This is a genomic window from Microcoleus sp. B3-D2 (assembly GCF_036705345.1).
GTDB lineage: Bacteria > Cyanobacteriota > Cyanobacteriia > Cyanobacteriales > Microcoleaceae > Microcoleus.
Genome location: NZ_JAUBUG010000011.1, coordinates 70,441 through 114,521, shown reverse-complemented (window position 1 = coordinate 114,521; position 44,081 = coordinate 70,441). Strand labels below are relative to the sequence as shown.

Annotated in this window: 39 protein-coding genes and 2 pseudogenes; 17 read left to right on the top strand and 24 right to left on the bottom strand. The window is 46.2% G+C overall.

What is annotated here, in order from left to right:
* Positions 1-267: 267 nt before the first annotated feature.
* The gene (locus tag QUB14_RS06785) at positions 268-2,823 is read right to left on the bottom strand and encodes a zinc metalloprotease HtpX (RefSeq protein WP_333220435.1); all 2,556 of its coding nucleotides are present in this window, start codon (positions 2,821-2,823) and stop codon (positions 268-270) included.
* Positions 2,824-3,120: 297 nt separating this feature from the next.
* Between QUB14_RS06785 and QUB14_RS06780 the strand changes: the two genes are divergently transcribed.
* From QUB14_RS06780 to QUB14_RS06770, 3 genes are all read left to right on the top strand, one after another.
* Positions 3,121-6,057 carry a hypothetical protein gene (locus QUB14_RS06780; protein ID WP_333220437.1) on the top strand — a complete coding sequence of 979 codons (2,937 nt, stop codon included), beginning with the start codon at positions 3,121-3,123 and terminating at the stop codon, positions 6,055-6,057.
* A gap of 220 nt (positions 6,058-6,277) precedes the next feature.
* Positions 6,278-6,628 carry a hypothetical protein gene (locus QUB14_RS06775; protein ID WP_333220439.1) on the top strand — a complete coding sequence of 117 codons (351 nt, stop codon included), beginning with the start codon at positions 6,278-6,280 and terminating at the stop codon, positions 6,626-6,628.
* Entirely contained in the window at positions 6,625-7,038 is a 414-nt protein-coding gene (locus tag QUB14_RS06770; RefSeq protein WP_333220441.1) for a PIN domain-containing protein, read from the top strand. The genes QUB14_RS06775 and QUB14_RS06770 overlap by 4 nt, the downstream gene beginning before the upstream one ends.
* Before the next feature lie 134 nt (positions 7,039-7,172).
* Here QUB14_RS06770 and QUB14_RS06765 read toward each other — a convergent pair whose 3' ends face one another.
* Complete coding sequence (locus QUB14_RS06765; protein WP_333220443.1) at positions 7,173-7,442, bottom strand: hypothetical protein; 270 nt, start codon at positions 7,440-7,442, stop codon at positions 7,173-7,175.
* Positions 7,443-7,994: 552 nt separating this feature from the next.
* Positions 7,995-9,623 (bottom strand): peptide chain release factor 3, encoded by a 1,629-nt coding sequence (gene prfC / locus QUB14_RS06760; protein WP_333220445.1) that lies wholly within the window; start codon positions 9,621-9,623, stop codon positions 7,995-7,997.
* Between the two features lie 102 nt (positions 9,624-9,725).
* On the opposite strand from prfC, the gene QUB14_RS06755 reads away from it, so the two are divergent.
* Positions 9,726-10,070 (top strand): DUF4870 domain-containing protein, encoded by a 345-nt coding sequence (locus QUB14_RS06755; RefSeq protein ID WP_333220448.1) that lies wholly within the window; start codon positions 9,726-9,728, stop codon positions 10,068-10,070.
* 456 nt (positions 10,071-10,526) lie between these two features.
* Here the strand turns inward: QUB14_RS06755 and QUB14_RS06750 are convergent, their stop codons facing one another.
* The 5 genes and pseudogenes from QUB14_RS06750 to QUB14_RS06730 all read right to left on the bottom strand — a co-directional run bounded on the left by QUB14_RS06750 (position 10,527) and on the right by QUB14_RS06730 (position 15,173).
* Positions 10,527-10,775, bottom strand: coding sequence for a hypothetical protein (locus QUB14_RS06750; RefSeq protein ID WP_333220449.1), 249 nt, complete (start codon positions 10,773-10,775; stop codon positions 10,527-10,529).
* A 295-nt stretch (positions 10,776-11,070) separates the two neighbouring features.
* A pseudogene (locus QUB14_RS28710) lies at positions 11,071-11,220 on the bottom strand (transposase); the annotation flags it as partial.
* Between the two features lie 398 nt (positions 11,221-11,618).
* Positions 11,619-11,900: a DUF2127 domain-containing protein gene (locus QUB14_RS06740; RefSeq protein ID WP_333220467.1), complete on the bottom strand. Its 282-nt coding sequence runs from the start codon at positions 11,898-11,900 to the stop codon at positions 11,619-11,621.
* Between the two features lie 3 nt (positions 11,901-11,903).
* Positions 11,904-12,074, bottom strand: coding sequence for a hypothetical protein (locus tag QUB14_RS06735; protein WP_333297126.1), 171 nt, complete (start codon positions 12,072-12,074; stop codon positions 11,904-11,906).
* Positions 12,075-12,209: 135 nt separating this feature from the next.
* Entirely contained in the window at positions 12,210-15,173 is a 2,964-nt protein-coding gene (locus QUB14_RS06730) for a CBS domain-containing protein (RefSeq protein WP_333220453.1), read from the bottom strand.
* A 316-nt stretch (positions 15,174-15,489) separates the two neighbouring features.
* Here QUB14_RS06730 and psbZ point away from each other — a divergent pair, with 316 nt between their 5' ends.
* The 6 genes from psbZ (at position 15,490) to QUB14_RS06700 (ending at position 21,662) form a co-directional block, all read left to right on the top strand.
* Positions 15,490-15,681, top strand: coding sequence for a photosystem II reaction center protein PsbZ (gene psbZ / locus QUB14_RS06725; RefSeq protein ID WP_006633598.1), 192 nt, complete (start codon positions 15,490-15,492; stop codon positions 15,679-15,681).
* Between the two features lie 220 nt (positions 15,682-15,901).
* Positions 15,902-16,495, top strand: a complete 594-nt coding sequence (ribH, locus tag QUB14_RS06720) for a 6,7-dimethyl-8-ribityllumazine synthase (RefSeq protein WP_333220455.1) — start codon at positions 15,902-15,904, stop codon at positions 16,493-16,495.
* A gap of 213 nt (positions 16,496-16,708) precedes the next feature.
* A complete protein-coding gene (gene rimO, locus QUB14_RS06715; RefSeq protein WP_333220457.1) occupies positions 16,709-18,019 on the top strand; it encodes a 30S ribosomal protein S12 methylthiotransferase RimO in 1,311 nt (436 codons plus the stop codon).
* Positions 18,020-18,793: 774 nt separating this feature from the next.
* Positions 18,794-20,281 (top strand): DEAD/DEAH box helicase, encoded by a 1,488-nt coding sequence (locus tag QUB14_RS06710; protein ID WP_333220459.1) that lies wholly within the window; start codon positions 18,794-18,796, stop codon positions 20,279-20,281.
* Between the two features lie 542 nt (positions 20,282-20,823).
* Entirely contained in the window at positions 20,824-21,105 is a 282-nt protein-coding gene (locus QUB14_RS06705; protein WP_333220461.1) for a hypothetical protein, read from the top strand.
* 236 nt (positions 21,106-21,341) lie between these two features.
* Entirely contained in the window at positions 21,342-21,662 is a 321-nt protein-coding gene (locus QUB14_RS06700; RefSeq protein WP_333220463.1) for a hypothetical protein, read from the top strand.
* Between the two features lie 135 nt (positions 21,663-21,797).
* Here QUB14_RS06700 and QUB14_RS06695 read toward each other — a convergent pair whose 3' ends face one another.
* The 3 genes from QUB14_RS06695 to QUB14_RS06685 form a co-directional block, all read right to left on the bottom strand.
* Positions 21,798-22,349, bottom strand: a complete 552-nt coding sequence (locus QUB14_RS06695) for a hypothetical protein (protein ID WP_333220465.1) — start codon at positions 22,347-22,349, stop codon at positions 21,798-21,800.
* 421 nt (positions 22,350-22,770) lie between these two features.
* The gene (locus tag QUB14_RS06690) at positions 22,771-23,016 is read right to left on the bottom strand and encodes an IS1 family transposase (RefSeq protein ID WP_333297125.1); all 246 of its coding nucleotides are present in this window, start codon (positions 23,014-23,016) and stop codon (positions 22,771-22,773) included.
* Positions 22,898-23,314 (bottom strand): IS1 family transposase, encoded by a 417-nt coding sequence (locus QUB14_RS06685; protein ID WP_333297123.1) that lies wholly within the window; start codon positions 23,312-23,314, stop codon positions 22,898-22,900. The genes QUB14_RS06690 and QUB14_RS06685 overlap by 119 nt, the downstream gene beginning before the upstream one ends.
* 215 nt (positions 23,315-23,529) lie before the next feature.
* On the opposite strand from QUB14_RS06685, the gene QUB14_RS06680 reads away from it, so the two are divergent.
* The 4 genes from QUB14_RS06680 to QUB14_RS06665 all read left to right on the top strand — a co-directional run bounded on the left by QUB14_RS06680 (position 23,530) and on the right by QUB14_RS06665 (position 28,228).
* Complete coding sequence (locus tag QUB14_RS06680) at positions 23,530-24,732, top strand: Coenzyme F420 hydrogenase/dehydrogenase, beta subunit C-terminal domain (protein WP_333216468.1); 1,203 nt, start codon at positions 23,530-23,532, stop codon at positions 24,730-24,732.
* A 98-nt stretch (positions 24,733-24,830) separates the two neighbouring features.
* On the top strand, positions 24,831-25,865 hold the full coding sequence (locus QUB14_RS06675; protein ID WP_333216470.1) for a M28 family peptidase: 1,035 nt from the start codon (positions 24,831-24,833) through the stop codon (positions 25,863-25,865).
* 188 nt (positions 25,866-26,053) lie between these two features.
* The gene (locus QUB14_RS06670) at positions 26,054-27,232 is read left to right on the top strand and encodes a leucine-rich repeat domain-containing protein (RefSeq protein ID WP_333216472.1); all 1,179 of its coding nucleotides are present in this window, start codon (positions 26,054-26,056) and stop codon (positions 27,230-27,232) included.
* A gap of 48 nt (positions 27,233-27,280) precedes the next feature.
* A complete protein-coding gene (locus tag QUB14_RS06665; protein ID WP_333216474.1) occupies positions 27,281-28,228 on the top strand; it encodes a leucine-rich repeat domain-containing protein in 948 nt (315 codons plus the stop codon).
* Between the two features lie 119 nt (positions 28,229-28,347).
* Here the strand turns inward: QUB14_RS06665 and QUB14_RS06660 are convergent, their stop codons facing one another.
* The gene (locus tag QUB14_RS06660; RefSeq protein ID WP_333169875.1) at positions 28,348-28,719 is read right to left on the bottom strand and encodes a DUF2237 domain-containing protein; all 372 of its coding nucleotides are present in this window, start codon (positions 28,717-28,719) and stop codon (positions 28,348-28,350) included.
* Positions 28,720-28,768: 49 nt separating this feature from the next.
* Positions 28,769-29,230 carry a GNAT family N-acetyltransferase gene (locus QUB14_RS06655; RefSeq protein ID WP_333216477.1) on the bottom strand — a complete coding sequence of 154 codons (462 nt, stop codon included), beginning with the start codon at positions 29,228-29,230 and terminating at the stop codon, positions 28,769-28,771.
* A 236-nt stretch (positions 29,231-29,466) separates the two neighbouring features.
* Here QUB14_RS06655 and QUB14_RS06650 point away from each other — a divergent pair, with 236 nt between their 5' ends.
* A complete protein-coding gene (locus QUB14_RS06650) occupies positions 29,467-30,099 on the top strand; it encodes a Vat family streptogramin A O-acetyltransferase (protein WP_333216479.1) in 633 nt (210 codons plus the stop codon).
* A 209-nt stretch (positions 30,100-30,308) separates the two neighbouring features.
* Here the strand turns inward: QUB14_RS06650 and QUB14_RS06645 are convergent, their stop codons facing one another.
* On the bottom strand, positions 30,309-31,541 hold the full coding sequence (locus QUB14_RS06645) for a methionine gamma-lyase family protein (RefSeq protein ID WP_333216481.1): 1,233 nt from the start codon (positions 31,539-31,541) through the stop codon (positions 30,309-30,311).
* Between the two features lie 80 nt (positions 31,542-31,621).
* Here QUB14_RS06645 and QUB14_RS06640 point away from each other — a divergent pair, with 80 nt between their 5' ends.
* Both QUB14_RS06640 and QUB14_RS06635 read left to right on the top strand, forming a co-directional pair.
* Positions 31,622-32,434 (top strand): acyl-CoA desaturase, encoded by an 813-nt coding sequence (locus tag QUB14_RS06640; RefSeq protein ID WP_333071693.1) that lies wholly within the window; start codon positions 31,622-31,624, stop codon positions 32,432-32,434.
* 358 nt (positions 32,435-32,792) lie between these two features.
* Positions 32,793-33,611, top strand: a complete 819-nt coding sequence (locus QUB14_RS06635; protein WP_190663097.1) for a fatty acid desaturase — start codon at positions 32,793-32,795, stop codon at positions 33,609-33,611.
* Positions 33,612-33,739: 128 nt separating this feature from the next.
* On the opposite strand, the gene QUB14_RS06630 is transcribed toward QUB14_RS06635, so the two are convergent.
* The 10 genes and pseudogenes from QUB14_RS06630 to QUB14_RS06585 all read right to left on the bottom strand — a co-directional run.
* Positions 33,740-34,585 carry an ABC transporter permease gene (locus QUB14_RS06630; RefSeq protein WP_333216484.1) on the bottom strand — a complete coding sequence of 282 codons (846 nt, stop codon included), beginning with the start codon at positions 34,583-34,585 and terminating at the stop codon, positions 33,740-33,742.
* Between the two features lie 97 nt (positions 34,586-34,682).
* Positions 34,683-35,594 carry an ABC transporter permease gene (locus tag QUB14_RS06625; protein WP_333137887.1) on the bottom strand — a complete coding sequence of 304 codons (912 nt, stop codon included), beginning with the start codon at positions 35,592-35,594 and terminating at the stop codon, positions 34,683-34,685.
* A 154-nt stretch (positions 35,595-35,748) separates the two neighbouring features.
* Positions 35,749-36,879 carry a spermidine/putrescine ABC transporter substrate-binding protein gene (locus tag QUB14_RS06620; protein WP_333216486.1) on the bottom strand — a complete coding sequence of 377 codons (1,131 nt, stop codon included), beginning with the start codon at positions 36,877-36,879 and terminating at the stop codon, positions 35,749-35,751.
* Between the two features lie 107 nt (positions 36,880-36,986).
* Positions 36,987-37,181, bottom strand: a complete 195-nt coding sequence (locus tag QUB14_RS06615) for a hypothetical protein (RefSeq protein ID WP_190663101.1) — start codon at positions 37,179-37,181, stop codon at positions 36,987-36,989.
* Entirely contained in the window at positions 37,154-38,284 is a 1,131-nt protein-coding gene (locus tag QUB14_RS06610; protein WP_190663102.1) for an ABC transporter ATP-binding protein, read from the bottom strand. The genes QUB14_RS06615 and QUB14_RS06610 overlap by 28 nt, the downstream gene beginning before the upstream one ends.
* A 255-nt stretch (positions 38,285-38,539) precedes the next feature.
* Positions 38,540-39,205: a DUF4340 domain-containing protein gene (locus QUB14_RS06605; RefSeq protein WP_333216489.1), complete on the bottom strand. Its 666-nt coding sequence runs from the start codon at positions 39,203-39,205 to the stop codon at positions 38,540-38,542.
* 191 nt (positions 39,206-39,396) lie between these two features.
* On the bottom strand, positions 39,397-41,607 hold the full coding sequence (locus tag QUB14_RS06600) for a Gldg family protein (protein ID WP_333216491.1): 2,211 nt from the start codon (positions 41,605-41,607) through the stop codon (positions 39,397-39,399).
* Positions 41,608-41,651: 44 nt separating this feature from the next.
* A complete protein-coding gene (locus tag QUB14_RS06595) occupies positions 41,652-42,554 on the bottom strand; it encodes an Rpn family recombination-promoting nuclease/putative transposase (RefSeq protein WP_333216493.1) in 903 nt (300 codons plus the stop codon).
* A 179-nt stretch (positions 42,555-42,733) separates the two neighbouring features.
* Complete coding sequence (locus QUB14_RS06590) at positions 42,734-43,525, bottom strand: ABC transporter permease (protein WP_190663106.1); 792 nt, start codon at positions 43,523-43,525, stop codon at positions 42,734-42,736.
* 49 nt (positions 43,526-43,574) lie between these two features.
* Positions 43,575-44,081 (bottom strand): annotated as a pseudogene (locus QUB14_RS06585) (ATP-binding cassette domain-containing protein); the annotation flags it as partial.

Here is a 44,081-nt window from a genome sequence, read left to right as displayed (position 1 = left end):
AGATGTCAAGCCTGATTTTGTTAAGAAAGATGTGAGTAAGGCATAGCTTCTTAAGGGGGATGCGAGGGGGATCGAGACTCGGCTACAACCCTGATTTTGACAGGGCTTCAGGCTTAAGTTGACACTAATGGAGTGTAGGGTGCGCCACTAGCACCAAGAACATCGTTAGCGAAGGCCTCGTAGAGTATCGCCCCTCCGCTGTTTAACTCAAAACTAATCCTGGCTTCGCCCTGAGAGCGATTCACACCACAATCGGACAACTATTGCTCACCTTGGGCCTTGGATAATGATGTATGCGCCCCAAAAAGCAGCAGCAAAAGCCAAAATCGCAGACCAAATCGGATGTCCGCTGTCACTAACCCTCCCTCCTTGACTGCGGAGACTTTCAAGGTCGATCGCCACAGTAGCACCCCGGCGCAGCCAACCAGTCGCCACAACAGATGTTCCGATCAAATCGCTAGGGCGAGTAGTCTCTTTGAACAAAAATGGCCACAAAGAGCCAATGTAGCCAAACCTCGAAACATAGTGCAACCTCACCAACCCTGTCGCCGTTTGCAAAATCAAATCTTGTCCCAGCCAATTACTCATACCCGATCGACCCAAAAGTTGCCCTTCCAGCCGCACCGGTTCAGCATCCAGCGGCAAACTCTCGGGATTTGACAAAATTTCCGGCAAACTCGGCGAAGCGGTTTCTCGGGGTATAATATCCGGGAAGAAATAATTGATCCGCATCAAAGTACCGATGCTAAATCCGATCGGCAAACAGCCCCAAAGAATAGATCGATCGCCCCAAAGCCAATCCAACTGCCAAAAACTCGTCCTTGAAAAAATCCCGCCAATCAGCCAAAGCACCCCGACTATCGCCAAACTCATCGGAATCCCAAAAAACGGCGCACCCTGTAAAAATAGTTTTGAATCTTTAAATTCGAGTATTGACTTAAACAGAGATAATTTTCCTTTCCTGGGTTGTTCTGGCACTCCCGCGTCTACCAAATCTAACTCTGTCTCTAGCTTCCAGAATTGAGCATAAAGAGTCAACAGCTTCAAACGCTCTCCCAGCAAAGGATGCGCGCGGTTAACCGTCAACCAATTGCGCTCGCGATTGCTGACATCCCACAGCAAAATCTGTTCCAGCGGCGCGTGTAATGCAGCAGAACCAAGGCTTACAGCTTGTCCAACACCTACGGGTAACAATAGATCGAAACTTTCTAGGAAAAAGCTAGTTTGTTTTTGCTGTTCGATATTATCAGCAATGCCGATCGCAATTTTAGACAATGCCCGCGTCAAACCGTTAGGATTACCCGTAATTTCCGCAGCAGTGCGATCGCTAAAATACACTCTGCTGCGCGACAGCCACAACATCGGCCAGCGCAACAACTTATAAATCCCATAACTGGTAGCAGAAATTGCAGCGGCCACAAATTTGACAGCCGAACGCAAAAACTCGATCGTCATTAAATCACACAACCGCTCTTGCCAGTGCGCCACCTGCCAATAAATCAGGTAAGGAATCTGAATCACCAGCAGCGCCAGCGACATCGGCGCAAAATCCCAGTGAGAAATATGGCCCAACTCCCGCGCAAAAATAGTAGCAATTTCATCATCCGTCAATTGTTCCAACAGCCCCCGACTCACAACAATCCGAGCAAAACGGGGCAAACAGCCGTAACTGAAAGCTACAGGAACATTCAGCGGCAAGAGTTTCAACACCGGCACCGGCATATTTTGCTTCGTACAATAAGTTCGCAGTACCCGACTAGCTTCCTTGCTGTGCTTGGATAAAACCGACCCGCGCAGAGTTTCGATGCCGCCAAAAAGTTTCAGCAGCGCGTCTATCAGCCACGGAGACGAGGCCAAAAGCAATCCAAACACCATCTGAACAAACGGAGTTGGATCGCGGTAAAAAAGCTGAATCGGCGCGAAAATAGGCAGTCTAGTGAATATGTAAAGCTGAACCAACAGAGAATTAGTGTTTGTCAGCAGGAATTGCAGGATAAACCGGGCTAGGAAAAATAGGGCGATCGCACTTGCAACGACTTGCACCCGAAAATCCAGCAACTTCAGCGGTTTGAGCGGGCGCGGGCTTTTCGCGGCGCGCCCTGCTTGCCGCCAAGTGAGTTGGTAAGTATCTGGGCTGGCGACTCCGGGGATATCTGTTGGGGAACCGGAACTATTTTCGCCGCTAATTTCTGCGGTATCCGGTGCTGTTTCTGTCGTGTTTTCTGGTTCAGAAGTCTGGCCTGTGGGGGGTGGAGGTGGTGGGGAAATCGGTTGCGCTTTGGCGTTTCCAGGCTCTACAGCAGGCTCTAAAGGTAAAAATCCTGTTTTTTTATCTGCAGTCGGTCGATCGCCCCCAATCGATTTTTTCGGCGATTTAGTGCCTGCATCAAAGGCGACAAAGCCTGTTTCGGGGGGAGTTTCTGCGGATTTTGGTTTATTTTCCGGTGGTTTTGGGGGGCGAGGGGGGGTTAATTCTGTTAAAGCGCGATCGGCCCAAGTTTTGACTTGAGAGTTGGGACTTTTGGCGAGGGAAGAGCACAGGGCGATCGCCTTTTTCAGATTACCGGTTGCTTTGTACGCAGCCACCAACCCCATCTGCGCGCGGATTCCCGACGGCCCATTGGCGGCGGTTTGGGTAACGGATTCTAAAAGGGCGATCGCGGTGGGGTAATCCTGCTGTTTCAAAGCTGCTAGCCCAGCCTCTAGAGACTGTTTTGCAGATGAATCCGCCGGATTTGGATTAGTGGGAGGTGCCATGACTGTGCTTTCGCTAGCGTCCTTTCTAAGATAGCTTGGGTGGTCGATCGATAGCTGTTCTAACACAGCTCTATTTCTCTGTCACCATTTGTTGCAGTTTCTTCGGCGGTTGAAACCGCTTAATAGTCAAACTTTCGGCCACTCCCAGCGGACGATCGTTGCGATCGGGCACAAGTTTAAACCCCTGCCTCAAAGCTAAAGTCTTCGCTATGAAGACTGAAGATTTATGCTAAATCCGGGTTAAATACTTCCTCGATCTCTTAGTCTCTTAGAGAGAAACTAAAGTTTGTGGAGACGAGATTTCAATCACCGAGCCCATCTAATTTTTGCTTATAATTAAATTAACACCTCACCCCTACATTTATGCCAATTGACGACGAAGATTTTGAAAGCGAATCAATCGGGGACGATCGCAAACTGCAACTTTTCACCGACAGATACGAATTTACCCGCCGATTTGCCTTTTATTTAAACGAAGACCCCGCGCGCCAACAAATTTTGTATTTTTACGGAGATGGAGGCAACGGCAAGTCTTTGCTGCTACAACACTTGCAGTTTCACTGCTGCAAAAGATTTTCGCCGCCGGTGTGGAAACAATTGCACCACATCCCAGAATCACAAGCCGCCCAAGTTGCTGATTTTGTCCGCTATGCTGAACCTAAAACCTACACTCCCATACCTGCAGTCAGACACGATTTCGGATTGATACCGATTAAAGAAGATAAACCGCAAGATAGATTTTACGGCTTGCTGATGCTGCGTCGAAATTTGGCAGCAGAAACTAAGAAATATAAATTTAAATTTCCCAATTATGACTTTGCTTGCTTTTGGTATTTGCTGAACAAAGGCGAATCACAGGCAACTCTCAACCAACTTTTCCCCGATGATGTGGCGGAATTGGTGGTACCTATAGTTGAAACTTTTGCAGATTTCCCGGTGGTGGCGCAAGCTGTAGCGGTACTCAAAGGGATAGATAAATTCGGCGGAATTAAGCGGGCGATGAAATTAATTCAAAATCGCCTCGGTGTCAGCGATCAAAAGGCGGAGGAAATTCGCCGTCTAGATATTGATACTGAGTTAACCGACTGTTTGCCGAAATTGTTTGCTGGGGATTTGAATGCGGCAATGGCTGGCAAAAATAAACCCGATCGCCTGGTGATGCTGTTCGATACTCACGAGAAAATGTGGGATGAAAAACGCAATTCTCAAGGCGCAACTTTTTGGTATCAAGATGAGTGGTTTCGGCGGTTGTTGAGGGCCTTGGATTACAAATTGGGGATTGTAGTTGTTGTGGCGGGGCGAGAGTGTCCGGTGACGCAATTGCGGTGGCCGAATGCGTCAAGGTTTCCGATTCCCGCAGATTATATAGATGCACAATTGGTGTGGCATTTATCGCCGGATGATGCGAGGGATTACTTGCACAAAGTGAAGATTGACAAGGCAGATTTGGCAGATGCTGTAATTAAATATGCCAGCCTCAATCCCGACGATCCTTGGGATAATTTGCAGGTACATCCGTTTTATTTGGGTTTGTGCGCGGATGCGGTGCTGGCAGAAAGAAGGCGGGGAATTGAGTTGATGTCGTCGGATTTTGCGCGGATTCCGAAGTTGGAAAACAAGACTGCGGAATTAACAGATCGGTTGCTGAGTTATGTCGATCGCGAAGTGCGATCGGCCGTGCATTCGCTGAGTGCTGGTCGCGCTTTTGATGAGGATTTGTACGTAAAATTGGGGTCTGGTTGCCACTTCCTTGCAAGCAGTGCAAATTTTGAGATGTTGACGGGTTTTTCCTTTGTGTGGAAATCGCAGAAGCGGGGGGATAACTGGTATCGGATTCACGATTTATTGCGGCGTTTGGATGCCGAGCGGGACGATCCGAAAACTCGCAAAGCTCATGAAATTTTAGAGCGGCATTACCGAGAAGTGGGGAATGTGGCGGAGGCAATTTTTCATGCTAATCGCTTGGATTGGCAGCGGGGTGTAGAAGAATGGAAAGAGGTGTTTGATGAAGCTTTGAGAAAGAGTCGTTATAAGGAGTGCGAGGCCCTGCTGGAAGTTAGAGATGAGTTGTGGATTAAAAGTGATTATTGGCTTGGTAGAGTTTCGCGATCGGAGGGAAATTACTATGCTTGGTTGGCTCGATATGTAGAAGCAAGACAGGAATATTTAGAGGCAGTTGCAGCCTTGAATTCTGCTTTACTTATTGCACCGGATGATATCAATGCTCTCAACAACAAAGGGAATGCGCTGCAAAGTCTGGGTGATTTGCAAGCAAAACTAAGTGAATTTGAGGCTGCAAAACAGTCTTACTTTGATGCGATCGCTGCCTTGAATTCTGCTTTACTCATTGTACCAGATGATATCGACGTTTTCAAGAACAAAGGGATTGCGCTGAAATGTTTGGGTAATTTACAGGCAAAGCTAAGTGAATTTGAGGCTGCAAAACAGTCTTACTCAGAGGCAATCGCAGCCTATAATTCTGCTTTACTTATTGCACCAGATTATATCAATGCTCTCAACAACAAAGGGAATGCGCTGCGAGGTCTGGGTGATTTGCAAGCACGGCTAAGTGAATTTGAGGCTGCAAAACAGTCTTACTTTGATGCGATCGCTGCCTTGAATTATGCTTTAATTATTGCACCGGATGCTATCTGTGTTCTCAACAACAAAGGGAATGCGCTGCGAGGTCTCGGTGAATTACAATCACAGCTAAGTGAATTTGAGGCGGCAAAACAGTCTTACTTTGAGGCGATCGCTGCCTGTAATTCTTCTTCACTTATTGCACCGGATGATATCTGTGCTCTCAACAACAAAGGGAAGGCGCTGTTAAGTCTGGGTGAATTGCAAGCACAGCTAAGTGAATTTGAGGCCGCAAAACAGTCTTACTTTGAGGCGAGGGCTGCCTTGAATTCTGTTTTTCTTATTGCACCGGATGATATCGGTGTTCTCAACAACAAAGGGAATGCGCTGCGAGGTCTGGGTGAATTGCAAGCACAGCTAAGTGAATTTGAGGCGGCAAAACAGTCTTACTTTGAGGCGAGGGCTGCCTATAATTCTGTGTTACTTATTGCACCGGATGATATCGCTGCTCTCACCAACAAAGGGAATGCGCTGCGATGTCTGGGTGATTTGCAAGAAAAATTATCTGAGCAGCAGGAAGCACTCAAGAATGGGCAAGAGGCTCTGGAAATGTTTAATCGATCTTTAGCCATTGCTCCTAACAACGATCGGGTTCGCAGTAGCCGCGACGCGCTGCAACAACTTCTCGATAATTTGGGTGAGGATAGTCTCAGCATTTAGCTCGATCGAAATGAGTAAAGACGCGACATTAAGGAGGAGGATGTGTGGAGTTAACTTACACCGAAAGTTCACAGGATTTACGCACTCCGACAAAGAAACCGGGTTTTTAGCCGAATCTGCGAATCACAACCAAGAATTATCGAAAAAACTCGGTTTCTGGCCACCCGCGCGTAAACCCTAAGTTTGCTAAAATAGACCCAGAAAATATCAAAATATAAATATGAACGAATCCCAAATACCCCAAATTCCTTGGCTGCCATTAAGCCGAGAAGCGCACAAACTATCAGTTACCGACAGATTAGCTTTAGTCAACGCGATTGTTGAGTCCATCAGACAAGAACTCAGATCCCGCCAACCTCTGCTGGATGATTTTGTGGAACCCGTGACTGGGCTAGCAAAAACTGATACACTACCCGCAACAGATGACGAAGTTGAAATTAGATTGCGGTCCGATCGCAAAGGTGCGGCAAAGCGACTCAGAGGGCTAGCAAAAACCGATACGCCACCTCCAACAGATGCCGAAGTTGCACTCATGTTAGAAGAGCGTTTGGTGGAGAAATACCTAAAATGAAGGTATTAATAGACACCAACATTATCCTCGATACTTTGCTAGAACGAGAACCGTTTGTAGAAGATGCTGATGCTTTATTTGAGGCGATCGAAAATGAGCAAATTGAGGGATATGTAACGGCAACAACTTTAACAAATATTTTCTACATTGTCAGAAGGCAAACTCGCAGCCTCGATCGCGCTAGGCAAGCTATTGCTGAAACACTAGCCTTAATGAAAGTATCTGCCGTCGATCGCCACGTTTTGGAAATAGCATTTGCATCTAATTTAACCGATTTTGAAGATGCCGTGCAGTTAGCTTGTGCGCTGTCAGATAACTTGGAGGCGATCGTCACCCGCGATGCAGGAGATTTCGCTGGTGCCACCTTACCAATTCTATCACCTAAAGAGTTATTAAAACGTTTGGAATAAGATTAATAGGACTTACGCACTCCGACAAAGAAACCGGGTTTTTTACCGAATGTGTGGATCACAACCAAGTATTCTTGTAAAAACCCGGTTTCTGGGCCCCATGCGTAAGCCCTAAAAAAACTTAACCTTGCAGCTTACCGCCCAGATTTTCTCGGCGATGTACCATCAGCTCGCTTCCGACGGATCAGCACGCTCATCACCTGCTTCGGATTTGCCGCACGCTGTACGGGACTCCAATCGCCCACTTCTGCAAATCCCAGCCGGTACAAAGTGAGTATGGTTTCCCGGACACCTTTGGGCGAACCGACAACCGTTAACAGCACCACTTCCTGTTCGCATACTGCTGCTGAGTCGTCATTTGGGCGATCAGAAAAGTTGTCGTCAGGCACGAATTCCTGTGACATAATATGTTCTCCTGGTTTTGGGTTTTCTAGAAAAACCCAAAAACCCAGCCGCCCCGCATTTCAAGACATAGCAGGGCGGCTACAGAGGATGTTAAAATGCTCCGTTAGCCTCCAGACTGCTGATACCAGTTTGGCGGTTATGCTGTCCATTGCTGTTACCAGCAGCTTTGGGCAGTGCAACTAGATTTTTGGGCGACGCGGGCTGCCTCCTCTACAAGCAAGCAACCTCTCACTTCAAAGCGTAGCCGCAGAGGGGGGCCGCCGTCAATCGATTTTGGATTTTAGATTTTGGATTTTGGATTGAAGATGGGGATTGGGAGGTTTTGGGCGATCTGGCTGAAGATTTATATTTGACGAACCTTACTCGATTAAGCACGCGGGATTCAGCACGCGGCAGTGTCGTTTCTCTACAAATCCTACAATAAATATCATTTGTAGGGACACAACACTGTTGTGTCCTTTGGCTGTGGTAATCCGGGTTTTTTGTTAATAAAAATCCCGCTTTTTGGGAGGAAACGACAATGCCGTTTCCCTACAAACCAATTATCCCCCTCACTCCTCGCTAACAGCCAAACCAGAAACCACAGGGGCGATCGCATTTAACTTCAACACAGGATGCTCCCCTTCCACCTGTCGGCAATTCCACTCATTTCTAAACAGCAAAACCGGCCTTCCCCAAGTATCTTTCACCGTCACCGTATTAAACAGCCGCCCAACTTTTTCCAGCGCATCCCAACCGCCGTCAACCCAACGAGCTACACTGTAAGGCAACATATCGATCGTCGTTTCCACATTATATTCCGACTGCATTCTGAACTGCACAACTTCAAATTGCAACTGTCCGACAGCCGCCAAAATTGGCTCGCGTTTCGACTCATCAACCGAGTACATAATTTGCACTGCGCCTTCTTCCTGCAACTCCGAAACGCCTTTCCGGAACTGCTTAAACTTAGAAGGATTGGGATTTCTCAAAAAAGCAAAAAGTTCGGGAGAAAAACAGGGAATCCCTTCATATTCAAGTTTTTGGCCGGTGTAAATAGTATCGCCGATCGCAAATACCCCCGGATTGTTCAAACCGATCACATCTCCCGGATACGCAACCTCGATCGACTCGCGATCCTGAGCAAATAACTTTTGAGGTCTTGACAAACGCACCGTTTTACCACTGCGAGCGTGAGTCACGTTCATGTCCTTTTCAAACTTGCCCGTACAAACCCGAATAAAGGCAACGCGATCGCGGTGTCTTGGGTCCATATTGGCTTGCAATTTAAACACAAAGCCGGTAAATTCTTCATAAGTTGGCGGCAAGTCTCCGGCGCTGCTCTTGCGGGCGATCGGTTTCATAGCGTAATCTAAAAACGCATCTAAAAACAGTTCTACCCCAAAATTGCTCATGGCACTGCCAAAGAAAACAGGCGTCATTTTTCCAGCCCGAACGGAGTCTAAATCGAGTTCAGTTCCTAACTCATCCAGCAGTTCTAACTCTTCTTTGAGCTGATAGTAAAGGTCTTGTTCCAACAAATCTTCAATGCGCGGATCGCCCAATTCGATGACGGTATCAACAGCAGCGCGAGAACCGTGTTTAGTCCGCTCGAATAAGTGAATTTTGCGCCCTCTGCGATCGAAAACACCTTTAAAGCGATCGCCCGTACCTATCGGCCAATTTACCGGATAAGTCTGCAACCCCAGTTCTTTCTCAATTTCGTCCAACAAATCCAAAGGTTCTCTGCTAGGGCGATCGAGCTTATTAAAGAAAGTAAAAATAGGCAAACTTCGCAGCTTACAAACTTCAAATAACTTCCGAGTTTGCGGTTCCAAACCCTTAGCAGCATCCTCAAGCATCACTGCATTGTCAGCCGCCGCCAGAGTGCGATAAGTATCTTCGCTAAAATCTTGGTGTCCCGGAGTATCGAGCAGATTAATGTGATAATTTTGATACTCAAACTGCAAAACAGTAGAAGTAATAGAAATTCCCCGCTGCTGTTCCATCGCCATCCAGTCAGAGGTAGCGTGTCGCTGAGCCCGCCGCGCTTTCACAGAACCTGCTTCGTGAATTGCACCTCCGTACAGCAGCAGCTTTTCTGTCAAAGTAGTTTTACCCGCGTCGGGGTGCGAGATAATAGCAAAGTTGCGCCGGCGCTCAACAGCAGTTAGCAGTTCAGTTTCGAGTTCAGTGGTCATCACAAATTAGGTAGGGGAATCATCACCCGATCGCCATTATAGCCTGTGCTACAGTTGCTATTAAAGGTAAAATTATCACTAAAGTCAAGGAACAAAAATAATATGTACGACTCGGACAAGCGAAAGCTGCTATCACTGGTGTGCCACGGGGCGATTTTTTTCAGCACGTTACTGTTCTCGATCGGAGCGCCGATCGCTGTATTGTTAGTATCAGATGACCCCGTTGTCAAAGAAAATGCCACAGAAGCGATCAATTTTCACCTTAATGTATGGTTTTACAGCCTCGTGATTGGGGTGTTAACAGTCATTACTCTCGGTCTTGCTGGCTTTATTTTAGTGCCAATAGGGTATCTGGTGCATTGGGGACTGACAATAATGGCTATTCTCCACATTTTGCAAAATCCCAACCAACCTTACCGCTACCCTTTTATTTTCCGAATAGTTTAGACAGCAAATCGCGCTTCACCATTGATTTCAACAACCCGATTTCTTTAAGAAGAAATCGGGTTTTTAATTGTTTTATAACTCACATTCGTTACCCCCTACTGGCAAATACACTGCTTAAGTGACAAAGAGGGTAATGATCGCAGGGCAATAGTTAGGGTGGGCACTGATGGGCGAGCGTCAGCAGGCTGATTCGGTTCGTTCTTGTAGCGATATAGTGACCCACGGCTTCAAGTATGGAATACAGTAACTCCACCTCAATTAATAGCACCTGTGAGGCGATTCAACAAGTTCGTCGTTGGTGACTTTTAGCACCCGCCTCTGTTTAACCTGTCTACAAAAAAAAACCCGATCAGTCCTTAACTGATAGAGTCTGTATCATCAAGTTTTAGGTGTTTGCTATCGGTAAAATTTCCTCTAGCTCAAAAATAATAAATAAGTGTAAGTACCTAACCTAGGTTAGTGCGAACCAATATCAATAACCCAAATAGTCGTCCCCTCCATTTTCCAAAAAACTCGTTCTCTCATACTGGTATACGAACCTTTAACACCTTTACCTCTTTCCTCATAAGCATGAGTGCAGAGACTGCGATGTGCAGGATTTTCCAATAAACCTAAAGTTTTCCTGTACTTTTTCCGTTCCACCTCGGAAAGGCGTTTGAATTTTTTGTCAAACTTAGCGGTTCTTCGGACTTTAAATTTCTGCATAATATTTCCTTTAAGTAGAGTTAAAAACTCTGAACTAGAGGAAATATCCCGATGCAAAACACCAACCGTTCTACTAAGTTGTGCACATCAGCGGAGGACTGCGTTCTCTTAAATCACCCAAAATCATAAAAGGTAGAATTTCTGTGAGCCTTTGATGAGTTACTACATTTTGTAGTATAAAAAATTTTTGAATAAGTGACCTCATCCTAAAGGCATAGGCTCTATCCTACTCTCGGCAGTTCCCACCCTCACAACCGCTGGCAGCCAGCCAGACCGCCTAGGGCGTGTTTTCAAACTATAACCACAACAGAATGCAGGCGATCGTAATCATGGCTGTATAATTCGTAGCCAGCTTCTCATCTCGGGTAGCGATCCGACGAAATTGCTTGAGTCGGTTGATAGCACGTTCAACAATGTTACGTTGACGGTAGATTTCACGACTAAAAGAACTAGGAGCAAATATTGGCTTGTTTATTCTGCCTCGCTTCACGAAAGCGCTGCCTTCGCCATTAGTGGCAATTGTAGTGATGACCGTGGCTGCGATCGTTTTATTGAAATTGTCCACCAATTCTATCTCCACCAGGAGTCTTAAAACTTAATACAATATTTTTCCAATAAAAATCCCGCTCTTGTGGAACGGGAAAGCCATCAGGGTGCATCTATATATATGTCAGTATAACTCATAGGGGGTATAACCCCTCGTAGCTTTATCGAATCTTTACAATCACAAAATTTTTGTAAAGATTGAGGTTTTTATTTGACTGATCAGCCGTTTTATGAAATTAAAATGGAAAATGCTGACATTTATAAAATCAAGTGAGTTTCCTGTGAATAATCAAAACTTTAAGCTCCTTTACCATGCTTCGGCCAGTGGTGGAGCAAATACCATAAGATGGCTACATTTGTGATAAATACCGCTACTTTAAGTACCGTGACCCCCTGAACTAATTCATATATTTCAGGGGGTATACTGATGCTTACCAGCACTAAAACTAAGATTGTTGCCCAGTCTTTTTCGGACCACAAACCAACGGCTTCAACAGCCGTTAAAGTTGCATAAAGTGCTGCGGTAAGTCCGCCAAAAAATAATTTGTGAGGGTTTAGAATTAGAAGTTTTTCTAAGATAAATTAAATAATTTTTAGTTTAGTTTCTAACAAATAAAATTGCGATTTTTTTTCTAAGACTTGATGATTTTTTAATGCAAAAAGCAAAGCAATCGAAGTTACTGCCAAGAGGGAAGCCACAAATGTTTTGTAAAGGACAATTGCGATTAAAGCAGGAGCGTGATGTTTCTTCACCTTAATTCTCGAAATATCAATAATGTGCGATCGCCTGGTTAGGCTGTTTAGGATTGAAAACTTAAATTTTAGTAGAGTACGTCAGCAATTAGCTAATCTATTATATCAACAATAACCCGCTGCTGACGCACTTTACTAAGTTTGAGGATAACGTTGTGCTAAGAAAGAGATAGCAGCAGCCCGATCGCCCAAATCGCCATCCAACTTCGCCGCCAACAAATCATCCAACATTCGTTTAAACCCAGGCCCCGGCTTATAACCCAAAGCCTTCAAATCGTTGCCATTTAAAGGCGGCTCAACATTCGCCCACCTGGTGAGATATTCCCAGATTTGGCGGCGTGCACTTCGCGGACTTTGTAGGGCGATCGCAATTAACACCGGCAACTCATAATTTCTCAACAGCAGCACCAATTGACTCGGCAACTCGCACTTAGGCAAATTCTCTGCTAACTCGTTCTTTCCTGCTTCCAAAACTTCCAACCGCTTAATGCTGTCAGCAGGTAACTGAAGATTTGCAGCCACCTTGCCGCGATATTCCGGTGCTAAATAAGCTATCAAAACTTCCAGCCGCATCTGCCAATCGGGAATATTGATAATGGGGAATGGGGAATTGGGCATCGGGAATTGGGCATCGGGAATTGGGAATTGGGAATTGGGGATAGTTTGTTCCTTCTTCCCTCTTCCTTCTTCCTTTTCCCCTCTTCCCTTCTCCTTCTTCCTTCTATCCTTTACATCCGTTAAATCCGTTACAGAATCCGTTGCCGAACTTCCTTCTTCCTTCTTCCTTCTTCCTTCTTCCTTCTTCCTTCTTCTTCCATTCAAACACCGATCGAGCAAACGCAGTTGCCGCCACAACTCCCGATCCAACTCCAAAGTAGGATGAATGCAGCGCAAAGCCTCCAAATCTCCCAGCATTTGCAAAGCAACTTTCCAGTAAGGAGCTTGCAAAATGTATTTCAATTCGCTTTTCAGCCGAGTTTCCAAAGCCGGGGCTCGACCGTTTTCCCCCTGAATTCGGTAATAAATCCCGCTAGCCAAAGCGTTGCGGATGTATCCTTCCGTCTGGGGCTCAATTTCAAACCCTAACCGCACCGCAAACCGCACAGCGCGATAAATTCGCGTGGGATCTTCGATAAAACTGTTGGCGTGCAAAACTCGAATTTGCTTCGATTCCAAGTCCAGCAAACCGCAAAAAAAGTCTAACAATTCGCCGCTGCGAGGAGCACCCAACCGCACAGCCAGCGCATTAATTGTAAAATCCCTGCGGTACAAATCTTGGCGAATTGAACTCGCTTCAACTTCAGGATTTGCAGCCGGATAAGGGTAAAATTCAGTGCGAGCCGTAGCGATATCCACCCACAGCGAGCCGAAAGCAGAGTCTTTGGGCCACAAAAGCGCGGCGGTTTGAAATTGACCGTGAACGTCCAAACGCGAGTCTGGGTAAAGTTTTTGCAGTGATGCAGCTAACTCGACACCAGCACCGGAATCGTCGGAACCGCACTTTCCATCCACAACCAAATCAATATCTGTGAGCGCCAGTGTATCATCCGTGGCTAAGAGTAAATCCCGGACTGCTCCACCCACAATATAAAGTTGCCAGCCGCGATTTTGGGCAATATTGGCGGCGATCGACAATAATTGCCATAATTCGGGACTGATGCGCGTTCGCAACAACTGCTCAACCGATTCGGGCACGGCACAATAAGAGAATTCTGCATTACTTCCCCTGTCTCGCGCTTTTTGCTGGTGCAATTCCCGCAACACATCAGTGCGAGTCACAATTCCTACAAGTTGACCGTTTTCCAATACTGGCAAGCGCCCGATATCGTATGTCACCATTAAAGATTCAATTTCCGGCAGCAAGGTATCTGGGGCGATCGTTTTTAACTGCGGACTCATGTAACCCTTGACGGGAGCGTGACTGAAACCGTGGTGCAGCGCAATGTCAATGTCGCGGCGCGAGATAATGCCGGCGAGTCGATCGCCCGCATCGACCACAGAAAGCCCCGAATGTCCGTAACGTAGGAGGATACGGTGAGCTTCTCCTACCGATGTTTCCGGGCGAATACTCCGCACCGGAGACGACATTAACTCGCGCGCTGTCGGAGGGTGGGGAATTTGAGTTTTGAGTTCGTCAGCTAACTGATTTAAAGTCAGCAGGGGGTCAACATCGCGGGTGGCGAGGGAAGCGGCGCGGGCGTGGCCTCCGCCGCCGAAGGGTTTGAACAATTCGCTGAGGTTTGTTCCTTCGATGCGCGATCGACCGATAATAGTTAATCGATTGGAAACTGGCGATTCGGGAGCTATGTTGCGGTTGTTTTCGTTTTCGCCAAAGTTATAAACATTGCCTAACAGCAGAGCATCAGTTTCAGTTAAATCGAGCAAGCGAGAAGCCAGGGAAGAAAGCCCCGGAACATAAGCTTCAGTAGATAGCAGCACCCAGGCTATGCTGTAACCGTGCAAAGTTTCCGATCGCAAATTATTCAGCGCTTCTCTCAGCAAATCTTGCAATTGAGGAGACAAACCGGGTTCTACATATTCAGCTATTACCCCCAAACTCGCTCCCTGTTCCATCAACCACGCCAAAGCTATTGCATCTCGCGCAGTTGCGCCCTCGAAGGTGAGGGAACCTGTATCGACGTGGATGCCGAGGGCCATTACTGTTGCTTCCGAAGGCAGAAGGCGGAATGGTGTGTCGCTCTTTTCTGCTTGATTTTTGAGCTTTTCGACAATTAATGTCGTGCTGGCTCCGACTGCTTCGATCTGCGTAACAGTAGCGGGGATGTCTAAATCGGCCTGTAGGTGATGGTCAAAAACCGCTATTTCGTTGAGGTGTGGCAAATCCAGCCATTCGGCGGCTTTTCCCAAACGATCGCGCCCGGAGGCATCAACTATACTAATCGATCGAATTTGTTGCGGATTGACCGATCGGCGTTCAATCAGTGGGTACTCGTCGCGGTGTAGCGCCAAAAAATCCCGCACTGTCGGATGACACCCGCCCGTCAATACGATCCTGCTACCGGGGCGCAGCACGCAAAGTCCCACCGCCGCCCCCAAGGCGTCAAAATCTGCTGTTGTGTGGCACAAAACTAAGTCCATAGCCGAAAATCCCGCATCTCTAACTCAAACAGTAGCAATTTCTCGCCCTCTGAAACCGGATGTGTCGATCGGGCTTTAACTTAACCTTTCCAGTTTTCTGTCGTGTAGCGAACAATGATAAAATTGATCGAAATCTCAAGAGCCGCTGACGCCTGTTCGCGCAACGCCCGAATTTGCACGGGTTCTTTCGTATCAATCAACCGACAATCTCTCGATCGACTATCGGGAAACTGTCAAAAACTAGAATTTGGAAGATTTTTTTCGGTTCTGGGAAACTATTTCGGATCAACGCACGGTTATATCGAAAGGAGAAAAGATGTTATCAATTCTGTTTCAAGTGGTTTTACTGGGTCTGGTACTGCTGTCTTTTGTGATGGTCGTTGGCGTGCCAGTTGCTTATGCCTCTCCCCAAAACTGGAATCAGTCTAAATCCCTGATTTATGTCGGATCGGCTCTCTGGTTTTTGCTGGTTATTGCAGTGGGTGTATTGAACTTTTTAGTCGTTTAATTTCACCCAAGTTTATCGAATAAAGAAGGTAAAAGATAGAAGGATGAAGGCATTCACCAGCGATTGAAAGGCATTCGGCAGAAGCTAGGAATTTTTCAGACCGCGCGATCCTGTATGTTTTTGCACTTGAGATTCAGATGAGATGCTACTGCTTTCTGACTTTTGCCTTCTCACAAACAAAAATCTAAAATCTAAAACCTAAAATCTAAACTAGAACACTATGACTGTTTTCGAGGGAACTTTTACTCACACCGAATCTTTGCGGTTTGCTATTGTCATCGGTCGTTTTAACGATTTGGTGGTTAACAAACTTTTGGAGGGATGTCAAGATTGTTTGAAACGCCACGGAGTTGATGTTAATCCTCATGGCTCTCAGGTGGACTTTTTTTGGGTTCCGGGAAGTTTTGAGATTCCTTTGGTGGCGCGCCAAGCTGCTCTTTCTCACCGCTACGATGCGGTAATTTGTCTGGGTGCGGTAATTCGGGGCCAAACTCCTCATTTCGATTTTGTGGCTGGTGAGGTTGCTAAGGGAATTGCTGCTGCTGCTTTTCAGACAGGGGTCCCGGTGATTTTTGGGGTGGTGACGACTGACACGATGCAGCAAGCTTTGGAAAGGGCTGGAATTAAAAGCAATTTGGGCTGGAATTATGCGATGAGTGCTTTGGAAATGGGCACTTTGATGCGCCAAGTTAAGGGTTTGGGAACACAGTCTTACGATCGTCGATTAACTACTGGGTCTGCTGCTCAAGTGCTTTCGGGTGAAGCAAATCTGGCGATCGCCCCGGATGTATCGTCGGATCAAATCCCCTCGTAAGTTGGGCGAGCAGTATTTTTTAGCTAAAAAACATCAAGATTTGCATCGGGAAAAATCTTAAAACTCTTGTGGGGTGGTGATTATGCCCGCCCCCAAGGTAAAAGTTCCACTGGTCGCAGCCGATCGACAAATTAGACCAATATCTTGCCAATTGGCAATGAGTGTGATATCATAAAATGTTCTTAGAAATAGCGCAACACTAACTATTACTGCATGGCAACGAAGCCAACGATCGCATTTACTCACCTCGGCTGCGAAAAAAATCGCATCGATACCGAACACATGATTGGCTTGCTGGCTCAAGCGGGCTATCAAGTCGATTCTAATGAAGAATTAGCCGATTATGTTGTAGTCAATACTTGTAGTTTTATCCAAGCTGCGCGAGAAGAGTCGGTCCGCACCTTGGTAGAATTGGCAGAAGCTAATAAAAAAGTAGTCATCACCGGCTGCATGGCACAGCATTTTCAGCAGGAATTGCTGGAGGAATTGCCCGAAGCAGTTGCAATTGTCGGCACTGGCGACTATCACAAAATAGTCAATGTCATGCAGCAGGTGGAAAAGGGTGATCGAGTTTCCCTCGTCTCCTCAGAACCTACTTACATCGCTGACGAAACTACTCCCCGCTACCGCACAACATCGGAAGGTGTCGCGTATCTGCGAATAGCAGAAGGCTGCGACTACCGCTGTGCATTTTGCATTATCCCGCACTTGCGCGGAAATCAACGATCGCGGACGATCGAATCTATCGTCGCTGAAGCTAAGCAATTGGCATCGGAAGGGGTAAAGGAAATTATCTTAATTTCTCAAATTACCACCAACTACGGCAAAGATATTTATGGCGAACCGAAACTAGCCGAACTGCTTCGGGCTTTGGGTGAAGTAGATGTACCTTGGATTCGGATGCACTACGCCTATCCTACAGGCTTGACTCCGCAAGTTGTCGCAGCCATCCGCGAAACGCCCAACGTTTTGCCGTATTTGGATTTACCCCTGCAACACTCGCACCCGGAAATTCTGCGGGCGATGAATCGACCTTTTCAAGCCGGGATCAATGATGCTATAGTCGATCGGCTCAAAGCAGCACTTCCCGGCGCTGTGATGCGAACAACTTTTATTGTCGGCTTCCCCGGCGAAACCGACGAACACGCAGCACACTTGCTGGAATTTGTCAAGCGCCATGAATTCGATCACGTAGGAGTTTTTGTATTTTCGCCAGAAGAAGGAACCCCAGCCTTCAGCTTGCCCCAGCAAATACCTGCAGAAATAATGGAAATGCGGCGCAATTCGGTAATGGCGGCACAACAACCTATATCATTGAAGAAGAATCAAGAGTCTGTCGGTCAGGTAGTTGATGTCCTGATAGAACAAGAACAACCAGAGACAGGCGAGTTGATTGGTAGATCCGCTCGGTTTTCCCCAGAAGTAGATGGACTCGTCTATGTCACAGGAGAAGCGCGGCTGGGTTCAATCGTATCTGTGAAAATTACTGGTGCAGATGTCTACGACCTCTACGGTCAAGTGTAAGTATTGCTGGAACTGTTGTCTGAGACGGTGCGGCGAACAAAAACCGGACACGAGCCAAAAATGATTAGCGGATTGTGGAACAAAAGTAACGGTTAGTACACAATTGTGCAAAGATATGTAGCAAAGGGGTTCTAAACTTTTTTAGCCCCTATCTGGCAATCGACCCTCCCCGTCGGGGTGCGGTAATCTCTACAGAACATCGGAAAATTTTAACGAATTTAATGTTTTGTTTCTGAATGTAAAGAGTTATGATGATAACAAGCCAGAAATAAGCGGGGATAATTTGAGATTGCTTCGCCGTCCGCCCTACACCACAACGGTATCCCGAAAGAGTGTTGAGATGGATAGGCGGTAACGGTCGCCCCATCCCCTGCTCAATCCCGCAGGCGACGGATTGCGGGATAGCGCCTGAACCAAACAACCTGTTACTACTATGTAGTGAAGTGGGGCTGGTCATGATCCTCACTATAAAATGCCTGAGAGGGAAAGCTTGCAAGTACCTCAAAGGAAGTCCAATGTCCTGTTTTAAGAATGTTGGAAGCCTATAACCCGACCCCTGGCGGTTGGAATCGGCGATGTCACAAAATCAAAGACGGCTGTCGAATTGGTAAATTTAGTCACCATCGACGGAGCTGCCCTATACTCGATTGCTATTTAAGAAGGTGCGCGCAGGCGCAGCACCATAAAGAACTCTTATGAGTTCCTGCCCTAGAGCAGAAATCCGCATCCGAGTTGGGCAACTTAGAAGGCTAAGACTCGTTATTAGGAGCATTAATGAATTTATTGTTTGAAGGCTTAGGTCTTTCGGAAGAACTCGTTCTCCATCTGGAAACACTAGGCTTTACAGAACCTACTCCCATCCAAGTACAAGCAATTCCGCACTTGCTAGCAGGTCGCGACGTTGTGGGCCAAGCCCAAACAGGGACAGGCAAAACGGCAGCATTCTCGTTGCCCATCTTGGAGCGGATTGATTTAGATGTAACTGCGGTGCAAGCACTGGTGCTGACGCCGACTCGCGAATTGGCGATGCAAGTAACTGAAGCCATCCGTGATTTGAGCGGCATCAGCAGCGACGGCCCTGTAAAAGTGGGTCGCTCTCTGCAAGTTCTGACAGTGTACGGCGGTCAATCGATCGATCGTCAAATGCAGCGTTTGAAGCGCGGCGTGCACGTCGTCGTCGGTACACCCGGACGCATATTGGATATGCTCAGCCGTGGCAGCCTGAAACTAGACAAGGTAAAGTGGCTGGTTTTGGATGAAGCTGACGAAATGCTGAGCATGGGCTTTATCCAAGATGTGGAAAAAATCTTGGATGCTGCACCAAAAGAACGTCAAACGGCATTTTTCTCGGCGACGATGGAAGCTTCCATTCGGAAATTGGTGGCGCGGCATTTGCGTAACCCAGTCAACGTCACCGTAGAACAGCCAAAAGCAACGCCGAAGCGCATCAGCCAAGGCGTGTACATGATTCCCCGTGGCTGGTCGAAGGCAAGAGCCCTACAGCCAATTTTAGAAATGGAAGACCCGGAATCTGCACTGATTTTTGTGCGGACTCGGCAGTCGGCGGCAGAACTCACCAGCCAACTGCAAGCAGCCGGTCACAGCGTTGATGAGTATCACGGTAATTTGAATCAGGCACAGCGGGAACGCTTGCTGCATCGGTTCCGCCAATGTCAGGTGCGCTGGGTAGTGGCGACTGATATTGCGGCGCGGGGTTTGGACGTGGATCACTTGACTCACGTGATTAACTACGATTTGCCCGACAGTGTGGAAAGCTATGTTCACCGGATCGGACGCACGGGCCGGGCTGGTCGCGAAGGAACGGCGATTACGCTGATTCAACCGGTCGATCGCCGCAAACTGCGGTTGATTGAACGCCACGTTCGATCGAGCTTGACGGTGCGAAACATTCCGACACGGGCGCAAATTGAAGCTCGTCAGTTGGAAAAGATGCAGGGTAAAGTTCGCGAAGCTTTGGCTGGCGAACGGATGGCATCTTTCTTGCCTCTGGTATCTCAGTTATCCGAGGAGTACGACTCCCACGCGATCGCCGCTGCTGCTTTGCAAATGGCTTTCGATCAAAGCCGTCCTGCTTGGATGGGCGCGGATTACGCTCAACAAGAAGATCCCCCGATTGGTGGAGAAAACAGCGTCAAGCCAATCTTGATCAAAAAGCGGGCTAAGACTGGTGCACCGAGTAATTCTGTACCAGCGCCGACTTTTTCTGGAGCACCGAGTGCTCCTGTTCCCCAGAACAGCTAATTGGTAGGGTGCACAATGTGCACCTGATTTAGAACTTTTGTAGAGATGCGATCGATCGCATCTCTACTTTTTTTTATGGGTAATATCAAATCCGTTGAGATCGGAATTATTCATCTCTCTCTTCTCTTCCTCTGTACCCTCTGCGCTCTCTGCGGTTTAATTATTCCAAAACAACATAAGTCAATATGCAAGTTAGCGATCACGCTAACCTTCAACACTCTGACTTTTAACCCAGGCGCAAAACTGGGGTTTTATTTTGCCCAACAGAGTACAACGCGATCGCGCTTCAAAGCCCTAACAAACCCCCGGCGCAAAACTGGGGTTGATTTTATCCGGGTTGCGCGATCGCGCAAAATTTACACCCGACGCTTTTGGGCTTCAAAAGCCATAAAAACCTTACTGGGTAAGGTTTTTACGTTGTTTGAGGGTATCAATCTAGCGTGTTATAATAAATTATCAATAGTGCGATTTTGTAGGATATGTGGTGGGGGACACCCCGCCAGCGACTCTCTCTCAATAGTGTGAAAATCGAGGTTAAGTCTATGTCTTCTCAAAATAATGAGACCAATCCTATTTCTTTAATAATAATTGCGCTCCGCGTAATTGTTGTTTTGCCGATAGGTTTTTTTTATCTGTGGATTAGATTGTTAATATGGGCTTGTCTTGTGCAACTTAAGCTATTTTTATTTATAAGTATTATTGGTATTCCCATTTCAATAATGATTTATGAATGGCAAGAGAATACTTTAAACCCTGTGTTAGATAAAATTTTTCATTCGCTCCTTCGGATGCTAGGTATGCCACAGACTTTATTGGGCGAATAATAAAAAAACTTCATAAAATAGTAAAAAGCCGATTCAGTAAGGTTTTCAGACACAAGACAAACACGATCGCGCTTCAACACCCTAACAAAGTCGGCTCAAAACTGGGGGTTTCATTTTGTCTGGATACAACGCGCAACCCGTCAGAACCAACAAAACCTCCTTAAGTCAGTGTTACTTTACGGGTTTTCCTTTCCATTCAACTAATTTCCTTGACAAGTAGGGAGAAAAAAGGGGAAGTGTGGAGTACCAAAACAGTACCTCCGTTTCCGTCCGAACACACGATCGCCACCGAAATCGCCTACTTTATGGGGAAGAAAATTTCTGTAAATAATTCTACACTGAGAACGTTAATTAATGAATTGGGTACGGAGTGTCAAAATGTGATGACTGTAATCCATCGGCTTCAGTTACCTAATTTGAGCGATCGACAAAAAGCTGAAATTCTAGCAGAGTTCCTGAGTGCTGCAATCCATCTCAACGTTCACTGCGGAGAGGACTTTCAGACGCTAGTTGCTGAGGAAATGACAAAATTGTCGGATGAGGATGAAGAGGATTAAGGAGACTCGGGCGATCGCACATCAGGAAAAAGCCCTCCAGTCAACTCACAGAAAGGCTAAAAATCCTAATAAATAAGGAATAAAGTCCTTACTACAAACTTGTGAACCGGGACTTTTGCACTGTTGTTTAATATTTCAGTTTAGCTGCGTACTCACAATAATTTTTTGTACGCGATCGCCCTTAGTTTCCAAAATCAAATTAGAAGCCTTTTGGTCATTGCTGTAAGTCAACCGAGTCACTCCACCCTGCACTGATTGCGACCCGTAACCGTAAGTTTTAACGACTTTTTGGCTGTTATCTCCTAGCTTCACACCATCAATTGTCAGAAACTTGGGATTGGTAGTAGAAACTAAATAAACTTTGCCCTCCCATGCTGCTACCGTCAATCCTGAGTAGGTTAGCGTGCGAATCTTGCCACCGATGCCATGCCCAGCAGGTTTAGTTTCGTCGCGCTGCGGTTTTCCCAACTTACGTTTTGCCTCTTCTACAGGCATCCCCAACCGAACGCCGCCAACCCCTAGGCGCGAATAGTTCAGCGCCGCCGGCTTTTGTGTCGCACTGAGCATTCTTTCTAGAGTCGCAACAGTTTGATTCATAGCAGGAACAGGACGAACTAAAGCAGCAAATCCTAAGCTCGAAATGGCGAGATTCATCATGATGCCAGCGACGGCAGTGGTCACAAACATTTTTACCATTTTTTTTATAGCTTTATTTGGCAATTTATTCGCGCGATCGCCCGCTATATCCGGATTGATACTAATAGGACTTATACAAACACTCCTGGACGCACGGCGATGCTCTGAAACCGAATTTTTTTACCAAAACTACAAAAAGAAACCCGGTTTTTACCATAAATCTTAGGTTTAACAGTGAGGTATTCAGCCAGAAACTGGGTTTCTAGCGCAACCTAGGTAAGTCCTGACTAATATTTTTTAAGGGCGTTGCACAATTGGGGGATGATTCAAGAGGGCAGGGGCACGGTCTTGTGTTTTAGGTAGTAAATAACCAGGCGAAGGGAAATTTCTAACATGGATAAAGATTTTGAATAACATAAAGTTTTTCGCGCTAGGCGAGCTATCCGGATGCCTCAGCCGAGTATTTTCTCCTTCACGCGCGTGTCATATAGGTTTTGCTGACTATATGATCACCCTGATTAATAAATTGCGGATAAACTACATAGCCATCGGTCACATAAAAGAAACATTCCCATCCCCGAATAATCTTCCATAACGGTTTAAATGTTTCTGAAGACCGCTCCCCTAAAACAAAGGCTAAAATCCCCGGAAAGCTTTTGTTTACAACATTCCAGACCCAGATTTTGTTTTTTTTTACCGACGTAAGTTTGCAACTCATCAATTTGAGCAACTTCGGGAATGTCTTGGTAATCGGGTTCGGGTGGTAAGTTATTTCCCGCAGCTCTTACCCAATTTATCAGGGTGTTATGACACACTCCAGTCAGACGTTCTATGCGTCTAAATCCATTTCCTTCAACATACAACTGTAAGCATTGTCGTTTGACTTCTTCTGAATAGCCTCTGCTGGAGTAAATTTCTATAAATTGCCGACCGCAGCCCTTGCAAATATGGTTCTGTTTTCCTCTTTTCAAGCCATTTTTCTTTATATTGGTGGACTGACATTCAGGACAAATCATATTTTAACTTGATACACATTCCCTGTATATCATACCATATATGTGCAACGCCTTTTTAAGCTTTGAAAACCGCCAATTTCGGGCGAACCGAATTTGCTCCCGCACAAGCTTGCGTCCGCCTGCGACGACGGAAAGAAAGAATAAAGGAGGTAAATCAACGGAAATTGCTGTGATATCCTAACAAAAGCCATATCTGCATAAAATAAGTAATTTAGATGACCGCAACAGATTCTACTAAGCACCAAAAATCCAAGGCCCTCAAACCGGGTAGCCGCCGCCCTGCTAAAGAACTTTGCAGCGAGTGCGGTTTGTGCGATACATATTACATCCATTATGTCAAGGAATCTTGTGCTTTCTTAACACAGCACATCGCGGAATTAGAAGAAGAGATTCACGGGCGATCGCGCAATCTCGACAATCCCGACGATTGGTATTTCGGAGTCAGTCAAAACATGATGGCGGCTCGGAAAAAAGAGCCGATCGAGGGCGCTCAGTGGACGGGAATCGTCAGCACAATTGCCATTGAAATGCTCGAAAAAGGAATTGTAGAAGGCGTTGTTTGCGTCCAAAATACTAAAGAAGACCGCTTTCAGCCGAGGCCGATTATTGCTAGAAATCGCGAAGAGATTTTGGCAGCAAAAGTCAACAAACCAACTCTCTCTCCCAATCTTTCGGTATTAGAACAAATCGAACAATCTGGGATGAAGCGACTGTTAGTAATTGGCGTCGGCTGTCAAATTCAAGCCTTGCGAACAGTCGAGAAAAAACTCGGTTTAGAAAAGCTCTACGTTTTGGGAACTCCCTGTGTCGATAATGTCAGCCGTGCGGGCTTGCAGAAATTCCTAGACACGACTAGCCGCTCTCCTGAAACGGTGGTTTCTTACGAGTTTATGCAAGACTTTAACGTTCACTTCAAACACGAAGATGGTTCGGAAGAAAAAGTGCCGTTTTTTGGATTGAATACTAAGGAATTGAAAGATGTTTTTGCTCCTTCTTGTTTGAGCTGTTTTGATTATGTGAATTCTTTAGCAGATTTAGTTGTGGGCTACATGGGCGCACCTTTTGGCTGGCAGTGGATTGTAGTGCGAAATGACACGGGGCAAGAGATGTTAGATTTGGTAACGGATCAGCTTAACACTCAGCCCGTAATGTCTAAGGGAAACAGAAAAGAAGCGGTTCAGCAAAGCATTCCGGCTTATGAAAAAGGAGTGACTTTGCCGATGTGGGCGGCGAAGTTAATGGGAGTTTTTATTGAGAGAATTGGGCCGAAGGGCTTGGAATATGCTCGGTTTTCGATTGATTCTCATTTCACTCGCAATTATCTGTACGTGAAGCGCAATTACCCGGAGAAATTAGAGGCTCATGTGCCGGAATATGCTAAGCGGATTGTGGGGCAGTATAAGTTACCCGATGTGTAAACTTGTAGGGTGCGTCAGTCAAAAGTTGTTGGATTATTGAAAAAATAACGCTAACTGACGCACCCTACTACTGAAGCATAGCAAAAGATAAAAAATAAATGCTATTGGGAAAAATAGAATTATGGAATCGCAGAACGTTAACTAGACTGGCTATCCTTAGTACGATCTTAATTAGTCTAATTACTGGGACATGGTTGAGTATGATTGCAATGCCAGGGAAAAGCTACAGCGGGAAAGTTCCCCCTTTAACAGCACAGGAAATCTCGCTCCGAGATGCTTTACAGCGCGATGTGGAAAAGCTCTCTGGTGAAATCGGAGAGCGCAACTTTATACAATATCAAAAACTTGGAGAAGCTGCTGACTTTCTCGAAGCATCTTTTCAAGCTGCTGGCTATAAAGTTGAACGACAAGGATATAAAATTGATGATAATTTTTATTATAACATAGAAGTGGAGATTCCCGGGGGAAAAAAGGCAGATGAAATTGTTGTAATTGGGGCACATTATGATTCTGTGGTGGGGAGTCCAGGGGCAAATGATAACGCAACTGGGGCGGCGGGAGTGCTGGCTTTAGCGAGAATGTTTGCAGGTAAAAAGCCTGAAAAGACTGTGCGTTTTGTTGAGTTTGTGAATGAGGAACCGCCTTTTTTCTGGACTGCTGATATGGGGAGTTTGGTTTATGCCAAAAGATGCAGAGAGCGTAATGAAAAAATTGTTTCGATGCTCAGTTTAGAAACAATTGGTTATTACTCAGATGCCAAAAACAGCCAGAAATATCCAGCACCATTAAACCTTTTTTATCCTACGTCTGGAAATTTTATCGGATTTATTGGCAATACATCCTCAAGTAAACTGGTTAGAGAGGCGATCGCATCTTTCCGCCGCCATGCTGAATTTCCCTCGGAAGGTGCAGCAATTCCGGGTGGCATTCCTGGTGTTGGTTGGTCTGATCAATGGTCTTTTTGGCAACATGGTTATCCAGGGCTGATGGTGACAGATACTGCTCCCTATCGCTATCCTTACTATCACACGGCGCAAGATACACCCGATAAGGTTGACTGGGAACGGACGGCGAAGGTGATAGCTGGATTGGAGAAAGTTGTGGCAGATTTGGTGGGAGTTGATATTAATTAGTTGCGTAGGGTGCCCAGCGGGGAAATATCCTTGCTCGGCATAGAATATCAGGCAAAATGACGCACCTATAAATTAGTATAAGTTGCCTGAGTGAGGTGATTCAGAGAGTTTGTAATAGATGTTTGGCAGGGACACGGTAAGGCAGTGTGTTTGTTTTATACAGTTGGGAAAATTAGACGTAAAAGATTATGACACTTATAGTTGCACAGAAATACATGAATTTACCAAAGTCGATCGCACTTACTGGTTGTGCGATCGTCCTAGCATCATGTGGAAATAGACTTTCCGAGTTAATTTCCAATTCGCAACCGGGAAACAATAGACCTTCCGCGTTAGTCTCTGAAACGCCACCGAAAAAAACTGGACGAACATTTGCCGATTGGTGTCGCCAAAAAGCTGATTTGAGTCCTGAAGCTAAACATACTGTTGAGGTGCTGTTGCAGCTAGCAGGGACTACTGAGTGCGAGGCGGCTAATCAGACACTTTCGAGTCTCCGGGCACTTGTCCTCCGCGATCAAATCAGTGACATCAAACCGCTAGAATCCTTGACTAACCTGACGGAGCTCTACCTCGACTACAATCAAATCAGCGACATCAAACCGCTAGAATCCTTGACTAACCTGAATTCGCTCTACCTCAGCAACAATCAAATCAGCGATATCAAACCGCTAGAATCCTTGACTAACCTGAATTCGCTCAACCTCAGCGACAATAAAATCAGCGACATCAAACCGCTAGAATCCTTGACTAACCTGACACAGCTCTACCTCGAAAACAATAAAATCAGCGACATCAAACCGCTAGAATCCTTGACTAACCTGACTAATATCGGGCTCAACAACAATAAAATCAGCGACATCAAACCGCTAGAATCCTTGACTAAACTGAGTGAGATCGGGCTCAACAACAATAAAATCAGCGACATCAAACCGCTAGAATCCTTGACTAAACTGACTAAGCTCTACCTCGAAAACAATAAAATCAGCGACATCAAACCGCTAGAATCCTTGACTAACCTGTATGTGCTCTCCCTCGAAAACAATAAAATCAGCGATATCAAACCGTTAGAATCCTTGACTAACCTAAGTGTACTCTACCTCGAAAACAATAAAATCAGCGATATCAAACCGTTAGAATCCTTGACTTACCTAAGTGAACTCGTCCTCGAAAACAATAAAATCAGCGACATCAAACCGCTAGAATCCTTGACTAACCTAAGGGTACTCGTCCTCAGAAACAATAAAATCAGCGATACCAAACCGCTAGAATCTTTGACTAACCTAACTTCGCTCGTCCTCACTGGAAATCTAATCGCTCCCAAAACTTGCCCTCTCAAACCAGAGTCTATCTGTAATTGGGAACCCTGAAATTAAATGCTCAAACTTTACTGTTGGGGAAATTAGAGGTACAAGATTATGACACTCATAGTTGCACAGAAACACATGAAGTTACCAAAGCCGATCGCACTTGCTTGTTGTGTGCTTCTAGCATTATCTGGAAATGGAGTGTCGGTGAAAGCAGCAGAAACGCGATCGGGAAACAGTGGACGAACATTTGCCGATTGGTGTCGCCAAAAAGCTGATTTGAGTCCTGAAGCTAAACATACTGTTGAGGTGCTTTTGGAGAAAGCAGGGACTACGGAGTGCGATGCGGCCAATCGCCAACTTTCTAGTCTCACAACACTCAGTCTCAGCCTCAATCGAATCAACGACATCAAACCGGTGGCATCCTTGACTAACCTGAGTGAGCTCGTCCTCATTGAAAATCAAGTCAGCGACATCAAACCGCTAGCATCTTTGACTAACCTGACACGGCTCATCCTCATGGACAATCAAGTCAGCGACATCAAACCGCTAGCATCTTTGACTAACCTGAATTGGCTCGACCTCGACAAAAATGAAATTAGCGATATCAAACCCCTAGCATCCTTGACTAACCTGAACCGGCTCGTCCTCAGCAACAATCAAATCAGGGACATCAAACCGTTAGCATCCTTGACTAACCTGAACCGGCTCGATCTCGACAACAATCAAATCAGCGACATCAAATCGCTAGCATCCTTGACTAACCTACATTGGCTCGATCTCGACAACAATCAAATCAGAGACATCAAACCGCTAGCATCGACTAACCTGACTTCGCTCGCTCTCAGGGACAATCAAATTAGCGACATCAAACCACTAGAATCCATGACTAACCTGATGGAGCTTTCCCTCGACAACAATCAAATCCGCGACATCACACTCTTAAACTCGTTGACTAACCTAATTTGGTTCAGCCTCAGCGGAAATCCGATCGCTCCCAAAACTTGCCCTCTCAAACCAGAGTCTATCTGTAAGTGGCAACCACAAACTCAACCATAAAACTTTAAAGTGACGCCCGATCGCACTTAAATATTTGAGTTACGAAGGATAAATTTGCTATTCATCAGAAAAACCCGATCGCCCTTATTGACTAAAAGCGATCGCACACCAACATCCTCCTACAAATCAGCAGCGTGCTGCTTCAATTCATCCAAAGAAACGTATTCCAAAGTCAAGGCGTGAGTCGCAGCCAAAACCACAGGCGGCGCAACTCCTGCATCCATTGCTTCCTTCCACCGAGACGCGCACAAACACCAGCAATCCCCAGGCTTCAAACCGGGGAAATTAAATTCGGGAACCGGAGTGCTCAAATCATTTCCGTTCGATTTAGTGAATTGCAAAAACTCTTCTGTCAGTTGAGCACAAACAGTGTGAGCCCCAAAGTCGCCACCACCTGTATTGCATTTGCCGTCTCGATAATAGCCCGTCATCGGCGACGTGCAGCAAGTCTCTAACTTTCCGCCCACCACATTTGTAGCTTCCGTCACCATCGCAACTCCTCCGTAAAACTCTTCGATCTAATTTTACACAAATCGTTGTTTATATATTTTTTTCCATGGCAAAGTTGATGAGTTTTTGTCCTCTGCGTTCTACTTCTTGTTTTCTAACCACACTAAATCCGTGGCTTTCAAAAAAAGGTCGAGCTGTAATGCTGGCTTCGGTAAATAACTTGTTAATTCCTAAGTCTTTGGCTTTTGACTCAATTTGTTTTAAAATTAGCCTGCCAACTCCTTGCCTTTGAAAATCTTGATGACAGTAAAAGCGATCGATATGGCCGCTTGCTTCTAATTCCCCAAAACCTGCAATTTGATCGCCCTCTTCTGCTATGAAAGTAAATTTACTGCTTAAACTTTTAGTCCAACTTTCGATATCCATATCTGCTGGTGCCCAAGCATCTACTTGTGCTTGTGTGTAATCGCGGATGTTTACTTCGTGTACGGTGTCGTAAAACAGTTTTACAATTTGTTGGGTATCACCGATTTCGTAGGTTCGTACTCTCATAAATAGTCTCACTGCGATCGCTTCTTTAATATTAATTTGGGATTTTTAACCGCTTCGGAACGCGGATGGATGTTGGCTTTTACCATTTTGTCTCATTTCTTGCAGCGCGATCGACCCAAAATTTCTCGCCCACCCCTTGACAAACTTTATTACTCTATGTTATTGAAGCAGAATCAAACCTCACTCGAACTAACACTACATCAATCCAGCAGCTTAACGAATAAGGATGGAAACTTATGACAGAAATTGGGCCCGATCCAAACCGACCTTATCCGATGGCCGATCAGCGGCGCGTATGCTTCATCAAAAACTTTATTAAATCCCCCAACATTATCGTCGGCGATTACTCATATTACGACGATCCAATAGATCCAGAAAATTTTGAAAAAAATGTACTTTATAACTACGGAAACGACAAATTAATTATTGGTAAATTTTGTGCGATCGCCACCAACGTCAAATTCATTATGAACGGTGCAAATCACAAACTAGACGGGATTTCAACTTATCCTTTTCCTGTTTTTGGGAATGGTTGGGAAACAGCCATGAATTTATTAATGGAACTGCCAAGTAAAGGCGATACCGTCATTGGCAATGATGTTTGGATCGGCTATGAATCCCTGATTATGCCTGGAGTCAAAATCGGCGACGGTGCAGTCATTGCAGCCAAATCCGTTGTAGTAAAAGACATTCCCGCTTACACCGTTGTTGGTGGAAATCCCGCACATCCAATCAAACAGCGTTTTAGCGATGCTGAAGTTGCACAACTCTTAGAAATTCGGTGGTGGGATTGGGAAATCGACAAGATTTCGCGCAATGTCAGCATAATTATGCAAGGCGATATTCAAGCACTCAAAAATGCGGAGTAAACTCGCACATACAGCGATATTAATTTTAACTCCGCTCCTGTGTTCCGGTTCCGGCGCGATCGAAGGCGAGCCAACTCCCAGCAGCCGATCCCGGATACATCTTCTAATCTGCGTTCATCAGCGTCAATCTGCCTGCATCTGCGGTCAAAAAATCCCCAAAAATCACCCTGCAAACCCAGGGAGCCCCCATACCGCACCGCCCCTACAACTTACTTAGCCGGGCCCACAGCCTCGATCGCATCCTCAAGAGCGATCGATACATGAGTCCAATGAGTTCCCCCCTGACAAAAAGCCACGTAAGGTTCCCGCAGAGGCCCGTCAGCCGAAAACTCCGACGTACTCCCATCAATAAAAGTACCCCCAGCCATCACTAACTGACTTTCATACCCGTGCATCGGAGCCGGCACCGGATCTAAATAGGAACCGACGGGGGAATTTTGCTGAACCGCCCTACAAAAAGCAACTAATTTATCAGCAGAACCGAATTCGATCGCCTGAATCACATCTCGTCTTCTAGCCAAAGGCATAGGATTCACGCGATAACCCAACTTATAAAAAACATAAGCCGTCAAATGATTTCCCTTCATCGCCTCCCCCACACAACCGGGAGCCATAAACAAACCCTGAAACAGCAGCCGATTCAAATCAAAAGTTGCGCCGCCGCTGCTGCCAATTCCTGGCGCCGTCAAGCGACAAGTTGCCGCCTCCACCAAATCAGCCCTCCCGGCTACGTAACCGCCCGCAGGGACGATCGTACCCCCCGGATTTTTGATCAAAGAACCAGCCATCAGATCCGCACCCACAGCAGTAGGTTCGCAATTTTCGACAAACTCCCCGTAACAATTATCAACAAAGCAAATTGTGTTAGGATTCTGATGTTTGACTACAGCGACGATTTTTTCAATCTCAGAAATAGACAAACTCGACCGCCAAGAATAGCCGCAAGAGCGCTGGATAAAAACCAGGCGAGTCTTTGCTGAAATAGTAGAGCTCAATGCCTGCCAATCCAAACTTCCTTCGCGAGTTAGAGGCAACTCACGGTAACTAATGCCAAACTCAAGCAGTGAACCTTGACCTTGCCCCCGCAAGCCGATCACTTCTTCTAAAGTATCGTAGGGAGAACCAGCCACTGCCAACATTTCGTCACCAGGACGCAGGATGCCAAAAAGAGCACAGGCGATCGCGTGAGTACCCGAAACAAACTGTACCCGGACAGCCGCGGCCTGGGCCCCTACCACTTCGGCAAACACCCCGTCCAAAGTCTCCCGACCCAAATCATCGTGGCCGTAACCCGTAACCCCTGCAAAATGGTGGACTCCAACCCGGTGGCTGCGAAAAGCTTTTAAGACTCGTTGAAGATTTTGCTTGACTGTAGTGTCAATACCAGAAAAAATCTGAAAGAGTGCCTGTTCTGCTTCCTGTAGCCGTGAAACGCTATTCATCTATACCTCGCTCACCCTTTGCGTGCGCGCTGTTCATTATGGCGTAGATGCGGCCCCTAGTTTGTAAACATAATATATTCATGACGATTGCAACTTCCAAAAAAACTTCTCCTGATTGGCCTGTCATAGGCTTTATGGCCTTTCTGCACATCGGTGCTTTATTTGCTTTGCTGCCGGGTAATTTTAGCTGGTCTGCTGTCGGGCTAGCAGTATTCCTGCATTGGGTAACAGGTGGTTTAGGAATTACTCTCGGATATCACCGCCTAGTCACCCACCGCAGTTTTCAAACACCGAAATGGCTAGAGTATTTTCTAGTTATTTGCGGTACTCTTTCCTGTGAAGGTGGCCCGATCGACTGGGTAGGAATGCACCGGTTACACCACATACATTCCGACACCGAAACCGATCCGCACGATTCCAATCAAGGCTTCTGGTGGAGCCACATGGGCTGGATGCTGTCGGATCTCCCCATCAGAGTGGAAATCCCCCGCTTTACTAAAGACATCGGCGACGACCCAGTATACAAGTTTCTCCAAGCATATTTTATCCCCATCCAAGTCGTCTTCGGTGTGTTGCTTTATTTATTAGGCGGCTGGTCTTTCGTGGTTTGGGGCGTGTTTATGCGGATCGTGGTGGTGTTCCACTGCACTTGGCTGGTTAACAGCGCTACCCACAAATTTGGCTACCGCACCTACGAGTCGGGCGATGGATCGACGAACTGCTGGTGGGTTGCCCTGCTCACATACGGCGAAGGCTGGCACAATAACCACCACGCCTTTCAATACTCGGCTCGCCACGGTCTTCAATGGTGGGAAATCGACTTCACCTGGATGACAATTCAACTGCTGCAAGCACTTGGTTTGGCAACCAAAGTGAAATTAGCCGAAAAATAGCGATCGGCAATTAGTCATTGGTTGTCGGTCATCAGGTCTGGACTAATGGCTCGTGACCAATGCCTAATCGTGTTTTTGCGATCGGTAGAGGTTGGGTTGAAGTAAGCTCGCATCTTCTAGTGCGATCGACCCAACCAAAACCAGAATCAGTTATAATAGAGTTGGGAACAAAAAATTTTGTTTGGCAGCCAAAATTTTTATTTTCAAAATACAACGGTAAATCTTTTTCAATCCTAATCCAAAATCTATCATTGATTCTTTATTAGTTTGGGCAAGAGTGCAGCAAAAAAGTTCACTGTTCAATCCAAACTATTATGCGTGAATTCAGCTCGGCATCTCATCAGAAATCAAAAAGAGAATGACAATTGCAACGCAAGAAAAACTCCAATACAATTGGAAGCACGTTATTAGTTTAGCAGGACTTCATATCGGCGCTTTGTTCGCACTGCTACCCAGTAACTTCAATTGGACAGCAGTTGGTTTAACAGTATTCATGCACTGGATAACCGGCGGTTTGGGAATAACTCTCGGATGGCATCGAATGCTCACCCACCGCAGTTTTCAGACACCAAAATTCGTAGAATACTTTCTAGCATTTTGCGGAGCCCTTGCCTGTCAAGGAGGAATAATTGATTGGGTTGGGCTGCACCGATTGCACCACACCAACTCTGACCAAAATGCGCTCGACCCTCACAATGCCCAAAAGGGTTTTTGGTGGAGTCACCTCGGCTGGATGCTATATAAAGGTCCAGCTCACGCTGAAATTTCTCGCTGCACAAAAGACATTTCGAGCGACCCCTTTTACCAGTTTTTGCAAAACTACTTTCTCCCCATTCAAATCGCATTTGGCGTGTTGCTTTACTTAGCAGCAGGCTGGCCTTTTGTAGTTTGGGTAATTTTTGTCCGCTTAGTTGCGGTATATCACTGCACTTGGTTTGTTAACAGCGCCACTCACAAATTTGGCTACCGCACTTACGAAACCGAAGATAGTTCTACTAACTGTTGGTGGGTTGCGGTTTTGACTTACGGCGAAGGCTGGCACAACAACCACCACGCTTTTCAATACTCTGCGCGTCACGGTATGAAATGGTGGGAAATTGACTTCACTTGGATGACAATTCAAGTCATGGAAGCATTAGGTTTGGCTACTAAGGTGAAATTACCAGCAGCAAAATAGCAGCAATTCAGTCCTAGACGCAGAACCTCTGTAGGGTTTCAACTGCGTACATTACCGCCTCAGAAACCCGGTTTCTCAAAGAAACCGGGTTTTTTGGTGAGTAATAACCAATGACCAATGACCAATGACTAATGAGTCCGTTTTTGCTCGCCCCGGCCGCGCAAATATTCCGCTAAAAATGCCAATCCTCCCGAACCTACTATCAACAGCACGCTGAGAGCATTAATATCAGGTTTCACCCCAGTCCGAATCCGGCTAAAAATTTCCATCGGCAGAGTTGTAGTCCCGCTACCTGCGGTAAAACTCGCAATCAAAAAATCGTCCATGCTGAGAACAAAAGACAGCAGACAACCGGAAACAATTCCGGGTATTAATTGAGGGAGCAAAACCTGAATAAAAGCTTCAACAGGCGTTGCACCCAAATCCAAGGCAGCCTCTTCTAAATACGGGTTTAAATCGGCCAATCTAGTAGAAACAGCTAGGGCGATGTAAGCCAGACAAAACACAATGTGAGCGGCGACAATTGTCCACAAACTCAGAGGAATAGCCAGCGCCGCTAAAAATACCAGAGTAGCAACTGCGGTCGCAATATCTGGAATAATAATCGGCAAGTAGGAGACTCCCTGATATAAACTCTTGCCAGGAAAGCGATAGCGCGCTAAACCAACGGCCATCAAAGTGCCAAGTACAGCCGAGATTGCAACTGCACAAACAGCCACTGTTAAACTGTTTCTCAGGGCCACTAAAATCCGCGTATCGCTAAATAATTTAACGTACCAATCTAAAGTAAATCCTTCCCAGCCGGCGCTAAAACGCGATTTGTTAAAGCTGTAAAATGTGAGTACCAGGATGGGCAGGTACATATAAAAAAACATCAAAACGGCAAATATTACCTGCCAAGAAACCTTAAATTTAGGTTTTAAGTACATATCGGCTTGTATTTCCTCCTGTGGATGGTCGGCGGTATTTTCCATTTCTCGGTAATCGGTAATTGGTAATCGGTAATTGGTAATAGGTTAGGATTGTTTTCTTCCTTCTTGCTTCTTCCTTCTTCCTTCTTCCTTTAACATCCTAAATTGCATTACGATCGCCATATTTGAGCAAAAGGGCAATTCCGATACTCACTGCAAAGATTAATACCATACTCAGAGCCGAACCCAGCCCCCAATTTTGAGTCGCCCCCAAAAACTGATTGTAAATCAAACGAGCCGCCGTCATACTCGAAGCTCCACCGAGCAACTCCGGATCGACAAAATCGCCCAAACTGCTAATAAATACTAGCAAAGAACCCGCAGCAATTCCCGGCATAGTCTGAGGTACTGTCACTTTCCAGAAAGTTTCCACTGGATTCGCACCCAAATCCTGAGATGCTTCTAGCAACCTGCGGTCTAACTTTTCCAAAGATGCGTAGAGAATTGTCACGATATAAGGCAAATAACTGTAAGCCATGCCGATTAGAACTGCGGAACTTTGATTGAGCAATTCTAGAGGAGGGATGCCCAAAAGTCCCAGGAGCGAGTTGAGAACACCCGTAGGACGCAAAATTGTAATCCAAGCATACGATCGCAACAGCGAAGAAGTCCACAGCGGCAACACAAAGCCTAACAAAGTTAAATTCCGCCACTTTTTCGAGACATTGAGGGCGATCCAGTAAGCGACGGGAAATCCCAGCAGCAAACACAGAATAGTAGTCCCCGTTGCGAAAAAGAGAGATCGACCCATTACCTGTAAATTCAGCGGCTCAAACACTCTCAGGTAATTGCCGATTCCCGAAGGATTCACCAAATCTCCCGGCTTAATATTCGGCACCAAACTAAGCTGAAAAATCACCAAAGTTGGTATGACTAATAATAAAAGCAGCAACAAGCCAGAAGGGCCGAGCAATGCCAGTGGCCCAGCCCAAGCAGACCACGGGGAAACAGTTTCAGCCTTCAAAGGAGAATTGGGAGGAATAGGAGGGGGAGTTCTAGTTGAAACAGCCATAGATCAATTTTTTTGAGTTTTTAACCGCTGATGAACGCGGGTTAACGCGGATATAATACGGATAGAGTGGGCGCTCTGCTTTAGGGGGGCAGGTTGATGTATATATTGGGTAAGAATCAGAGATTTCCTGTAAAACCCGCCCTAGGTTTGATGATTAGCCGCTGGTTAATTGAGTCCAATAGCGATCGTACACTTCCATAAATTTGCCTACCGGAGCCACACCTTCGCACTTTTTCAAAAGATCTTCCGAAGGGAAAAGAATGTCGTTTTCGCGCACTTCCGGCGGCAACAAACTAAAAGCATCTTCCGAAGGAGTTGAAAAACTGAGCCGCTCTACTAAAGAAGCAGCGACATCGGGTTGCAGCATAAAGTTAATCCATTTATAAGCTGCTTCGGGATTGGGAGAACCTTTAGGAATTACTAAAGTGTCAGTCCACAGAGAAGAACCGCTTTTGGGGACGACATACTTCAATTTATCGTTATCTGAAATTACTTCATTAGCATCAGAAGAATAACACATAGCTACCTTCAAATCCCCCGTCAGCATTTGAGGCCGCCAAGCATCAGTAGTAAAAGATGCGATCGCCGGTTTGAGTTCCACCAACTTTTCGTAAGCTTGTTTCACTTGCTCTTGGTTCGTAGAATTCAGAGAATAGCCCAGCATCCGCAACGCAGCGCCCATGACTTCTCGAACATCACTCGCCAGCGTCATTCGCCTTGCTAACTCCTGTTTGTGCTGCCACAAATAGTCCCAATCTTCAGGAGCTTCTTTGAGTTGTTCGGTGTTGTAAATCAAGCCTGTGGTTCCCCAACTCAAAGGCACGCTGTAGCGGTTTCCTGGGTCATAGACAGGGTTTTGGAACTGCTTTCTGAGCCGATCGAGTCCGCCCAAACTCGAATGGTCTAATGGGCTCAACAGCCCGAGTTCCGTCATTTGAACCACCATGTAATCAGATGGGTAAATGATGCTGTAGGCGCGGGCGCCACCTGCTTGAACTCTCGCCAGCATCTCTTCGTTGGAGCTAAACACGTCGGCCACTACGCGAATGCCGGTTTTTTCGGCAAAGCGATCGAGCAAAGCGTCATCGGTATAGCCTGCCCAAGTATAGATGAAAAGTTGGTCGGCAGAACCTTTGACGGCAGGAGCAGATTGTACGTCTGCAAGTCGCCAGCCGCAACTCGAAACAGCTAACCCGGAAATTGTCGCCGCCGAATTTTTTAGGAACTGACGGCGTGTAGAATTAGCCGGAAAAATCCTGGAAATTGGTAAGTTAGTCGGAGGCACAGTTAGATTTTAGATTTTAGATTTTAGATTTTAGATTGGGGAATTGGGGATTGGGAAATTCGATTTTAGATTTTAGATTTTAGATTGGGCAATTAGGGATTGGGAAATTAGATTAAATCGGTTAAATCCCGTACACTGCTCGTTACCGAACTTCCCTGCAACATCCATCCGTTAAATCGGTTAAATCCCGTACACTGTTCGTTGCCGAACTTCCCGACCTCCGTGACATCCGTTAAATCTCGATCGCGTGTTCGTTGCCGAACTTCCTTCGTAATTATGCTCGATCGGTCAAAGCGAGACAATCAGTAGTTCCCCAATAAGCGTAAATCGGCGTGTGCGGATCTGGGAAAGAACCGCCGGTATTTGGCTGGCGTACAGTAATTTTATCGCCCGACGCCAACTCAACCACGTAATGAACGTGCGTGCCCATGTACATAGTATTTTTGAGCCGCCCTTCAAAACAGTTGACCGACACTTCCGGCTCGTAGAGATTCAAATATACTTTTTCCGGCCGAACGCTGACCACAACAGAGTCGCCTGTGACACCACTCCACATATCCGACTGCTGAACGACTATTTTCAGATTGGCTGATGTGCGAACTGTGATAGTCGATCGGTCGATCGACTCCACCGTACCAGAAAACAAATTCGTATCCCCAATAAAATCCGCCACAAAAGCCGTCTGCGGACACTCATAAATTTCTTCAGGAGAGCCAATTTGCTCGATCCTCCCCTCGTGCATCACCGCAATCCGGTCAGACAGACTCATCGCCTCTTCTTGGTCGTGAGTCACCATCACAAAAGTCAAACCCAATTCTTGATGCAAATTCGACAGTTCCAACTGCATCTGCTTCCGCAACTTTAAATCCAGAGCACCCAGAGGTTCGTCCAGCAGCAAAACCGCCGGTCGATTTACCAGAGCTCTCGCCAAAGCCACCCGCTGCTGCTGGCCACCTGACATTTGACCGGGAAACCTGTTGGCGAAAGATTCCATTTTCACCAATTGCAAAACTTCCCGTACCCGTTCTTCAATTTCTGCTTTCCCCAGCTTTTTTATCCGCAATCCAAAAGCGATATTGTCCCAGACATTCATGTGTCCGAACAAAGCATAGCTTTGAAACACAGTATTTACCGGACGGCGGTAAGCTGGAGTGTTGGTCATCGACTGGCCCCGAATCATCAATTCGCCCGCCGAGGGAGTCTCGAACCCAGCGATTAACCGCAGGGTCGTAGTCTTGCCGCAGCCGCTAGGCCCGAGGATGCTAAAAAATTCTCCTTGGCGGATGTTGAGGTCAACTCCGCGGACTGCGGTTTCGCCGTTAAATACCTTAAAGACCTTGCGGAGTTCAACGTCAAGCGCTGTATCCGTTGCTGTCGTACCTTGGTTGAGTGCTGTCTGAAACATATTCGCCCTTTCCTGGGGGTAATGCACGCCACTTAAATACAGTTTAAGTTTAGACTTTTCTGTATTTTAGGTGAGGAATGTTGGATGTAACAGGTTTTGGGATTGGTTCTTTAAATTCTATCCCAGAGTGCACCATTGTCAGCCACAGGCAAGATGGCTGTTCCACAAGAAAATTCACTCTTTGTGGAACAGCCATCTTGCCTGTTCATAAAAGGCTTATTGAGAATGGTGCAACATCTCAGATCGAACGGCCATCTATTTATTCTCAGGACTTGGCGTGGGAGATGGTTTTTGCGGTTGGTCTGTTTTGGGTTCTTCTGCTTTTTTCCACTCTGACAAAGGTCGCTGGACGGCATTTTTAAAGTCAAAAGGCACTAGCAGCACGGACAAATTTTGGGCGGAATTTTGAGGGGGCGCTTCCGGCGGATTGGCTTGAGCGTACAAGAAGCGGCCGCTAAAGTCTGTTTTGCCTAAAACTAGGCGGTGAGTTTCCTGGTTGTCCAGCTTTACTGTGACTGTAGCTTGGGGTTGGTCGAGACCGAATTCTGGCAGTTGAGCAGCAGTAATATTAATCGTGCGATCGCTCTTTCCTGTTGCCAGCCTGTCTAGCAAAAAATCCACCGATGCCTGACTTGCGTGTGCTTGCACTGGCAATTTCATTTCCCAGCTAGACTTGCCTCCTTTTGTAGCATAAACTCGTTCAAAAGTCAATATTTTTTCGGGAGTTTTGACTGTAAAGAATTGTATGCGATCGGAGTTAAAAGCAAAAATTTTCTGTTTTTCTTCCTTAGCGGCTTCCTGTTTCGGAGATACTTGCATCTCGAACAAAGCAACCAACCCCGTCATGCTCAGCGCGACGGCTATCAATACTAATGTATTTTTCTGCAATTTCATAGTAACTGAGAATTGGGCATTGGGCATTGGGCATTGGGCATTGGGCATTGTTAACTGTTGACTGTTGACTGTTGACTGTTGACAGTTGATTAATGTTATTGGTTTTTTGTTATTAGCCACAGCAAAGGATTAACAAATGACAAATGACAAATGACAACAGTCAACAGTCAACAGTCAACAGTCAACAGTCAACAGACAACAGTCAACAGTCAACTAACTTATCTTCTCTTCCACCAGATAGCGCCGCCAATTCCCAGTCCGAGTAAAGGCCAAATTAGCCAAGCTAAAACCAGCAATCCTATTTGGATGGGCGTCATGTTAATGCGGCGGTTGGTAGCTTTTTTCGGACTGATAGAAAAGCTTTGCTGGTCTGGTTTACTCAACCAACTGACTGAATTGATAAACACGTCGCTATTGAGTTGTTGGTCAAACCAACCGTTAGTCACAAATTGAGATGTGCCAATTACTACCATTCGCGATGTTTTTCTAGGAGTTGAAGGCGCGGAAGGAGTTGACTTTGGACTGGGAGATGTTGTGGGAGATGCTGTGGGAGATGTTTCTGGTGTCGGTGTGGGAGATGCTGTGGGAGATTCTGTCGGTATTGGCGAACTTTCTGGATATGCTGTGGGATATGCTGTCGGAGATGCTGCCGGTGTTGGCGAAGTCGTCGGTAATACAGGAGGCGTAGCTTCTTGCGAGACAATCACCGAATAGCTGATTGGGGAAGCTGTTGGTGAAGTTGTCGGCGAGGGCGAAGTTGTTGGCGACGGTGAAGTTGTTGGCGATGGTGAAGTTGTTGGCGATGGCGAAGTTGTTGGCGATGGTGAAGTTGTTGGCGATGGTGAAGTTGTTGGCGATGGTGAAGTTGTTGGCGATGGCGAAGTAGTTGGCGACGGTGAATCTGTCGGCGATGGCGAAGTAGTTGGCGACGGTGAATCTGTCGGCGATGGCGAAGTAGTTGGCGATGGTGAATCTGTCGGCGATGGTGAATCTGTCGGCGATGGTGAATCTGTCGGCGATGGGGAATCTGTCGGCGATGGGGAATCTGTCGGTGATGCTTGGGGTGAAGGCGAGGGCGAAGTTGTCGGTGATGCTTGGGGTGAAGGCGACGGCGAAGTTGGTGAAGGTGAAGGTGAGGGCTTTAAGGGAGTGCTGTCAGTGGACGATCGAACTAAAGCTACACCTAATAATAGCGGGCCTTGTCGATCGGTCTTTTGATCGAACTCCAATTTCTTAGTCGTCAAATCGCTTTCCGCCCAACTTTCTTGACTCGTCCAAATCAGCGGTTTTTCCTCTATCCCTTCTACGGGCGAGGTTTCCAAAGCACGCGCAAACGGATAGAAAGAAATGCCGGTGCCAAAACTTTGAGTAATCGGATGTTCGCCGTAGCGCCTGACTGTGGGAACCGTGGGGCCGAGGCCAAATCTTTGACCAGTACCCGAAGCATCGATGGCCAAGCGGGTGTCTAGTTTTACGCCCCATTCTTGCAGCAATTTGTCCAATCCCGTATCAGTTGCCGGGTCTACCATTAACAATAAACTGCCACCGCGATCGAGATAAGCTCTTAGTGCTTTAATTTCTGTATCGGAAAACGGTTTGTCCTGCCCCGGAACGATTAAAGCATCTGCATCTTCTGGCACTTCTTTGCGTTCGGTCAAATTCAGCGTTTGGGCGTTGTAGTATTTATCTTTCAGAGCTTTTTCAGCTTGCTGAATACCGCCTTGACCTTCCTTTATCGGGCGGGCTCCTTTGCCTTGCAAAAAGTAAACTGTAGCAACGCGAGTGCTCAGGATTTCTTCTAAGCCATTGGTAAGTTTTATCTCTGAAAGCCCTTGATTCGGGTCGCTACCAAAAGCAGTGCCGCCTTTTTGCAGTACCTGTTTTTTGTCACCGGATTGCAGGTAAACTTCTCCGACGCTGGTAATGCTAAATTCCCGCGCTTTTCCCGGTTGGGCTAGCGGGTCAACAAACTCAAATTGGAACTTTTCGCCTCCCTCGCGTTTGTAGCTTTGCAGCAATTCTTTGATTTGGGGATTTTGGGTGGGGTCAAACACCCAAACTTTGACTGTTTGTTGCAGGTTTCGCAGTATTTGTTGAGTCTGCGGGGCGAGGGTAAATTGTTGGCTTTCGGTTAAGTCGAGGCGGACGGGATAGCGAACTGCTATGAAGTTAATTACTCCGAGAATCACAAAGACGGCGAGGGTAGCAATCAGGGCGTTGGTGCTGGCTTGAGTGGAACGCTGCCCCCAAAAGCTTTGTTCGTAACTCAAATATAGCAGCCAAAGTGCGATCGTCACTGCTCCGGCAATCACTAAACCGACTGTCAGGGGGTCCCATACTCCAGATACAAGTGCTGCTGTTACCCCCGCTGCGATGAGGAGGGGGCCCAGCAAAAAAACGTATTTCCAATTTTTTTTGCTAATTTTCATAAGGTAAATATTGAGTGAGAAAATTCCGCTTCAAGGATGTTATTCTATATCGCATTAGCCTGCAACCATGCTGTTAAATCTGACTGATTGTTGAAGTCCAGCACGGCATCTCCTAGTTCTTCTAATTGCTCTACGCCTAATTCACGGATGCAGTTTTCGGTTTCCGGTTGTATTGTGCCTAAACGCCGCACTAGCTGACGCAATATTAAGGAAAGTTGAGCGGTTTTTGTCACCTGTTCTCTTGCTACCTCTATGGCAATCTGCTGGTCTTGAATCCACAGTTCTTGCTTCTGCAATTCATTTAATTCTTGCTGAGTGAAGTTTTCCTCGCTGGCAATTCTAAAAGCTTTCTGAATTTCTGGAACTGCACTGAGTGTTTCTGGTACTGTGTCCAGATTGCTGGTATTTTCGAGAAAGTAAATCCATTGCTCGGCACTTGTTTCTAATTCTGCTAATTCCTTGCTAAATTTTGGCAGTTCGATAAATACTAATTCTATTTCAGTATCTGGACACTCAAACTGTTGCTCTTTTTCTTGGAAAACAAACCGTGACATAAATTCCGGCTGATTTTCAAACATTTCAAAGTCTGTAATTTTCAAGGAAATTACTGTTTTTAGTCTTTCGTAGCGTTCTTTTCCTGTTAATTGCTGGCTGTAGCTTTTGGCAGCGTTGTACAAAACTCTGTTCCCAAAGGAAGGCACGTTGATCAGTTGAATTTCAACTAGGGCGATTCTGTCGCCGTTAATTGTGGCTTTGACATCTAGGTGTGTGTCTTGGACTCCGAGAGTTGGAGTTTCTGGCGGGGAGTCGATTATTTCTAAGTCTTCGATGATCGGCTGTGCTTCATAAAGGATGGCGTTTAAAAAATTAATCAGGATGTCTTTGCTGTCGCTGGAACCGAATATTTTTTTGAACGCAAAGTCGATTTTGGGATTAATAAATCTCATTCTTTCAAGTAATTAGTGGAATAACTAACATTAATTGGGAACTGGGAATTGGGCATTGGGCATTGGGCATTGGGCATTGCGAATTGGGAAGTGGTGGTTTTTCCTTTAATGTGCAACTCTCCAAATCTCTTACTTTCCCACTCTTTCCTCTTTATTCCCCGAAGCCTTCCCTGATGCTTTTAGGAACGCTGATATCGCAGCGCATCGATGGATTGGGCGGTCAGAAATACTCCTAAAATGATGTAACTGGCCAACATAATTAAACTGCTGGTATCGAAAACTCCCTTGACAAGATTGGTGTAATTTGTTAAGAGGGACAAATGTCCTAATGCTGTTCCGAAAGGGCCACCGATACCGACGGCGGCTGCATCGATCACCCAGAGAAATAATACTAGGGCGAAGGTGAGGATGGCGGATAAAATTGTGCTGTCGGTGAGGGAGGAAATAAACATTCCGAGCGACAATACTCCTGCTGCTAGTAATATTAAGCCGGCGTGTCCTAGCAGAAGAACTCCGGGGGGTACGGGTGGGGTTGAGGAACTGAGGACGATCGCCTCGCAGAACAGCAGGGGCAGCAACATTGTGGTATAAAATGTTAAAACTCCCAGGAGTTTGCCGGTAGCAACTGCCCAGTTTGTTAAGGGCGATGTGGCTAATAGTTCTAAGGTTCCGCGTTTGCGTTCTTCTGCGTAAAGTCCCATAGAGAGTGCGGGTAGTACGAACAAGGAAAGGGAACCCATAATTCGCAGAAAGAGTTGCAGGAATTCGTAGGCTACGTCGATGGGAGGTTCGGTAATTCCCATTTGGTCTCGCTGGCCGATTTGGGGAATTAACCCGTCGGGGGCGAGGAGGATGGCTATTAAAAAGTAGCCGGTGATTAGCCAAAAGACTGCTGCGATGGCATAGGCTAATGGCGAGGCAAAATAGCTTTGTAGTTCTTTGCGGTAAATTGCGATAATATTACTAATCATTACTAACCTTTAGGAATTGGGAATGGGTAATTGGCCATTGGTAATTGGTTCATTCTGAGTCGCCTGCGGGTGGTTTTTCGCTGTCGTCGCTATCCTGTTGCTTTCTTTCTATTTGTCGCTTTTTGGTAAGAGGTGGCTGTTCTGGTCGAGAATCGCTAGTTGGTTGTGGCTTTTTTTTAAGTGGCCGTTTTTTTACAACTGGTTCGGATTCTGGTTGAGAATGCTCGCTCGACTCTACCGTTTCTGAAACTTCTAGATTTTCGACTATCGGTTCTGGCTGAGAATGCTCGCTCGACTTTGGTGAATCTAAAATCGGTTCTGGTTGAGGATGTTCTAGCGACTCTACCGTTTCTAAAACAACGGGCCGATTTTCGACCACCGGTTCTGGTTGAGGATGTTCTAGCGACTCTACTGTTTCTGAAACAACGGGCCGATTTTCGACAACCTGTTCTGGTTGAGGATATTCTAGCGACTCTACTGTTTCTGAAACTTCTAGATTTTCGACTATCGGTTCTGGCTGAGAATGCTCGCTCGACTTTGGTGAATCTAAAATCGG

Coding starts and splice junctions, on each gene's coding strand:
- prfC (WP_333220445.1), bottom strand. CDS start 9,623: ATGACCACTGAACTCGAAACTGAACTGCTAACTGCTGTTGAGCGCCGG.
- QUB14_RS06710 (WP_333220459.1), top strand. CDS start 18,794: ATGAATTTATTGTTTGAAGGCTTAGGTCTTTCGGAAGAACTCGTTCTC.
- QUB14_RS06690 (WP_333297125.1), bottom strand. CDS start 23,016: ATGAGTTGCAAACTTACGTCGGTAAAAAAAAACAAAATCTGGGTCTGG.
- ribH (WP_333220455.1), top strand. CDS start 15,902: ATGACTGTTTTCGAGGGAACTTTTACTCACACCGAATCTTTGCGGTTT.
- QUB14_RS06635 (WP_190663097.1), top strand. CDS start 32,793: ATGACAATTGCAACGCAAGAAAAACTCCAATACAATTGGAAGCACGTT.
- QUB14_RS06675 (WP_333216470.1), top strand. CDS start 24,831: ATGCTATTGGGAAAAATAGAATTATGGAATCGCAGAACGTTAACTAGA.
- QUB14_RS06610 (WP_190663102.1), bottom strand. CDS start 38,284: ATGTTTCAGACAGCACTCAACCAAGGTACGACAGCAACGGATACAGCG.
- QUB14_RS06595 (WP_333216493.1), bottom strand. CDS start 42,554: ATGAGATTTATTAATCCCAAAATCGACTTTGCGTTCAAAAAAATATTC.
- QUB14_RS06680 (WP_333216468.1), top strand. CDS start 23,530: ATGACCGCAACAGATTCTACTAAGCACCAAAAATCCAAGGCCCTCAAA.
- QUB14_RS06730 (WP_333220453.1), bottom strand. CDS start 15,173: ATGGACTTAGTTTTGTGCCACACAACAGCAGATTTTGACGCCTTGGGG.
- QUB14_RS06755 (WP_333220448.1), top strand. CDS start 9,726: ATGTACGACTCGGACAAGCGAAAGCTGCTATCACTGGTGTGCCACGGG.
- QUB14_RS06600 (WP_333216491.1), bottom strand. CDS start 41,607: ATGAAAATTAGCAAAAAAAATTGGAAATACGTTTTTTTGCTGGGCCCC.
- QUB14_RS06640 (WP_333071693.1), top strand. CDS start 31,622: ATGACGATTGCAACTTCCAAAAAAACTTCTCCTGATTGGCCTGTCATA.
- QUB14_RS06645 (WP_333216481.1), bottom strand. CDS start 31,541: ATGAATAGCGTTTCACGGCTACAGGAAGCAGAACAGGCACTCTTTCAG.
- QUB14_RS06775 (WP_333220439.1), top strand. CDS start 6,278: ATGAACGAATCCCAAATACCCCAAATTCCTTGGCTGCCATTAAGCCGA.
- QUB14_RS06705 (WP_333220461.1), top strand. CDS start 20,824: ATGTCTTCTCAAAATAATGAGACCAATCCTATTTCTTTAATAATAATT.
- QUB14_RS06695 (WP_333220465.1), bottom strand. CDS start 22,349: ATGTTTGTGACCACTGCCGTCGCTGGCATCATGATGAATCTCGCCATT.
- QUB14_RS06650 (WP_333216479.1), top strand. CDS start 29,467: ATGACAGAAATTGGGCCCGATCCAAACCGACCTTATCCGATGGCCGAT.
- QUB14_RS06765 (WP_333220443.1), bottom strand. CDS start 7,442: ATGTCACAGGAATTCGTGCCTGACGACAACTTTTCTGATCGCCCAAAT.
- QUB14_RS06685 (WP_333297123.1), bottom strand. CDS start 23,314: ATGATTTGTCCTGAATGTCAGTCCACCAATATAAAGAAAAATGGCTTG.
- QUB14_RS06605 (WP_333216489.1), bottom strand. CDS start 39,205: ATGCCCAATGCCCAATTCTCAGTTACTATGAAATTGCAGAAAAATACA.
- psbZ (WP_006633598.1), top strand. CDS start 15,490: ATGTTATCAATTCTGTTTCAAGTGGTTTTACTGGGTCTGGTACTGCTG.
- QUB14_RS06625 (WP_333137887.1), bottom strand. CDS start 35,594: ATGGCTGTTTCAACTAGAACTCCCCCTCCTATTCCTCCCAATTCTCCT.
- rimO (WP_333220457.1), top strand. CDS start 16,709: ATGGCAACGAAGCCAACGATCGCATTTACTCACCTCGGCTGCGAAAAA.
- QUB14_RS06655 (WP_333216477.1), bottom strand. CDS start 29,230: ATGAGAGTACGAACCTACGAAATCGGTGATACCCAACAAATTGTAAAA.
- QUB14_RS06670 (WP_333216472.1), top strand. CDS start 26,054: ATGACACTTATAGTTGCACAGAAATACATGAATTTACCAAAGTCGATC.
- QUB14_RS06780 (WP_333220437.1), top strand. CDS start 3,121: ATGCCAATTGACGACGAAGATTTTGAAAGCGAATCAATCGGGGACGAT.
- QUB14_RS06750 (WP_333220449.1), bottom strand. CDS start 10,775: ATGCAGAAATTTAAAGTCCGAAGAACCGCTAAGTTTGACAAAAAATTC.
- QUB14_RS06665 (WP_333216474.1), top strand. CDS start 27,281: ATGACACTCATAGTTGCACAGAAACACATGAAGTTACCAAAGCCGATC.
- QUB14_RS06590 (WP_190663106.1), bottom strand. CDS start 43,525: ATGATTAGTAATATTATCGCAATTTACCGCAAAGAACTACAAAGCTAT.
- QUB14_RS06630 (WP_333216484.1), bottom strand. CDS start 34,585: ATGGAAAATACCGCCGACCATCCACAGGAGGAAATACAAGCCGATATG.
- QUB14_RS06770 (WP_333220441.1), top strand. CDS start 6,625: ATGAAGGTATTAATAGACACCAACATTATCCTCGATACTTTGCTAGAA.
- QUB14_RS06660 (WP_333169875.1), bottom strand. CDS start 28,719: ATGGTGACGGAAGCTACAAATGTGGTGGGCGGAAAGTTAGAGACTTGC.